The 57671-nt window shown below is 38.4% G+C and carries 52 protein-coding genes, 3 tRNA genes and 1 pseudogene (1 of these 56 running past the window's edge); 34 read left to right on the top strand and 22 right to left on the bottom strand.

The genetic code is table 11. The annotated features are described in order from the left end of the window. Positions 1-209: pseudogene (locus H1X92_RS14030) on the bottom strand (cytosine permease) (it extends 1079 nt beyond the left edge of the window). Positions 210-309: 100 nt separating this feature from the next. Between H1X92_RS14030 and H1X92_RS14025 the strand changes: the two are divergent. From H1X92_RS14025 to H1X92_RS14005, 6 genes are all read left to right on the top strand, one after another. Then, positions 310-993: a PAS and helix-turn-helix domain-containing protein gene (locus H1X92_RS14025; protein WP_180560729.1), complete on the top strand. Its 684-nt coding sequence runs from the start codon at positions 310-312 to the stop codon at positions 991-993. Between the two features lie 735 nt (positions 994-1728). After that, positions 1729-2814 carry an SGNH/GDSL hydrolase family protein gene (locus H1X92_RS14020; protein WP_180560728.1) on the top strand — a complete coding sequence of 362 codons (1086 nt, stop codon included), beginning with the start codon at positions 1729-1731 and terminating at the stop codon, positions 2812-2814. A gap of 252 nt (positions 2815-3066) precedes the next feature. Continuing rightward, on the top strand, positions 3067-4614 hold the full coding sequence (locus tag H1X92_RS14015) for a type I restriction-modification system subunit M (RefSeq protein ID WP_180560727.1): 1548 nt from the start codon (positions 3067-3069) through the stop codon (positions 4612-4614). Beyond that, positions 4611-4745, top strand: a complete 135-nt coding sequence (locus tag H1X92_RS16105) for a hypothetical protein (protein ID WP_255499001.1) — start codon at positions 4611-4613, stop codon at positions 4743-4745. The genes H1X92_RS14015 and H1X92_RS16105 overlap by 4 nt, the downstream gene beginning before the upstream one ends. A gap of 32 nt (positions 4746-4777) precedes the next feature. Beyond that, positions 4778-5866, top strand: coding sequence for a restriction endonuclease subunit S (locus H1X92_RS14010; RefSeq protein ID WP_180560726.1), 1089 nt, complete (start codon positions 4778-4780; stop codon positions 5864-5866). A 63-nt stretch (positions 5867-5929) separates the two neighbouring features. Next, on the top strand, positions 5930-9169 hold the full coding sequence (locus H1X92_RS14005) for a type I restriction endonuclease subunit R (RefSeq protein WP_180560725.1): 3240 nt from the start codon (positions 5930-5932) through the stop codon (positions 9167-9169). Positions 9170-9446: 277 nt separating this feature from the next. Here H1X92_RS14005 and ychF read toward each other — a convergent pair whose 3' ends face one another. Both ychF and pth read right to left on the bottom strand, forming a co-directional pair. After that, positions 9447-10538 (bottom strand): redox-regulated ATPase YchF, encoded by a 1092-nt coding sequence (gene ychF, locus H1X92_RS14000; RefSeq protein ID WP_180560724.1) that lies wholly within the window; start codon positions 10536-10538, stop codon positions 9447-9449. Between the two features lie 118 nt (positions 10539-10656). Beyond that, a complete protein-coding gene (gene pth / locus H1X92_RS13995) occupies positions 10657-11247 on the bottom strand; it encodes an aminoacyl-tRNA hydrolase (RefSeq protein ID WP_180560994.1) in 591 nt (196 codons plus the stop codon). Between the two features lie 295 nt (positions 11248-11542). Here pth and ychH point away from each other — a divergent pair, with 295 nt between their 5' ends. Then, entirely contained in the window at positions 11543-11800 is a 258-nt protein-coding gene (ychH, locus tag H1X92_RS13990; protein WP_032115930.1) for a stress-induced protein YchH, read from the top strand. A gap of 199 nt (positions 11801-11999) precedes the next feature. Here the strand turns inward: ychH and prs are convergent, their stop codons facing one another. From prs to lolB, 3 genes are all read right to left on the bottom strand, one after another. After that, positions 12000-12947 carry a ribose-phosphate diphosphokinase gene (prs, locus tag H1X92_RS13985; RefSeq protein ID WP_032115929.1) on the bottom strand — a complete coding sequence of 316 codons (948 nt, stop codon included), beginning with the start codon at positions 12945-12947 and terminating at the stop codon, positions 12000-12002. A 66-nt stretch (positions 12948-13013) separates the two neighbouring features. Next, positions 13014-13880, bottom strand: coding sequence for a 4-(cytidine 5'-diphospho)-2-C-methyl-D-erythritol kinase (gene ispE, locus H1X92_RS13980; RefSeq protein WP_180560723.1), 867 nt, complete (start codon positions 13878-13880; stop codon positions 13014-13016). Further along, on the bottom strand, positions 13877-14530 hold the full coding sequence (gene lolB, locus H1X92_RS13975; RefSeq protein ID WP_180560722.1) for a lipoprotein insertase outer membrane protein LolB: 654 nt from the start codon (positions 14528-14530) through the stop codon (positions 13877-13879). The genes ispE and lolB overlap by 4 nt, the downstream gene beginning before the upstream one ends. A 244-nt stretch (positions 14531-14774) precedes the next feature. On the opposite strand from lolB, the gene hemA reads away from it, so the two are divergent. From hemA to H1X92_RS13945, 6 genes are read left to right on the top strand one after another with little or no spacing between them, the layout of a single operon-like run. After that, on the top strand, positions 14775-16037 hold the full coding sequence (hemA, locus tag H1X92_RS13970) for a glutamyl-tRNA reductase (protein WP_180560721.1): 1263 nt from the start codon (positions 14775-14777) through the stop codon (positions 16035-16037). Between the two features lie 29 nt (positions 16038-16066). Next, positions 16067-17149, top strand: a complete 1083-nt coding sequence (gene prfA, locus H1X92_RS13965) for a peptide chain release factor 1 (RefSeq protein ID WP_180560720.1) — start codon at positions 16067-16069, stop codon at positions 17147-17149. Next, positions 17149-18000 carry a peptide chain release factor N(5)-glutamine methyltransferase gene (prmC, locus tag H1X92_RS13960; RefSeq protein ID WP_180560719.1) on the top strand — a complete coding sequence of 284 codons (852 nt, stop codon included), beginning with the start codon at positions 17149-17151 and terminating at the stop codon, positions 17998-18000. The genes prfA and prmC overlap by 1 nt, the downstream gene beginning before the upstream one ends. Further along, positions 17984-18793: an invasion regulator SirB1 gene (gene sirB1, locus H1X92_RS13955; protein ID WP_180560718.1), complete on the top strand. Its 810-nt coding sequence runs from the start codon at positions 17984-17986 to the stop codon at positions 18791-18793. The genes prmC and sirB1 overlap by 17 nt, the downstream gene beginning before the upstream one ends. A gap of 46 nt (positions 18794-18839) precedes the next feature. Next, positions 18840-19694: a 3-deoxy-8-phosphooctulonate synthase gene (gene kdsA, locus H1X92_RS13950; RefSeq protein WP_180560717.1), complete on the top strand. Its 855-nt coding sequence runs from the start codon at positions 18840-18842 to the stop codon at positions 19692-19694. Between the two features lie 10 nt (positions 19695-19704). Beyond that, positions 19705-20607, top strand: coding sequence for a TIGR01212 family radical SAM protein (locus H1X92_RS13945; RefSeq protein ID WP_180560716.1), 903 nt, complete (start codon positions 19705-19707; stop codon positions 20605-20607). A gap of 44 nt (positions 20608-20651) precedes the next feature. Here H1X92_RS13945 and H1X92_RS13940 read toward each other — a convergent pair. Further along, positions 20652-20741: transfer RNA gene (locus H1X92_RS13940), tRNA-Ser, on the bottom strand. 221 nt (positions 20742-20962) lie between these two features. On the opposite strand from H1X92_RS13940, the gene H1X92_RS13935 reads away from it, so the two are divergent. Further along, complete coding sequence (locus tag H1X92_RS13935; RefSeq protein WP_180560715.1) at positions 20963-21508, top strand: TorD/DmsD family molecular chaperone; 546 nt, start codon at positions 20963-20965, stop codon at positions 21506-21508. Positions 21509-21593: 85 nt separating this feature from the next. Here the strand turns inward: H1X92_RS13935 and H1X92_RS13930 are convergent, their stop codons facing one another. Further along, a complete protein-coding gene (locus tag H1X92_RS13930; RefSeq protein WP_180560714.1) occupies positions 21594-22154 on the bottom strand; it encodes a lipoprotein in 561 nt (186 codons plus the stop codon). Positions 22155-22198: 44 nt separating this feature from the next. Continuing rightward, complete coding sequence (gene mdtH / locus H1X92_RS13925) at positions 22199-23404, bottom strand: multidrug efflux MFS transporter MdtH (protein WP_180560713.1); 1206 nt, start codon at positions 23402-23404, stop codon at positions 22199-22201. A gap of 123 nt (positions 23405-23527) precedes the next feature. Here mdtH and rimJ point away from each other — a divergent pair, with 123 nt between their 5' ends. Together rimJ and murJ are read left to right on the top strand one after the other, a co-directional pair. Then, on the top strand, positions 23528-24106 hold the full coding sequence (gene rimJ, locus H1X92_RS13920; protein ID WP_180560712.1) for a ribosomal protein S5-alanine N-acetyltransferase: 579 nt from the start codon (positions 23528-23530) through the stop codon (positions 24104-24106). A 144-nt stretch (positions 24107-24250) separates the two neighbouring features. Next, positions 24251-25786 (top strand): murein biosynthesis integral membrane protein MurJ, encoded by a 1536-nt coding sequence (gene murJ, locus H1X92_RS13915; RefSeq protein ID WP_180560711.1) that lies wholly within the window; start codon positions 24251-24253, stop codon positions 25784-25786. Positions 25787-25923: 137 nt separating this feature from the next. On the opposite strand, the gene H1X92_RS13910 is transcribed toward murJ, so the two are convergent. The 3 genes from H1X92_RS13910 to H1X92_RS13900 form a co-directional block, all read right to left on the bottom strand. After that, positions 25924-26000, bottom strand: a tRNA-Val gene (locus H1X92_RS13910). A gap of 25 nt (positions 26001-26025) precedes the next feature. Further along, positions 26026-26102 (bottom strand) — tRNA-Val (locus H1X92_RS13905). Positions 26103-26267: 165 nt separating this feature from the next. Further along, positions 26268-27641, bottom strand: a complete 1374-nt coding sequence (locus H1X92_RS13900) for an MATE family efflux transporter (RefSeq protein ID WP_180560710.1) — start codon at positions 27639-27641, stop codon at positions 26268-26270. A 197-nt stretch (positions 27642-27838) separates the two neighbouring features. On the opposite strand from H1X92_RS13900, the gene H1X92_RS13895 reads away from it, so the two are divergent. Next, the gene (locus H1X92_RS13895) at positions 27839-28465 is read left to right on the top strand and encodes a riboflavin synthase subunit alpha (RefSeq protein WP_180560709.1); all 627 of its coding nucleotides are present in this window, start codon (positions 27839-27841) and stop codon (positions 28463-28465) included. Between the two features lie 381 nt (positions 28466-28846). Here H1X92_RS13895 and punC read toward each other — a convergent pair whose 3' ends face one another. Continuing rightward, positions 28847-30052, bottom strand: coding sequence for a purine nucleoside transporter PunC (gene punC, locus H1X92_RS13890; protein ID WP_180560708.1), 1206 nt, complete (start codon positions 30050-30052; stop codon positions 28847-28849). Positions 30053-30172: 120 nt separating this feature from the next. On the opposite strand from punC, the gene punR reads away from it, so the two are divergent. Further along, the gene (gene punR, locus H1X92_RS13885; protein WP_180560707.1) at positions 30173-31078 is read left to right on the top strand and encodes a DNA-binding transcriptional activator PunR; all 906 of its coding nucleotides are present in this window, start codon (positions 30173-30175) and stop codon (positions 31076-31078) included. Positions 31079-31097: 19 nt separating this feature from the next. Here the strand turns inward: punR and purR are convergent, their stop codons facing one another. Both purR and argS read right to left on the bottom strand, forming a co-directional pair. Continuing rightward, positions 31098-32123: an HTH-type transcriptional repressor PurR gene (purR, locus tag H1X92_RS13880; RefSeq protein WP_180560706.1), complete on the bottom strand. Its 1026-nt coding sequence runs from the start codon at positions 32121-32123 to the stop codon at positions 31098-31100. A gap of 466 nt (positions 32124-32589) precedes the next feature. Beyond that, positions 32590-34320: an arginine--tRNA ligase gene (gene argS / locus H1X92_RS13875; protein WP_180560705.1), complete on the bottom strand. Its 1731-nt coding sequence runs from the start codon at positions 34318-34320 to the stop codon at positions 32590-32592. 523 nt (positions 34321-34843) lie between these two features. Between argS and cutC the strand changes: the two genes are divergently transcribed. Beyond that, complete coding sequence (gene cutC, locus H1X92_RS13870; protein ID WP_180560704.1) at positions 34844-35602, top strand: copper homeostasis protein CutC; 759 nt, start codon at positions 34844-34846, stop codon at positions 35600-35602. Positions 35603-35644: 42 nt separating this feature from the next. Here the strand turns inward: cutC and cmoB are convergent, their stop codons facing one another. From cmoB to H1X92_RS13855, 3 genes are all read right to left on the bottom strand, one after another. Continuing rightward, the gene (gene cmoB / locus H1X92_RS13865; protein WP_180560703.1) at positions 35645-36616 is read right to left on the bottom strand and encodes a tRNA 5-methoxyuridine(34)/uridine 5-oxyacetic acid(34) synthase CmoB; all 972 of its coding nucleotides are present in this window, start codon (positions 36614-36616) and stop codon (positions 35645-35647) included. Then, a complete protein-coding gene (gene cmoA / locus H1X92_RS13860) occupies positions 36616-37371 on the bottom strand; it encodes a carboxy-S-adenosyl-L-methionine synthase CmoA (RefSeq protein ID WP_180560702.1) in 756 nt (251 codons plus the stop codon). Before cmoA ends, cmoB begins: the two co-directional genes overlap by 1 nt. Positions 37372-37499: 128 nt before the next feature. Then, positions 37500-37898, bottom strand: coding sequence for an MAPEG family protein (locus tag H1X92_RS13855; protein ID WP_180560701.1), 399 nt, complete (start codon positions 37896-37898; stop codon positions 37500-37502). A gap of 272 nt (positions 37899-38170) precedes the next feature. On the opposite strand from H1X92_RS13855, the gene aspS reads away from it, so the two are divergent. The 8 genes from aspS (at position 38171) to H1X92_RS13815 (ending at position 45331) form a co-directional block, all read left to right on the top strand. Next, on the top strand, positions 38171-39934 hold the full coding sequence (gene aspS / locus H1X92_RS13850; RefSeq protein WP_180560700.1) for an aspartate--tRNA ligase: 1764 nt from the start codon (positions 38171-38173) through the stop codon (positions 39932-39934). Positions 39935-39939: 5 nt separating this feature from the next. Further along, on the top strand, positions 39940-40377 hold the full coding sequence (gene nudB / locus H1X92_RS13845; RefSeq protein ID WP_180560699.1) for a dihydroneopterin triphosphate diphosphatase: 438 nt from the start codon (positions 39940-39942) through the stop codon (positions 40375-40377). A gap of 30 nt (positions 40378-40407) precedes the next feature. Then, on the top strand, positions 40408-41151 hold the full coding sequence (locus H1X92_RS13840; protein ID WP_180560698.1) for a YebC/PmpR family DNA-binding transcriptional regulator: 744 nt from the start codon (positions 40408-40410) through the stop codon (positions 41149-41151). 89 nt (positions 41152-41240) lie between these two features. After that, entirely contained in the window at positions 41241-41762 is a 522-nt protein-coding gene (gene ruvC, locus H1X92_RS13835) for a crossover junction endodeoxyribonuclease RuvC (protein ID WP_180560697.1), read from the top strand. 71 nt (positions 41763-41833) lie between these two features. After that, complete coding sequence (gene ruvA, locus H1X92_RS13830) at positions 41834-42448, top strand: Holliday junction branch migration protein RuvA (protein ID WP_180560696.1); 615 nt, start codon at positions 41834-41836, stop codon at positions 42446-42448. A gap of 22 nt (positions 42449-42470) precedes the next feature. Continuing rightward, complete coding sequence (gene ruvB, locus H1X92_RS13825; RefSeq protein ID WP_180560695.1) at positions 42471-43487, top strand: Holliday junction branch migration DNA helicase RuvB; 1017 nt, start codon at positions 42471-42473, stop codon at positions 43485-43487. Positions 43488-43888: 401 nt separating this feature from the next. Next, positions 43889-44497 (top strand): lytic polysaccharide monooxygenase, encoded by a 609-nt coding sequence (locus H1X92_RS13820; RefSeq protein ID WP_180560694.1) that lies wholly within the window; start codon positions 43889-43891, stop codon positions 44495-44497. Positions 44498-44776: 279 nt separating this feature from the next. Next, on the top strand, positions 44777-45331 hold the full coding sequence (locus H1X92_RS13815) for an Ail/Lom family outer membrane beta-barrel protein (protein WP_180560693.1): 555 nt from the start codon (positions 44777-44779) through the stop codon (positions 45329-45331). Positions 45332-45431: 100 nt separating this feature from the next. Here H1X92_RS13815 and znuB read toward each other — a convergent pair whose 3' ends face one another. Continuing rightward, positions 45432-46217, bottom strand: coding sequence for a zinc ABC transporter permease subunit ZnuB (gene znuB / locus H1X92_RS13810; RefSeq protein WP_180560692.1), 786 nt, complete (start codon positions 46215-46217; stop codon positions 45432-45434). Continuing rightward, a complete protein-coding gene (znuC, locus tag H1X92_RS13805; RefSeq protein WP_180560691.1) occupies positions 46210-46974 on the bottom strand; it encodes a zinc ABC transporter ATP-binding protein ZnuC in 765 nt (254 codons plus the stop codon). The genes znuB and znuC overlap by 8 nt, the downstream gene beginning before the upstream one ends. A gap of 74 nt (positions 46975-47048) precedes the next feature. Between znuC and znuA the strand changes: the two genes are divergently transcribed. The 3 genes from znuA to lpxM all read left to right on the top strand — a co-directional run bounded on the left by znuA (position 47049) and on the right by lpxM (position 50497). Further along, positions 47049-48017 (top strand): zinc ABC transporter substrate-binding protein ZnuA, encoded by a 969-nt coding sequence (gene znuA / locus H1X92_RS13800; RefSeq protein WP_180560690.1) that lies wholly within the window; start codon positions 47049-47051, stop codon positions 48015-48017. A 23-nt stretch (positions 48018-48040) separates the two neighbouring features. Further along, positions 48041-49387, top strand: a complete 1347-nt coding sequence (mepM, locus tag H1X92_RS13795) for a murein DD-endopeptidase MepM (RefSeq protein ID WP_180560689.1) — start codon at positions 48041-48043, stop codon at positions 49385-49387. Between the two features lie 135 nt (positions 49388-49522). Beyond that, positions 49523-50497: a lauroyl-Kdo(2)-lipid IV(A) myristoyltransferase gene (gene lpxM / locus H1X92_RS13790; protein WP_180560688.1), complete on the top strand. Its 975-nt coding sequence runs from the start codon at positions 49523-49525 to the stop codon at positions 50495-50497. A 489-nt stretch (positions 50498-50986) separates the two neighbouring features. Here lpxM and pyk read toward each other — a convergent pair whose 3' ends face one another. Both pyk and H1X92_RS13780 read right to left on the bottom strand, forming a co-directional pair. Next, positions 50987-52429: a pyruvate kinase gene (gene pyk / locus H1X92_RS13785; protein WP_180560687.1), complete on the bottom strand. Its 1443-nt coding sequence runs from the start codon at positions 52427-52429 to the stop codon at positions 50987-50989. 237 nt (positions 52430-52666) lie between these two features. Then, positions 52667-53335 (bottom strand): SIS domain-containing protein, encoded by a 669-nt coding sequence (locus H1X92_RS13780; protein WP_180560686.1) that lies wholly within the window; start codon positions 53333-53335, stop codon positions 52667-52669. A 340-nt stretch (positions 53336-53675) separates the two neighbouring features. On the opposite strand from H1X92_RS13780, the gene zwf reads away from it, so the two are divergent. From zwf to H1X92_RS13760, 4 genes are all read left to right on the top strand, one after another. Then, a complete protein-coding gene (gene zwf / locus H1X92_RS13775) occupies positions 53676-55151 on the top strand; it encodes a glucose-6-phosphate dehydrogenase (protein ID WP_180560685.1) in 1476 nt (491 codons plus the stop codon). A gap of 425 nt (positions 55152-55576) precedes the next feature. Next, the gene (mdtJ, locus tag H1X92_RS13770; protein WP_180560684.1) at positions 55577-55987 is read left to right on the top strand and encodes a multidrug/spermidine efflux SMR transporter subunit MdtJ; all 411 of its coding nucleotides are present in this window, start codon (positions 55577-55579) and stop codon (positions 55985-55987) included. Between the two features lies 1 nt (position 55988). Continuing rightward, positions 55989-56321 (top strand): multidrug/spermidine efflux SMR transporter subunit MdtI, encoded by a 333-nt coding sequence (mdtI, locus tag H1X92_RS13765; RefSeq protein WP_180560683.1) that lies wholly within the window; start codon positions 55989-55991, stop codon positions 56319-56321. 743 nt (positions 56322-57064) lie between these two features. Beyond that, positions 57065-57511, top strand: a complete 447-nt coding sequence (locus H1X92_RS13760) for a hypothetical protein (protein ID WP_180560682.1) — start codon at positions 57065-57067, stop codon at positions 57509-57511. The last annotated feature ends 160 nt before the right edge of the window (positions 57512-57671 follow it).

The following is a 57671-nucleotide window of genomic DNA, read 5'->3' as shown; positions in this document are numbered from 1 at the left end:
CCTAATCCTAAACTAACAAACTCTAAAATCAAACTGCCAAAAAAAGTTGCTAAGATAGCATCCCTGAATGTCATAGAATGACCTAATGTTGCCCCAAGCATAAATTGACCTAGTGATGTTAAATATCCGATTCTAACTAAAGTGACCTTAATTATTCTGATCCTAGATTGCATCGGAACTCTATTAGAAGCATAATCATTCTCAGTCATATTTAATTCCTTTAAATAAGATGGAATTAATATATTACTATACTTAAATATATTTAACTATATGATTTTGTATGGAAATTAAGATAATAGGAGATTTGATATGAATATTTTTTCCGAAAAAAACATTCTGTCTTTTATGGAAAAAAGCTTAGGAAATTGGTGTGTTAAAGATATAAACTCAGATTATATATTTATGAATAAAAAGGGAATTGATTACTATGGTTTTAATAAAATAGATTTTGAAGGTAAGTCTGACAAAGAAATACCGATCGAACGTTGCCAAGATCTTTGGCCGGAATTTATAGCACATGATCGAAAAGTAATAGAAAAAAATAAAAAAATCGCTGCGATTGAAATTCATAAATATAATTCAAGCTCATCAGCCAATATAATTGCAAACTATTGTGAAAAAACACCGCTCTATGATGATAACAATAAAATAATTGGAGTTGTTTGTTACGGCATTGAGCTTGATAATGCCGCGTTATTGCATTATATGAACCGATTAAGTATACAAAAAATTGAATTTGACGCACAAAATGATATTTTCAGTAAACGGGAATTAGAAGTGATCTTTTGGGCACAACAGCGCCTAACAGCGAAAGAAATAGCTAAACGGTTAGGGATTTCACCTCAAACTGTAGAAGGACATTTGAAGCTAATTTATAAAAAAGCAGATGTTCATAGTATTTTTCAGCTTATTGAATATTGTAAACATGTTGGACTTGATAGATATATTCCGATGGATTTTATTCGCAAAGGTGTGCAATTAATTGATGAATGATTTTTCTCTCTTAGCGCCCGAAATGCGTTGTCTGGTTTGGTAACTGATAGTGAAATGCTGGCAGATTAAAATTTTAATATATTCAAGTAGTTACCCACTGATAAACCGCTGCCAGCTGGGCCAGGCTCTTATTGGTTAGGTCAATAACCGACTGCTTAGCATCTTGATTTTACAGTCGGTTCTTTCGCCGTCTGAAATTTTACTTTATAATCGCTTCTGGCCATCGTGACTGGTCCGATTAGTTGCGTGGTTAGCAGTGATGGCAGGTAGCCGACTGTCATCACTGCATTGCTGAGTTACTTATCTTTTTATCCCTATCACCCGCTTTTTTGATTGATTTTCACAGCCGTTTGCTTGACTTAACTCTCCATCAGCATGGTTTTAATTATCCCCTCAGTAACCGCTTGGCCAACTATTGATATTGCAGCTAGCGTTGCAAACTACTGCTTCATATTGCCGGCCTGTTGACCCTTGTTTAGCTAAAACAAGGGTTAGTTAACTAAAGTGTAAAAGTTCGGCAATGGTTAACGCGTTTTTTCGTAATAGTTCTATTTATTTAATAAAGTCACTCAATTTTTGCCAGTTGGATGTATAAAACTAACGGCAAGAAAGCTAAGAAATGACAAACAAATTAGTAAAACAGTAATTGCTTGGTCGTTATTACCATTAACGAGCAATATTTATTTAAACTACGAAACCATTTAATGACGCTAAAATGCAAGCGAGGGAAAAGGAATGCAATCCACACGATTTCGTAATGTTATTGTCTTCGGCGACAGTTTATCTGATACAGGTCTGATGGCCGGTTCCATTATTGGTAAGCTAGCGAGCGCATTCGGTGCCATGACGGTCAATCCGACAGGCCGTTACAGTGATTGCCGTAACTGGACAGATCATATGTTTGAGGCGGCAACTGGTGGAGAATCACTGGTGATGGCTAATGCTAGCATCTCAAAAAAATTAACTAGCAAGCATCAATCATTTTCGCAAGACTCCGGTTGGGGGCAGAGTTCCGATTTATGGTTTCGCTATGCTAATTATGCTGTCGGTGGCGCTACAGGAGGGATACCGCACGGTATTGCTCACAAATGCTCACTCACTACCATGAAAAATGAGGTCAATGCGTTTAGAAAAGATTTTTCATCATTAGGGATAATAGATGAAAATTTTCTTTTTATTGTTTGGTTTGGCGCTAACGACCTATACACGGCTGGTATGCCTGCCAATAGGATGAGCGAAGTAGCAATTAAAATTGCTGAAAAACGTAGAACAGAGCTGGCTAATATCGTAGGTGCAAGTAATGCTCACTTTATCTATATAAATATGGGACTTCCACTATCGGCTGCGCGTTATCAGGAGATGGTTAATTCTGCCAATGAGAAATATCAAACATCTGCTAACGAGGATAAAGCTAAGCGTATTTTTGATAATGTCAGGCAACAAATTAATAACTTTGAAAGTGGAGCCATGTTATTTAACCACACGCTAAGAGAGATAACCGAACGTAATGGCGATATGTATGTCGATATGGCGTCATTACTGAAACCAGAATCGATGACTAATTTGTATGAAAAGTTACATCTATTAGAAGGGGTGCAAGCCGCCGGCACCAGTAACCAATTTATTGATAGTTGTAATTACGATATTATTATGGGTAATAAAACTAAAGTGTCCACTTCTGATAAAGCCCATCCAACGGATCGTGTCTATCGTGTGGTATGGCAGAAAATTTGTGAGGCGCTGTGGGAAAGAGGTTACACCTTCGGCACCCTGCCTGTCGCTAGGGGAACTAATTGTACTCATTTCTGTACAAGGCTTTGATTGGGCAATCATAAAAAATTGGGGCTCAATAAATAGAAAAGCCCGCGCAAATTGCGTGGGCGTTAAGTGTTTTATGGTCTTTATCGGTTGAGGCCATAAAACAGTAAGATGAATCAAACATTAATCTTTATCTTTACACTTGACTTATCCTTTTGATAACCATCACAAGTTATTAGGATGATCTATTAGATTTCTGTTTATAAATAGGTAACAATAGTTCTATTATTTTTTATTGATACAAGTAATTGAACTATGGCCAGAAGACCAAAAGAAACTAAATCAGAGCCCTTAGAGGTTATTCTGTGGAAAGCTGCGGATAAATTGCGTAAAAATATTGATGCGGCTGAATATAAACACGTTGTACTAGGGCTGATATTCTTAAAGTATATTTCTGATTCGTTTGAGTCTCACTATGAAAAGCTCAACCAAGGTCAGGCTGAGTTTGCGGGTGCAGATCCAGAAGATAGTGATGAATACCTTGCCTATAATGTGTTTTTTGTGCCAGAGAAGACACGTTGGGCGACTTTGCTGAGTCATGCTAAGCAACCGAATATTGGTAAATTAGTTGATAAAGCCATGGAAGCCATCGAAGAAGATAACCCGCAATTAAAAGGGGTTTTATCTAAAGTCTACGCCCGCCAAAACCTAGATGCGACAGTTTTAGGTGAGCTGATTGATCTTATAGGGGATATTGCACTGGGCAATGCTAAATCGCGCTCCGCCGATGTGTTAGGACACGTATTTGAGTATTTCTTAGGTGAATTTGCCCTAGCAGAAGGTAAGCAAGGCGGCCAGTTCTATACGCCTAAATCGATAGTCTCTTTACTGGTTAATATGTTAGAGCCATATGAAGGGCGTATTTTTGACCCCTGCTGCGGTTCTGGTGGTATGTTTGTTCAGTCAGAGAAGTTTGTTGAATCTCATCAGGGCAATATTGATAACATCTCGATTTACGGTCAAGAATCTAATCAAACCACATGGCGGTTGGCTAAAATGAACTTGGCGATTCGGGGTATTAACTCTGAACAAGTAAAATGGAATAGTGAAGGCTCTTTCCTAAATGACGCCCACAAAGACCTCCGTGCTGATTTTATTATCGCCAACCCTCCGTTTAACGTATCTGATTGGTCAGGTGAACAGCTGCGTAAAGACGCCCGTTGGCAGTATGGCGTACCACCAGCTGGTAATGCTAATTTTGCATGGATGCAGCACTTTTTATATCACTTGTCACCTAAAGGGCAAGCCGGCGTAGTATTGGCGAAAGGCGCGTTAACCTCGAAGACTTCTGGTGAAGGGGATATTCGTGCTGCCTTAGTGAAAGATGCCAATGTGATTGACTGTATTGTTAACTTACCAGCTAAGCTGTTCCTTAACACCCAAATTCCAGCGGCATTATGGTTTATGCGCCGTGACCGCCACAACTCCTCTCACTATCAAAACCGCAGTGGTGAAATTTTGTTTATTGATGCCCGTAATTTAGGTCATTTGATTAATCGTCGCACCAAAGTGTTATCTGATGAGGATATTAAACTAATTTCAGAGACCTACCATAACTGGCGCAATAAAAGCGGTGAATACGAAGATGTAGCCGGTTTTTGTGCATCGGTAGCCGTTGAGAAAGTGGCTGAGCTGGATTATGTCCTGACGCCGGGGCGTTATGTTGGTCTGGCCGACGAAGAAGATGATTTTGATTTTAAACAGCGTTTTACTCAGCTAAAAGCGGAGTTTGAAGCCCAGTTAGAAGAAGAAGCAAAACTCAATCAGGCCATTGCTGAGAATTTGGCAAAGGTGATGGTATGAAACAACAAACTGAATTTGGGGATATTCCTGTTGATTGGCAAGTCAAAAAAATTATAGATATTAAATCTGATGATAAACGTGCGATAGCTATGGGGCCTTTTGGGTCTAATATTAAAACAGATAATTTGTAGATGCTGGAGTGCCAGTTATACGTGGCACTAACATGGATTATGCGAAATATGTTGATGGTAACTTTGTTTATCTTACAAATGAAAAAGCAGATGAGTTAATTGGCAGTAATTGTAAGCCTAATGATCTTGTTTTTACGCATAGAGGAACTATTGGACAAGTTGCATTGATTCCTCATAATAAATATCCTCGCTATGTTATTTCCCAGTCAGGGATGAAGTTGACTGTTAATCAGTCAATTATTAATTCAGAGTTTTTATTCTATTTTTTCAAATCTGATTATGGTCAGTATCAAATACTTAAATATGAAGCTCAAGTTGGAGTCCCATCAATAAGCAACCCGTTAACATCGTTGAAAGAAATGTATGTTCCAGTTCCATTGTTGGTAGAACAAAAAGCCATTGCCTCAGTCTTATCTTCGTTAGATAACAAAATTGACTTACTCCATCGCCAAAATAAAACCTTAGAAGCGATGGCTGAAACCCTTTTTCGTCAGTGGTTTGTGGAAACTAGCAATGATTATTGTAAAGAAGTAGAATTACATGAAATCATTAATTTCAATCCTAAAAGGATTTTGCTTAAAGGTTCAAATGCAATATATTTAGAGATGGCAGGTCTTAATACAAATACATTTTCTGCATCCGGTTATTATAATAGAGACTTTACATCAGGACAAAAATTTATAAATCAGGATACATTATTGGCTCGTATTACTCCTTGCCTTGAAAATGGCAAAGCAGGCTATATTCACTTTTTATATCAAGATAACGTAGGTTGGGGTTCAACAGAGTTTATTGTATTAAGACCTAAATCTGACTTTCATCCATTATTTGCATATATATTATGTCGTAATAAGGATTTTAAAGAATATGCAGAAAGTTGTATGGAAGGTTCAAGTGGTAGACAACGAGTTAATGTGTCTCATCTATCAATGTATACTCTTAATCTACCAAGTAATGATGTAATTATTCAATTCAATAAAACCCTAGCATCTATTGAGCCAAAGTTGGTTAGTAATGCATTGCAAATCCAAACCCTACAAAAACTCCGTGACACCTTACTACCAAAATTAATAAGTGGTGAAGTACGAGTAAAATATACACCTGAACATGTAGAACAATGATTGTAATAAGCAGCGTGCAACTGGCGCTGCTTTTTTATTACCTTTTGCTGAAGGATGATAAACATGTCAAAAATGACAGAATCCGATATTGAAATAATGACGGTCGAACAGTTGCAGGCTATCGGCTACGAGTATGTCTATGGCCCAGATATTGAACCATCTGGCATCAAGCCACTGCGTGCTTATAACCAGGTCATTCTTCAGGAAAAGGTATTAGCGGCAATAAAACGCTTAAATCCACATTTGAGTGGTGAACAATGTCAAGAAGCACTAAAACAGGTGACACAGATTAACTCCCCTGACTTAATGAGCAATAATCTGCGCTTTCATCGGTTATTAACTGAAGGGATAAACATCGAAGTCAGTAAAAGCGGTGCTACGCAAGGAGAATATGTTTGGCTGGTAGATTTTAATCAAGCGGATAATAATGAATTTTTAGTGGTTAATCAAATCACTATCCGAGAAGAGCGTAAAGAGCGTCGTCCTGATGTCATTATTTATATTAATGGATTACCGTTGGTAGTTATTGAATTAAAAAATGCGATTGATGAAAATGCCACTATTGAAGGGGCATATAACCAAATCAAAACCTATCAACAGCAAATTCCGTCACTATTTACTTACAACGCATTTAGCGTAATTTCCGATGGCTTAGAGGCTAAGGCCGGAACGATTTCGGCTGACCAGAGCCGCTTTATGACATGGAAAACCGATAATGGCATGACCGAAGCGAAAAATACCCAGCCGCAACTCGAGGTATTAATACAAGGACTATTAAATCCAGTCACTTTGTTGGATATGATCCGCCATTTTATGGTGTTCGAATCGAGCAAGCAGGAAGATAACAACGGTATTATTTCTATAAAAACTAGCAAAAAAATGGCTGCCTATCATCAGTACTATGCCGTCAATGCGGCCGTACTTTCAACCATCCGCGCAGCAAATGTTAACTCGGACTCACCGTCTGCTGAGGTGGCGATACGTCAACAAGGAAGAAGCCAGCAGCATTTAGTGCAACAACAGAAAGTAGGCGATAAAAAAGCAGGGGTTGTTTGGCATACTCAAGGTTCAGGTAAATCATTATCAATGGTGTTTTATACAGGAAAAATAGTGTTGGCCTTGGATAATCCGACAGTTGTAGTGCTCACTGACCGCAATGATTTGGATGACCAAATCTTTAGTACCTTTTCCTCTGCGGTTCAATTATTGCGACAGACACCTAAGCAAGCGGAGACGCGACAAGAATTAAAAGAACTGCTTAAGGTGGGGGCTGGTGGAGTAATATTTAGCACGATCCAGAAATTCCAACCCAACGGCGGTAGTTGCGTTTATGAGCAACTCTCTGATCGTAGTAATATCGTCGTGATTGCCGATGAGGCGCACCGTTCTCAATATGGTTTTTCTGCTAAAGAAGTGGATGTCAAAGATGATCAAGGCAAGGTGATTGGTAAGCGTACGGTATATGGATTTGCCAAATATATGCGCGATGCGTTACCTAATGCGACATATCTTGGTTTCACGGGAACACCGATTGAAAAAACAGATGTGAATACGCCAGCAGTATTTGGGAACTATGTTGATATTTACGATATTACCCAGGCGATTGAAGATGGTGCAACGGTACCTATCTATTATGAAAGCCGCTTAGCCAAAGTTAAAATTAGCGCGGAAGGACGAGAGCTTATCGAAGCTTTTGATGAAGATTTCAGTGAAGAGGATTTAACGCTAACCCAGCAGCAGCGCGCTAAATGGGCGAGAGTTGAAGGTATAATCGGTAGTAAACAGCGTATCAAAGCGATTGCCAAAGATTTAGTCTTACACTTTGAAAAACGTTTAGTGGCTAATGCTAATCAAGGGAAAGGCATGATTGTGGCGATGTCCCGTCGGATCGCTGCAGATCTCTATGCAGAAATTATTGCAATAAAACCTGAATGGCATAGCGATGATCTTAAGGATGGTGTCATCAAAGTGGTAATGACTTCTTCAGCATCTGATGGCCCTAGCATGGCAAAGCATCATACAACGAAGAAAGAAAGGCAACTACTCGCTAATCGTATGAAAGATGAAGACGATAAGCTGAAATTAGTGATTGTGCGTGATATGTGGTTAACCGGTTTTGATGCGCCTAGTATGCATACGCTATATATTGATAAACCGATTAAAGGACATAACTTAATGCAAGCTATTGCCCGAGTTAACCGCGTTTATAAAGATAAATCAGGTGGCTTGGTTGTCGATTACTTAGGGATTGCTGCTGATTTAAAATCCGCACTCTCATTTTATTCAGATGCCGGCGGGAAAGGTGAGCCTGCGCTTACGCAAGAGAAAGCGGTAGTCTTGATGCAGGAAAAGTTAGAAGTTCTTGAAGGAATGTTGTATGACTTTGATTACCATGAATACTTTTCGGCTTCAACCTCGCGTAAATTAGCCATTATTTTAGCAGCTGAAGATTTTATTTTAGGGCTTGATGAAGGTAAGGGGAAAACACGATTTTTAACAGCGGTAACAGCACTTTCTCAAGCTTTTGCTCTGGCAACTCCACATCCTGATGCAATGGAATCGGCTGCTGAAATTGCTTTTTTCCAAGCGGTAAAGGCAAGGTTAGTCAAGTTTGACGCTACAGCAGTGGTAACAACCAGTAATAAAAGTATGGAGGTTAGGGTTAAGCAGACTATCGACCAAGCATTAGTTACTGATACAGTGGTGGATGTATTTGACGCGACAGGTATCAAGAAACCGGATATCTCGATCCTCTCTGATGAGTTTTTAATGGAAATGCAAGATTACCAACATAAGAATATTGCACTGGAAACCCTAAAGAAATTATTAGCAGATGAGATTAATATTAGAACCAAAACCAGCGTTATACAGGGCAAAAAGCTGATGGACATGCTCACGGGTGCGATTAAAAATTATCAGAATAAAATTTTAACCGCTGCTGAAGTTATTGACGAATTGATTAAATTAGCCAAAGACATCAATAAAGTTGATTCTGAGGCTAACGAGCTTGGTTTATCGCCTTATGAATACGCCTTTTATACCGCAGTAGCTGAAAATAATAGTGCCCAAGAATTAATTGGAAAAGCCAAGCTTAGGGAGCTGGCGGTCGTTTTGACAGAAAAGATCCGTAATAATGTTACCTTAGACTGGACAATCAAAGAGTCGGCAAGGGCTAGAATTCGAGTCATAGTGAAGAGATTGCTTAATCGTTATGGCTATCCACCAGATATGTCTTTATTGGCAACAGAAACGGTATTAGCACAGGCCGAGTTGTTATCAAATGAACTATTAAAATCAAATTAGTGAATTATTTTTAGTGTGAAGTGATTAACTTTTGCTGTTTTACATTTAGTATCAGTAAGGATAACAAATTCAACTGGTTGTGTAAGTGAACTTTATTATACTCATTTGGAAAGAGAAGATAATCCAGTTGTATTCATCTTTATATTTATTTTATGTTAGGCTTTTGCGATATCTAATGAAATAAAAACAGCATAAAAACCAAATTAATTGCATGGATTTTATACTGTTTTTATAGTTTTGCTACTGAGTACTACAATCTGATATTAGAATTTTAGGCTTACACATTAAACAAAAAGTTCATTACATCGCCATCTTGCACAATATAATCTTTACCCTCGGCGCGCATTTTGCCGGCTTCTTTGGCGCCTTGCTCGCCGTTATAGTGAATAAAATCGGCAAAGGAAATTGTTTGGGCGCGGATAAAACCTTTTTCAAAGTCGGTGTGAATTTTGCCGGCTGCTTGCGGCGCGGTGGCACCAACCGGAATGGTCCAGGCGCGAACTTCTTTAACACCGGCCGTGAAGTAAGTTTGTAAATTGAGTAACTGATAACCGGCGCGGATCACGCGATTTAGTCCCGGTTCTTCAATACCCAGCTCGGTCATAAATTCGTCGCGTTCATCTTCATCCAGTTCGGCGATATCGGCTTCGATGGCGGCGCAGACTGGCACCACAACCGAGCCCTCTTGTTCAGCAAAGGCACTGACTGCATCTAGGTGGGGATTGTTTGTAAAACCATCCTCACTAACATTGGCAATATACATGGTGGGTTTCAAGGTTAAAAAGCTGAGATAGCGGATGGCAGCTTTTTCTTCTTTACTTAAGGCTAAAGTCCGTAGCATTTCTGCCTTTTCAAGATGGGGTAAACATTTAGTCAAAACGTCTAATTCAATTTTTGCATCCTTATCACCGCCTTTAGCTTTTTTCTGAATACGATGAATAGCGCGTTCGCAGGTGTCTAAGTCGGCCAATGCCAGTTCAGTATTGATGGTGTCAATGTCCGCTAGTGGATCGACCTGGCTGGCAACGTGGACGATGTTATCATCGTCGAAACAGCGAACGACATGGCCGATGGCTTCAGTTTCACGGATGTTGGTTAAAAATTGATTGCCTAAACCTTCGCCTTTAGACGCGCCTTTTACTAATCCGGCGATGTCAACAAATTCCATTGTGGTCGGCAATACTCGCTGTGGTTTGACAATTTGCGCTAATTGATCAAGACGAGGATCGGGCATCGGTACCACACCCGTATTAGGCTCAATCGTACAAAAAGGAAAGTTTGCAGCCTCGATGCCGGCTTTCGTCAGTGCATTAAAGAGCGTTGATTTTCCTACATTGGGCAGACCAACGATACCGCATTTAAATCCCATAAATATGTTACCTTAATTTTTATCTGTTCAACCGCGTATCGCTAATTGATATATATGAATAAATTTGTCGTTGATTATACACCTAAAAATGTTCTTGCCGAAGCGATGATGGCTTATATTAATTTGCTGCCTTAAACGCGTGTAAGCGGTTTACTGCTTTATTAACCCCTTCATTAAGCAGGATAGGTGTGCAACGTATTGCTTCATCAATGGTGTCATCAATTAATTTTTGTTCCGCTAGGGTCGGTTTGCTCAATACAAATCCGACAACGCTGTTTTTATCACCCGGATGACCAATACCAATACGTAAACGGTAAAAATCAGGATTGTTGCCCAGTTTATTTTGGATATCTTTAAGGCCATTGTGTCCGCCGTTGCTACCGCCCAATTTTATTTTGGCTGTCCCGGGCATTAAATCTAATTCATCATGGGCAACAAGAATTTCAGTGGGCTTGATACGATAAAAGCTGGCCAATGCTAACACGGATTTTCCACTAAGATTCATATAGGTTGTCGGTATCAGTAAGCGAACATCATTATTTGCCAAGTTGATCCTGGCGGTATAACCAAAGAATTTACTCTCTTCTTTCAGTAATTGATTATAATGTTTGGCTAATAATTCGACATACCAGGCCCCTGCATTATGCCGGGTTAGCGCATATTCAGCACCTGGATTAGCCAGACCGACGATCAGTTTTATGTTACTCACCATATTGTTTCACTATTTAGCCGATTTTATTAAAGAACATAGCTTACCTTTTCTGACAATGGAGTACAAAAAGTTAAATTGGATGACAGTAAAATCGGTTAATCAGGTTAGCGGCATGACGGTGACTATTTTTTCAATAAAAATAGTTTTATGTATAGATTTGTGAATAAAATCTTACCTAGTGTGATCACTTCCTCAATCTCTGTCAGAAAATTATTACTATAATATAGCAAAAGAGTCGCTATTTTTATTATTCAATATTGTACATAGAGATAAGTATGCTGGAGGGTATGATATGAAAAGAAAACAGTCTTTTTTATTAGGTAATTGTCTGATGGTTACTGGGATGGCAATTATGGTGATCAGTATTGCCTATAATATTTGCAATCATGTTTTTCAGTTAGATCTACCCGAATATTTAGCAGAAATATCACTGATTAGTCTTTTTATTGGTGCTTTGATTTGGTTAGCCGGTGCCAGGGTGAGTGGGCATGAAGGCATTGCTGATCGTTATTGGTGGCTAAGAAATTTTGATGAACGTCATCGCCGCTAATCGTTAACGCTTTAGCTTAAGCAACAAGATATCCGGTCAAAATAAATTTGATCGTATTTTAATTAACCCATTTATTGTAAGGTTATGCTGTTATTATCTTATAGCAAATAAAAACCCCGTGATAGGTATCAAAGGGTTTTTGATAATACTAAGTTAATAAATGCAGCCGCTAAAAATTTAACTCAGGATAATTTATTATTTAGTGTTCAAACATGGCTGAGATCGACTCTTCATTGCTGATCCTTCGAATGGCTTCAGCCAGCATGCCTGACAGCGTTAAAGAGCGAACCTTATTGAGCTGTTTGATTTCAGCTGATAAGGGAATAGTGTCACAAACAACCACCTCGTCAATGACAGAATCTTTAATATTAGCGACAGCATTACCAGAAAAAATGGGATGGGTAGCATAAGCAAATACCCGTTTAGCACCTCGTTCTTTAAGTGCTTCCGCCGCTTTACACAAGGTACCTCCAGTATCGATCATATCATCAACCAGTACACAGTCTCGATTAGCGACATCGCCAATGATATGCATAACTTGGGAAACGTTTGCTCGTGGCCGACGTTTATCAATAATGGCCATATCGGTATCATTTAATAATTTAGCAATGGCGCGGGCACGGACGACTCCGCCGATATCGGGTGACACGACAATCGGATTGTCTAGATTTTGTTGTAGCATATCTTCTAACAAGATCGGACTACCAAAAACGTTATCTACTGGAACATCAAAAAAACCCTGGATTTGCTCGGCATGGAGATCGACAGTTAAGACACGGTCAACACCAACACTGGAAAGAAAATCGGCCACTACTTTAGCGGTAATCGGCACACGAGCTGAACGTACGCGGCGATCTTGGCGTGCATAACCAAAATAGGGAATGACAGCAGTGATCCGACCGGCCGATGCACGGCGTAGTGCATCAACCATGACAACAAGCTCCATTAAATTGTCGTTTGTTGGGGCACACGTTGATTGTATGATGAAAATATCGCCACCGCGCACATTTTCATTAATTTGTACACTAACTTCACCGTCACTAAAACGACCAACCGCAGCATCGCCAAGGCTCGTATACAGACGATTGGCAACACGTTGAGCAAGTTCCGGTGTAGCATTACCAGCAAAAAGCTTCATATCAGGCACGTAAAAAACCTCAGGCTTGCGTCTATAAAGATATTATCGACCAAAAATATTATTATATTAATGGCTTCAATATCTGGAAATCCCAGCGCGGAATGTATGCAAAGGAGACTGGTTAACGCCTTGCGCAACGAAACCTTGCACCCACTCTGGGGCTTTATTTAACACCTTACGGGCAGCTACTTTAGTTTCGAATTCAGCAAAAACGCAAGCACCTGTGCCGGTAAGACGTGATGATGTATATTCTAGCAGCCATGAAATAAGCTCTTCAACCTCAGGAAAACGTTTTCTTGCGATTGGTTCACAATCATTTGCATATGGCCCTTGTAATAATGCGCTTAATGAGCGTTTTACTGAATTGCGTTTTAATTCAGGATCAGCAAAAATTTGTTGGGTAGCAATATTTATTCCAGGGTGAGCCACTAAATACCATTTTTCAGCCGGATTGGCTGTCAAAAGTTGATCACCGATGCCTTGTGCAAAAGCGGCGTGACCTTTTACAAATACCGGAACATCGGCGCCCAGCTGACGAGCAAGTTCGGCTAGTATATTATCATCAATATCCGTTTGCCAATGGTGATTCAAGGCAATCAAGGTGGTTGCTGCGTTAGAGGAACCACCCCCTAAACCACCACCCGTGGGTAATCTTTTATTAACATAAATATTCGCACCAAGCTGATTATCAGCACGGTCTATTTCCTGGCAATACCGCTGTAATAGATGCGCCGCTCTAACAATTAGGTTATTTTCCGCTGGCAAATTAATAAAGGGTGTAAGCAGCCGAATTTGATTATCTTCACGTGGTTCGATCGTGATTTGATCACCATAATCAAGAAATTGAAACAGAGTTTGCAGTTGATGGTAACCATCAGCCCGACGGCCGGTAATATAGAGAAATAAGTTAAGCTTTGCTGGTGAAGGCCAGGTTAATGTCATTCGTTTAGCGTCCAACTGTCCATTTTTAATTTGATGCGTAGTTTACCTTGCGTTAATTCAATACGACTAGGTAGTTTAGGCTGGCTATCTTGATGATAAGCCAGGTAGTTTAACTGCCAAGTTTCGCCATTTTGCCTATATTTGATAGTTTTTAACAGTCCATTTTCGTCTAATGTGAATGAGGTAGCATTGGTTGGTAAGCCGATTAACCAATAGGGCAGGTTTTCAATTGGAATTTCCATCCCTGTTAATTGATAAATCATCTGTGTTGGATGATTATTAACATATTTTTTACCGTCTCGATCCATTAGTTGAGTAACACTTGGTGTTACATTGAGCTCTAGTTCTGTTGTTCCTAGAGGATTGGTTAGCAACAGGCGGTAATTAGTCAGGCTATATTGCTGCCAAAAGAATTTGGCATAGGTTTTATTATCTGGGCCAATATAGGCAAAAGCACCACGTGTTTGAAATTTTGTCAGCTTGGCCAGTTGTTGCTGGTGGCTTATCCATAAAGGATTGGTTATTGAGCCGTCTTTTTCAGTTGTTAATTGTTGATTAAATGTACAGGCAGTCAAAAAAATAGCAAGTAGCGGAATAAATTTGCAACAAACGTGACGTAAACTGGCAAACTGCTTGGCAAAGAGTATCATTAAATATTTCCTATTCACTCGGTTGGTATCAATTTTTTGCTATCGATCAGAATGTTACTAAGGTAAATGTAACTACAATTGGGGAAAATGCCCCGATTTATTCATTTGCTTAGTTTAACATCTTTAATTGCTTAGTTGCATAAAGTAGAATACTACCTCAAAATTTCCTTATTAAAGTTATCGGTTTTATTTATGTGTGCTTAACAGATGTTTAAAATCCATTTAGTTACTTGATTTAGTGAATATGACATTACTTGCACTCGGTATAAATTATAAAACCGCGCCTATAACGTTACGTGAACGGTTAACCTTTGGGCCGGAAAGGATTGAACATGCACTGGATAATTTACTCCAGCAGCCGTTTGTTCATAGTGGCGTTGTGCTCTCTACCTGTAATCGTACTGAGCTTTATCTCTGTGTTGACTCAGAAGAATCCCTGCAAGATCAATTAATTGATTGGTTATGCAGCTATCATCGTTTAAATTCAAACGAAGTTAAAGCGAGTATTTATTGGCATCAGGATAATGCCGCTGTTAGCCATTTAATGCGAGTTACCAGTGGATTAGATTCATTGGTCTTAGGTGAACCGCAAATTTTAGGACAAGTTAAGCAAGCGTTTTCTAAATCTCAGCACTATAAAAAATTATCCAGTGAGCTGGAGCGTTTATTTCAACGCTCATTTTCAGTGGCTAAACGTATTCGTACAGAAACAGAAGTTGGTGCTTGTGCGGTTTCGGTTGCTTTTTTAGCCTGTAAGCTTGCTCGGCAGATTTTTGAGTCACTATCTGAATTGCATATTTTACTGGTTGGGGCCGGTGAGACAATCGAACTGGCTGCGCGTCATCTGCGTGAACATCGTGCTAAGCACTTGATTATCGCTAATAGAACGCGTGAACACGCTGCGCGTTTTGCCAAGCAAGTAGGGGCGGAAATTATTACGTTAGCTGAAATTGATACTCGTTTAGCAGAAGCGGATATTGTTATTAGTTCTACTGCCAGCCCTTTACCGATCATTGGTAAAGGAATGGTTGAACGGGCAATGAAAGTCCGGCGTAATAAGCCTATGTTGCTAATTGATATTGCTGTTCCGCGAGATATTGAACCGGATGTTAACAAACTGAATAATATTTATCTCTATAGTGTTGATGATTTGCACGCTATTGTGCAACACAATGTGGAACAGCGGAAAATGGCGGCAGTTCAGGCAGAACTTATTGTTGAGCAAGAAAGTGCTTATTTTATGGATTGGTTGCGTTCTCAGTCATCAGTCAATACAATTCGTGATTATCGTAGTCAGGCGGAGCAAATTAGGGCTGAAATGGTAGAAAAAGCGCTTGCTTCGTTGCGAAAGGGTGCAGATAGTGAGAAAGTGATCAATCAATTGACCTATCAATTAATGAATCGCCTGATCCACTCACCAACCAAATCACTCCAGCAAGCAGCGACAGATGGTGATATTCACCGTCTTAATATTTTAAAAGATAGCTTAGGACTGGAGCAAAATTAAACTACCTTAAGTAAGGTCTAACATAACGAATGAAGTCTTCAATAATTGCTAAGTTAGAAGCATTACAGGAACGCTACGAAGAAATTCAAGCTCACCTGGTCGATGCTGAAGTGATCGCAGATCAAGAGCGTTTCCGGGCATTGTCTAAAGAGTATGCGCAGTTAACTGATGTAACTAAATGTTTTCAGTCATGGCGCGCTGTTCAGCAAGATATTGAGACGGCTGAAATATTACTGCATGATCCTGAAATGCGCGAGATGGCTCAGGAAGAATTGAAAGAAGCGAAAAAGCGTAATGAGCAATTTGAACAACAGTTGCAGATTTTGCTATTACCAAAAGATCCAGATGATGAGAAGAATTGTTTTTTAGAAATTCGGGCCGGTACCGGTGGTGATGAGGCGGCAATATTTGCCGGTGATCTTTTTAGAATGTATAACCGCTATGCTGAATCCCGTCGTTGGCGCATTGAAATTATGAATGCGAGCGAGGGTGAACATGGGGGTTATAAAGAAATTATCGCTAAAGTTTCTGGTGATAGCGTCTATGGCCGTCTAAAGTTTGAGTCAGGCGGACATCGTGTCCAGAGGGTGCCGGAAACAGAATCTCAAGGGCGTATTCATACCTCTGCTTGCACAGTTGCTATTCTGGCGGAAATTCCGGCAACCGAACTACCTGATATTAACCCGAGTGACTTAAGAATTGACACTTTTCGTTCATCAGGAGCGGGTGGACAACATGTTAATACCACTGACTCTGCTATCCGTATTACCCATATTCCAACCGGAATTGTGGTTGAATGTCAGGATGAACGTTCACAACATAAAAATAAAGCTAAAGCACTGTCGGTTTTAGCAGCCCGTATTCGCGCAGCGGAAATGCAGAAACGCCGTGAAGCGGAAGCCTCAGAGCGCCGCAATCTACTCGGCTCAGGTGATCGTTCCGACAGGATCAGAACTTATAATTTTCCACAAGGCCGCATCACTGATCATCGTATCAACTTAACGCTCTATCGTTTAGATGAAGTGATAGAGGGAAAATTAGATATGCTGATCCAGCCTATTATTAACGAATATCAAGCAGATCAACTTTCTGCTTTATCAGAGCAGGATTAATGAATTATCAGCATTGGTTAACTTATGCGGCTAATAAGCTTTGCCATAGTGATAGTGCAAAACGTGATGCTGAAATTCTGTTGCAATATATAACAGGACATACACGAACTTTCCTTATCGCCTTTGGCGAAACAGAATTAAACATTAAGCAACAACAACAGCTTGAACATCTCTTAGCTCGTCGTGCTAAGGGTGAGCCTATCGCTTACTTAGTCGAAGAAAAAGAGTTTTGGTCTTTAGCAATAAAAGTTTCACCTGTTACATTAATCCCGCGTGCGGATACAGAATGTTTAGTTGAGCGAGCATTACAATTATTATCAGATAAACGAGCAGTAAAAATATTAGATTTGGGCACAGGTAGTGGTGCTGTGGCGTTAGCTTTAGCATCTGAGTGCCCGCAAGCGCAGATAGTCGGTGTTGATATTAGTGATACTGCAATTGCATTAGCCCAACTTAATGCTGATAATTTGCTAATTAATAATGTCAAATTTTGCAAAAGTAATTGGTTTACTTCACTACCAATTCAGCAATTTGATATGATTGTCAGTAATCCACCTTATATTGATGAATATGATCCTCATTTACAGCAAGGTGATGTGCGTTTTGAACCCAAAACAGCATTAATATCGGCTAATCAAGGGTTGGCTGATATTCAATTGATAATTGAACAATCACGTAACTATTTAGCTAATAAAGGATGGCTTTTACTCGAACACGGGTGGTTGCAAGGAGAGCAAGTAAGGCAGTTATTTTCCTGTCATCAGTATCAACAGGTAGTAACTTTTCAGGATTATGGTGGTAATGATCGTATTACAGTAGGTCAATGGAAATGTGATGAAAACCATAGCTGATTTTGAATTTAATAAAGCACCACTGAGCGAAGGTATTATACTTGTTTCACGGATTATTCGGCCAGATTTTCCTGTTGAACAAGTTAATGCACAACTTAGGCTTCTAGTTGCCGAAGCGAGGCAAGCAATACAAGCTGATGATGATATAGAAACGCAAGTATCTATATTACTAAAATTATTTTATCAAGACTGGCTTTTTAGCGGTGTAACGGGGGTTTATTCGCTTTCTGAGGCGCTTTGGCTGGATAAAGTGCTAATAGCAAGAAAGGGGGCACCTGTTTCATTGGGGACGATTTTTTTGCATGTTGCCACTCAATTGCAGTTGCCGGTAATGCCAATTATTTTTCTGACTCAACTTATTCTATGCGTTCGTCGAGAAGATGGCACTTATTGGTATATTAACCCAATAAATGGTGAAACGCTCACCGAGCAGATGCTTGATTTATGGGTCAAAGGAACAATTAGCCCCTTTGCTCATCTGACGCGAAAAGATATAGAAGAAACTGCGCATAGAACTATCATACGCAAAATGTTTGATACAATAAAAGCGGCGTTGATGGAAGAAAAGAAAATGGAACAAGCGCTAAGAGTTTGTGAAACATTATTAATTTTGGATCCGAAAGACCCATATGAAATACGTGATAGAGGGCTTATTTTTGCTCATCTTGAATGTAATCATGTCGCTATTTCTGATTTAAATTATTTTGTTGAACAATGCCCAGGAGATCCTGTTTCTGAAATGATAAAAATGCAAATCTATTCAATAAAAGGCCAGCAGGTTACCTTGCATTGATGATCAAAAATGGTAATTAATTTGCTGTCATAAAAAGGGTAAGAGCATGCAATATAAAGTTGTCGCCATTGATAATATTAAAGTGGCAAATAATCTACCATTTGTTTTATTTGGTGGGATGAATGTGCTTGAATCGCGCGATCTGGCAATGAAAATTTGTGAACATTATGTCACCGTGACAGACAAGCTTAATATTCCTTATGTTTTTAAGGCTTCCTTCGACAAAGCGAACCGCTCTTCAATTCATTCCTATCGTGGCCCAGGGCTGGAAGAAGGAATGAAAATTTTTCAAGAAATCAAACAAACATTTGGTGTTAAGGTCATTACTGATGTACATGAACCAGCGCAAGCCGCACCGGTTGCCGAGGTGGTCGACGTTATTCAACTACCGGCTTTTTTAGCGCGACAAACTGACCTAGTTGAAGCGATGGCAAAAACCGGTGCGGTTATTAATATTAAAAAACCGCAATTTATCAGCCCTGGTCAAATGGGGAATATTGTTGATAAATTTAAAGAAGCAGGTAATGAAAAAGTTATTCTCTGTGATCGCGGAGTAAATTTTGGTTATGATAACTTGGTCGTCGATATGTTAGGTTTCAACGTTATGATGAATGTATCAAAAGGTTCGCCAGTTATCTTTGATGTTACTCATGCATTGCAATGCCGTGATCCTTTTGGTTCTGCTTCCGGCGGTCGTGGTGCACAGGTTGCTGAGTTAGCGAGAGCGGGTATGGCAGTCGGTTTGGCGGGATTATTTTTGGAAGCGCATCCTGATCCCGCTAACGCTAAATGTGATGGACCATCGGCACTACCATTAGCAAAATTAGCGCCTTTTCTTGAACAGGTGAAAGCCATCGATGATTTGGTGAAAAGTTTTGCCCCATTAGATACCGCTAATTAATTGTGATTTTATGCAGTTAAATGATGTTGTTACTATGTTTGGCGCTGATCTTCAGCGCCGCTACGGTGAAAAAATTCATAAGATCAGTTTGCATGGTGGTTTTAATTGCCCTAATCGGGATGGCTCATTAGGGCGTGGCGGCTGTACCTTTTGCAATGTTGCCTTTTTTTCCGATGAACAACAACAGCAATTTTCCATCCAGCAACAGATCGCGCTAAAAGTGAAAAAAATTCATCGTGCTCAGCGTTATCTGGCTTATTTCCAAGCTTATACCAATACCTATGCTGAAGTTGCTATTTTAAAAACACTATATCAACAGGCATTAAATCAGGCTAATATTGTTGGACTTTGTGTCGGTACGCGGCCGGATTGTGTTTCGCAACCGGTATTGGATTTATTAGTCGAATATCAGCAGCAAGGATATGAAATCTGGTTAGAGCTTGGTTTACAAACTTCCCATGATAAAACCTTAAAAAGAATTAATCGCGGCCACGATTTTGCCTGCTATCAAAAAATAGCTCGAATTGCTAGCAAAAAGGGATTAAATGTTTGTGTTCATTTAATTGTTGGACTGCCAGGCGAAACTACTAAAGAAAATCTGCAAACCTTATCTCGCGTCATTGATACCGGTGTTGATGGTATTAAATTGCATCCATTACATATTGTTGATGGAAGTATAATGGCGAAAGCTTGGCGAGCAGGACGTTTGTTATCACTTGAATTAACTCAATACGTTGAAATGGCCGGTGAAATGATCCGTCATACCCCAAAAAATATTATTTACCATCGGATCTGTGCCAATGCCCGCAAGCCCACTTTACTTGCGCCCGATTGGTGTGCCAATCGTTGGTTAGGTATGAATGCGTTATATCAATATCTTTGTCACAATGGCGGTCAGCGCTCTGCGCTATAAATGTGTGGTGGGGAATTTAAAAAGTTGCAGAAAGACATTTTATATGGCGGTGAGGGAGGGATTCGAACCCTCGATACGTTTTCACGTATACACACTTTCCAGGCGTGCTCCTTCAGCCACTCGGACACCTCACCGGTTATCATGCTAATATAGCGATACTAGAATGACGGGGCGCTACTATAGGAAAAAGCAGACTGACCGTCAATAATATATTGCAACTTTTGCCTCTTTTTGCAGTTAACCAGATAAATAAAGACCAATCTGTTGAAAATATATTCGATATTGCTAGTCAATGTTTTATTGTCCTTACTAAGAAGTAAAATTATTAAATGTATAGCATAAGTTGGAAATAATAATGAATGAATTTTCCGTGATTTGCCGAATACTAGGAACACTCTTTAATCGTTCGCCAGAGGATCCGGTTACTAAACCTCTATTTGAATTGATTATGCAAGATAAATTGAAAATGTCTTGGCCGTTAGAGCAAGATGAATTGTTAACCCAATTAGCCGCTAGCAGTCAGGATCTAGCGCTAGTGATTAAAGATTTTAAGCAACTATTTCTTGATCCTACCTCAGCTATTGCTAATGGTATTAGTCAATATAGTGAAATATCCGCCACGGCAGTTAATGAATTTTTACTAGCAAATGGCATACCGCTATCAGCGGAAAAAACTGATCGTTTTGCAGCTTTGTTATTGGCAGCATCTTGGTTGGAAGATAATGCGCCGCAGGATCCGCTATTGACTCAAATTCAGTTATTTGATCAGTTTATTTTACCTGCCAGCGAATTATTTTTTAGCCAAGTAGAAACCCATGCAGTAAGTAATTTTTATCCTACTTTAGTCATGATAACGCGTGAAGCTTTAGTAGCATTGCGCGAAGAGTTGGCTGATAATTAGTGACGCTGTCACTTAAGGTTGAAATCTAACAGGCGAGATATAGCGCCTGTTATACCTTATTGGCGCTTGATGGTGACTAATTTGCTCATTCTACTAATGGGATAACTAACTTACCCGGTTTGACTTCAAGCCCTTTGGCAATTTTTTTGGCTAATGCTTCTGCTGTACTTTTTTCTGGTTGTAATATATAGACAGGATTTTTTTCAAAATAGGCTTTTAAGGAGTTATTAACAATTGGCAGTATTGGGCTAATTGTGCTGGCCATTTTTTCAGGTGTGATTTTGTGATCAGAAATTTCCAGCTGTTTTAAATAGATGGCACCGCTCTCTACATCAAAATAGGGCAGTGAAGTGATAGCTAAGGACACTTCTGCTTGTGTTGAACCAAATAGCGTTTCAAGGTTAATTTTGGCTACGCCCATTAAGGTAATTTTATTCGGCTCAGTTCGACCTATTTGAGCAGTAAGATTGGCTAAATCGATACCCGCATCTGCCAGTCCGGCAATACCTATTTTTTTACTATAGTGGGTATGTTTGGTCAGATAGTTATTAATGGTATCTTCACTAATACTGAATTCGGTTAATTGATCGCATCCAGCTATCATTCCACATAATAACAATAGTACTGCGGTAAAAAAATGCTTCATATTTGTTTTTTCTCCTGTAATTTTTATAGCAAGATTGTACCCAACTATTCATCGTTAATAATAATAGTTTTGTTTTGCTGCTGATTAAATTGTTGGTACAAAGCCCATAAGGTTAATAATCCTATTATGCTTAATAGATGCCAAGGTAGTGCCGGTAAATCCCACTGATATCCGATATCATATAGCCAGCCACCACCGATATAGCCTATTGCACCCCCTAAAGCATGGCCTAATCGGCTAAAACCCATATAACTGCCACGAGCATGAGGATCTGTCAGTGAAGCACTTAATGTTTCACGTGCAGGCTCAGCAGTGATAGTACCTAAATAGAACAGACTGATCAGGGCAAAAAGTAGCGTCGGTGAATGGGTAAAGCCAATGGGAAGCATGGCCAGGCTCATAAGAAGTAAACCAGTCATTAACCGTTGCTCGAGGCGAAAATACTTTTCACTCCAACGAGCGATTGGATAAAGTAAGGTTAAAGAGATAATGGCTTCAATGGTATACATCCATTTAATGGCAGTTGGTGTGCCGGTTATTTCATTAACAACAATTGGAAACATTAACATAACTTGCACGAACAAAATAAAATAGCCAGTCAGAGTAAGGATGTATTTTATAAAGCGTTGGTCGCGAAATACTTTACTCATACCGGCACGAATTGGTATCCGACTAGCTGAGATACGATAAGCAGGCAATAGCCAGGCGTTTGAAATGGCTGCAATAATAAAAATTGTTGTACCCGTCCAACAAACAAACTGAAAATCATACAGTAAAAGCCAACCACCGAGTAGGGCACCGAGAACAGCGCCGGCACTATCTTGCATTAATAATAAAGAATAAAAACGTCCTCGTTCATGGGGTTTGGTAAGCTTAATGACTAAGGCAATACGAGGAGGATCAAATAAAGTTCCGCCTAAGGCGGACAGAATACAAGATAACCACAAAATCCAGGGAACGGTAGCCATTGCCATTAAGGCGAAACCGATTGCACGTAACAGCATGCCAAGCACTATCATTGGTTTAGCACCAAAACGATCGGCTATTGCGCCACCGAAAATGCCTAAACCTTGTTGGAATATTTGTCTGAGGCCAAGGGCAAAACCAACCACTAAGCCAGGCCAGCCTAATTGTTCAACGAAGTGAATCGATATTAGTGGAAATACGACAAAAAAGCCCAATACGACTAACATATTATCGAGTAAAAGAAAATATTTACCGAGGTTTCGCGCTTGTGTTACTGGAGACATTTAGCACCATTGGGTATCGCATAGTGATATTTTGTAAATATAATACTAGTAGATTAGATATACTTACTATTGTAAAAATCAAATATATTTATATTCAGCACAAATATCCTGGAGTTGGCTGCGATGTTTGGATATCGAACCAGAGAGCCTGAATGTTATTTTATTACTGAACGTTTGATCATACGGTTAGCTTGTGAAAACGATGCTTTTCGTCTGGTTGATTACTATTGCCGCAACAAAGAGTTTTTAAAACCTTGGGAACCCATTCGTGATAGTAGTTATTATCAGCCTTCTGCCTGGACTAAACGTTTGCACATTATGGCAGAGATGCATCGTCGAAAAAGTGCTTTTCATTTTCTGTTGTTAGATAAGTATGAGACTGAAGTTATCGGAGTGATTAATTTTAGTAACGTTATCAGAGGGGCTTTTCAGGCTTGTTATCTAGGTTATTCAATGGGTGAAATGTGGCAAGGAAAGGGATTGATGTATGAAGCTTTAATGCCGACGATTGATTTTATGCAATATCAGCAGCAAATGCATAGAATTATGGCAAATTATATGCCACATAATCATCGCAGTGGTAATTTGCTGAAAAAGATAGGTTTCAAACCAGAGGGATATGCGAAAGCTTATTTACAAATTAATGGTGAGTGGCGCGATCATATTTTAATGTCACTAATTAGCAAAAATAACCAGGAATAATTTTTGCTAAATAAAACCAGCATAATAATGATCGATTTTTATCTGCTGATTTAGTAAAAATAGTTATTTTAATTCATGGTCATGCTTACCGGTCGCTGATACACTTTATCAATCTATTATGGTCATCATTAATAAAGATATTGCATGAATCTACTAAAATCGTTAGCAGCGATAAGCTCTATGACAATGTTTTCCCGAATATTAGGATTTATTCGTGATGCGATTATCGCCCGTTTTTTTGGTGCTGGTGCGGCGACAGATGCTTTTTTTGTTGCTTTTAGATTACCGAATCTTTTGCGCCGAATTTTTGCCGAAGGCGCATTTTCCCAAGCATTTGTTCCTATCTTAGCTGAATATAAAAATCAGCAGGGTGATGAAGCCACTCGCACCTTTATTGCTTATGTCTCTGGTTTATTGACCTTGATTTTAGCCATCGTTACATTGGCAGGGATATTAGCGGCCCCTTGGATTATTTATATTACCGCACCCGGTTTTACTGATACACCGGATAAATTCGATTTAACCGTTGGTTTATTGAGAATCACTTTTCCATATATTTTGTTGATCTCTTTAGTCTCGTTGGGGGGAGCTATCTTAAATACTTGGAACCGTTTTTCTGTTCCTGCTTTTGCCCCTACCTTGCTTAATATCAGTATGATTATGTCAGTACTGTTGTTGGCGCCCTATTGTACACCACCTATTATCGCGTTAGCGTGGGGGGTTTTTGCTGGTGGCATTTTACAGTTGTTGTATCAATTACCTTATTTACAAAAAATAGGTATGTTAGTTTTACCGCGTATCTCTTTGCGTAATAGCGGTGTGTGGCGGGTAATGAAGTTAATGGCGCCGGCGATTATTGGTGTTTCAGTAAGCCAAATTTCGTTAATTATTAATACTATTTTTGCCTCATTTTTACAATCAGGTTCTGTGTCGTGGATGTATTATGCTGACCGATTAATGGAGCTTCCTACCGGTGTTCTAGGGGTGGCATTGGGTACTATTTTATTACCCTCTCTGGCGAAAAGTTTTTCCATGGGTGATCAGCAAGAATATCAGCGTTTAATGGACTGGGGGTTACGGCTTTGCTTTTTATTAGCGTTACCTTGTGCTATTGCATTGGCTATTTTAGCTCAGCCATTAACGGTGTCACTTTTTCAGTATGGTAATTTTAGTGCCTACGATGCGGTAATGACTCAGCGAGCGTTAATTGCCTACTGTGTCGGTTTAATGGGGTTAATTGTCGTTAAAGTATTAGCGCCTGGGTTTTATTCGAGACAAGATATTAAAACACCGGTCAAAATTGCCATTATTACCTTAATTTTGACACAATTAATGAATCTTGCCTTTATTGGCCCGCTAAAACATGCTGGCTTGGCCTTATCAATCGGTTTAGCGGCATGTTTTAATGCTTTGATGCTTTATTGGCAATTACGTCGCCAGGCAATTTTTATCCCATTAGCTGGCTGGGGAAAATTCTTGTTTAAATTAGTCGCCGCTTTAATTGTTATGGTCGCGGTATTATTGCTGGTATTAAATTTTATGCCGGCCTGGGAGCAAGGCAATATGTTGATGAGGATTACGCGGTTATTATTGGTGGTTTTTGCCGGTGCAATAAGTTATTTTGCGGCATTATTTGTTTTTGGTTTTCGTTTGCGAGACTTTTCACAGCGGGCTATTTAGTTAATTAAGCGACAAATAGTCTTGGTTAAGTGATCATGAGTAGGGTGAAAAAGCGTTAACGCGCTTTTTGATTGCTTATCGAAACTGTAAGCTCACTGGCTTTACAATCAAAAGAGAGAATTGGGAACAGATAGATTTGGTGCGTCCGAGTGGACTCTAACCACCGACCCCCACCATGTCAAGGTGGTGCTCTAACCAACTGAGCTACGGACGCACAAGATAAATATATCGCTAACAATTGGTGCGTCCGAGTGGACTCGAACCACCGACCCCCACCATGTCAAGGTGGTGCTCTAACCAACTGAGCTACGGACGCAATAAGAATTGCTATGGCGACAATGTGGAAACGAATATTAACGGGTCGTTTCCATTCTGGCAAGGGAAAAATAAAATTTCACATCTAACTGCTCGTATTTAATGCTATTTAGCATTAAACAGCAATTTTTCTTTTTTTATACCTTGTACCCGTTTGACAAAATAGTTATCGAGTTGAATGCCGTAATACAAACTCGTCTGGTTGGCGTTGAAGCCATAGTATGCGAGAAAGAATCATGATAGCTGATGCAGTTAAGCTAATAATAAAACCGATCCAGAAACCTTTAGGTCCCAGATGAGGTACAATAAAATCTGTTAAACCAAGTAGATAACCTGTCGGTAGGCCGAGTAACCAGTAAGCAATGAAAGTGATGAAGAAAATCGAACGGGTATCTTTATAGCCGCGTAATATACCGGCGCCAATTACCTGGATGGCATCGGAAATCTGATAAATAGCAGCGAATAACATTAATTGTGACGCCAAAAGCACCACTTCTGGATTGCGATTATACATTAATGCGATCTGCTCTCTAAGTGACACTGTCACAAGTGCGGTGCAACAAGCTACTGTTAGACCGACCATGATACTAGCATAGGCGGATGTTTTCGCGTTTTCAGTTGCAGAACTGCCTAAATTATATCCGACGCGAATGGTTGCTGCGATACCAAGAGAAATAGGAAACATAAACATTAACGAACTAAAATTTAATGCTACTTGATGTCCTGCGACAGCGATAATACCTAATGGCGCGACCAGTAAGGCGACAATAGCAAAAAGAGTTACTTCGAAGAAATAAGCAAGACCAATAGGTAATCCTAACGCGAACAGACGTTTTAATAATGAAAAGTCAGGTAAAGCAAATTGTTTATTAGCACGGATGTCTCGTTGTGAAGGGGTATGGCGGATATACCAACGCATAAAAAAGAACATTGCCCAATATACCGAGGCAGTGGCTACACCACAACCGACACCACCAAGAGCCGGAGCACCAAAATGACCATAAATAAAAATATAGTTGATTGGTATGTTAATAAATAAACCAAGAAAACCAATGAACATACCGGGTTTTGTTTTAGATAACCCATCACACTGACTGCGTAAAACTTGATAAAAAAGATAGCCTGGTGCTCCCCACATAATGGCATGCAGAAACCGCACAGCCTTATTTGCCAGTTCATGATCAATATTAGGCATATTATTTATAATATGATGGGCATTATAAATAACACCCATAACTAAAAGTGATAAGAAGAAAGCTAGCCATAAGCCTTGTTGTATATGATTGCCAATAACTTGACGTCGGCCTGAACCATTTAATTGCGCTACCACCGGAGTTAAAGCCATCAATAAGCCGTGGCCAAACAAAATAGCAGGTAACCAGATAGAGGTTCCTACCGCAACTGCAGACATATCTGTTTCACTGACTTTGCCCGCCATTACTGTATCGACAAAACCCATCGCGGTTTGTGAGAATTGAGCAAGAATAATCGGAATACCCAATGCTAATAGGCTTTGTGCCTCTTTAAAATATTTATTCACCCACCATACCTTATAAAAAATGAACAGAAGCCGGAAAAGGAATTGATCCGTTAAAAATTGGCTTATTGTATCGATTTGGTAAAGTTATCGCTATAAATAGATAGAAAGCTGCCATATTTATTGTTTCTAGAGTGCTTATCTAGCATAACTGGCGTAGAATGATGACTAATCTGTTATTAAAGTTGGGAACTCAATATATGTTTACAGGCATTGTGAAAGGAAAAGGAATATTAATTGCGGTGGAAGATAGCGTTAATTTTCGTACCTATACTGTTCAATTTCCTAGTGAATTACTCGCTGGTTTAGAAACAGGCGCCTCTGTGGCTAATAATGGCTGTTGTTTAACGGTAACCCATATTAATGGGGATAAGGTGAGTTTTGATTTAATGAAGGAGACTTTGCGACTGACAAACTTAGGCAGTTTAAAACTAGGCGATATGATTAATTTAGAAAGATCAGCAAAATATGGTGATGAAATTGGGGGTCATGTTATGTCGGGTCATATCATTACGACCGCCGAAGTAGCCAAGATTTTTAAAGCTGAAAATAATCTCCAAATTTGGTTTTATCTACATGATAAACAATTAATGAAATATATTCTGCACAAGGGCTTTATCGGCGTTGATGGAATTAGTTTAACAGTTGGCGATGTGGTTAATAATCGTTTTTGTGTCCACCTGATCCCAGAAACCATTGCGCGTACCACGATTGCAGAAAAGCGTCTGGGAGATAAAGTTAATATTGAAGTTGATGCCCACACCCAAGCGGTAGTTGATACTGTTGAGCGGGTAATGGCACAAAAATATAATCATCAGCTGTGTTAAGCCTGTAGCCACGCAATTTTAATTAGGTTAAGTAATTTTAAAAGAAGAAACAGGATCTGATTAACAATAGGCAAAGGTTTCTTCTTATTAGAATAAGGTTAATGGCAAAAGTGGTTTTCCGTGTTTAATTGACTAATTTGTGGCTAAGTTAAATCTGCCAATAAGCGCTATAAATAAACAAGAATAGCCCTACTAAAAAATGCGTCGCCAATAACAAAACTCGCCTAATTAATATAATGAAACGTTTATGGCAAAGATTTTCGCTCTCTGGCCGCTTGACAGGTAAAACAACTGATAAATTACTTACTGAAAAATGACAATTTAACATGCTTAGTTAGTCGACATCCTACATCTCACCAGCGTTTGTTTAAAGATTTTTTACTATTCTAATGTTTCCGCAGTATTGGCTGAATTTTTACTTTTTTGCAGCCAGTAGCCTATTAGCAGTGGAATAATGGTAGAAACCATAACAGTGCTAGTTGCTAGCAGAGGGTTGGCAATTAGGCTAGATACCGCCAGACTTGCCGTAAAACACAAACCTAGCTGGAGAGTATTTTGTAAAGCGGCGGCTTTACCACTGTCTTTAGGAAAAACACTTAAGGCATTTGACACCACAATAGGATAGCAAGCACCGTTCATCGCAGCCATACAGCAGAAAGGTAGTAACAGGGCAAATAAATTAGGTTGGGAATAGATAGCAAGAATGAAGATAACCAATACACTTATTGCATAACCGATAAGAATGATTGGCAACAGGATTTGGTTTTTTATTTTGGCGATTAAATAACGTCCCCCGTAGCCACCGAACATAAAGGCAATGGTTTGAGGTACGTAACTGATACCAATATCCTGCGGATTATATCCCATTTTAGTTAAAATAAACGGAGAGCCGGTTAGCCAGGCAAAAAATCCGGCACTACAGGCGGCATAAATTAATACATTACCACTAAAAATGGCAGAACGTAGAAAGGTGATAAAAGTAGGAGTGGATTTTATTTTGTGAGTTTTTTCTAAACGTTTTTTTTCCTGTAATAAAAGGGTGGCCAGAAAAAGCAATATTCCGATGATAGCTAAACTAAAAAATATTATTTGCCAGCTATTACCAGTAAGGATCCAGGCACCTAATAAGGGGGCTAAGGCCGGCGACAGCGCAACTAAAGGCATAATGGTGGCAAATACCCGTCTAGCATATAGGCCACTAAAACGATCAATTACCAAAGCTTGCCAAATGACCGCTGTTGAACAAACTCCAATACCTTGAATAAATCGCAAAATAAGCAATTGGCTGCCATTGGTGATACCGAGTGTGGCCAGACAGCTAGTAATAAATAGCGCTAGTCCAATTAATAAAACGGGTTTTCTGCCAATACGATCGGAAAGCGGCCCCCAACTAAGTTGAGCGAAGGCAAAACCACATAAAAATAGACTAAGACTTGCGCTGATGGTATTTGCTGAGGTATTAAGTTGTTGTTGCATAATACTAAAAGCAGGTAAGTACATATCAATGGCCAAAAAACCGAGCATACTTAAGCCAGCAAGATAAAGCATAAAGCCAAAATTGTGTTGATTGGGGTTATTTTTATTCATATTGGTATCAATAAATTAAATAATATCAAATATCGCTTTTTATTGTATAAGAGATGAATTTTTGTTGTGAAGCGTTATTATTTGCATATTGTTATCAAATATTTTGACAGGTTAAAGGCTATGTGGTCAGAGTACTCCCTTGAAGTAATTGATGCCGTTGAAAGAACGGGCAGTTTTAGTGCCGCTGCCGCAGAGTTACATAGAGTTCCCTCTGCGGTAAGTTATACCGTAAAACAATTGGAAGAGTGGCTGGCTGTTGCTTTGTTTGAACGGCGTTATCGTGATGTTGTACTTACCGATGCCGGTAAATTTTTCGTTAAAAATGCGCGCAATATTATCAAGACCATGCGTGATACACGCCATCAATGTCAACAGATTGCCAATGGTTGGCATGGACAATTTAGTATTGCTATTGATCGTGTAGTTAAACCAGAAAGAATATTGCAATTAATATTAGATTTTTATCGCCACTTTTCTGATATTGAACTTTTTATTCAGCAGGAAGTTTATAATGGGGTATGGGAGGCGTTGGTCGATGGGCGAGTAGATATTGCTATTGGTGCAACGCGCGCGTCGCCAATTGGCGATAGATATAGTTTTCGTGATATGGGCTTTATGCCCTGGTCATGTGTTGTCAGCATAAATCATCCTTTAGCACAAATAAGCGGTCTAATTAACGATCAACAATTACGTCATTATCCAAGTTTATGTTTAGAAGATACCTCTCGTTACTTGCCAAAGCGAGAAACTTGGGCATTAGATAACCAAAAACGGCTTATTGTGCCAGATTGGGAAAGTGGTCTGGCTTGCTTAAAAAATGGATTATGTTTAGGATTTGCGCCTAAACATCGGGTAGAGCAACTTTGCCGCATAAATGAATTAAAAACATTGCAAATTAAGCAACCCTTACCTGATAGTCCATGTTGTGTTATATGGAATGAAGAAAAGCGTTCTCCAACCTTGAGTTGGTTACTGGATTACTTAGGTAATAGTGAAACGCTCAATGCCGAGTGGCTGACTAATTGATAATGTTCAAATCTAGTGATTATCTGCGGTAATCAATAAACGGACCATCGACAACTGAACGACGTTCAATAAGCTCAGGATGTATTTCAATAGTTTGTGCATCTTTGCGTTTATTAATAATGCGATCAAGCAGCATAGTAAAAGCCATTTGGCCTAAACGTTCTTTGGGTTGATGAATGGTGGTTAACGCTGGTGTAAAAAAACGCGCATTGCGCACATTGTCATAGCCAATAATAGAGATATCATGGGGAACACGAATGCCTAATTCATTTGCTGCACAGATAGCCCCCATCGCCATAATATCACCGCCACAAAAAATGGCGCTCGGTCTTTGTTGGTGATTTAAAATTTGTTTCATCGCATCGTAGCCAGAAGATGGCTCGAAATCACCCTCGACAATCCATTTATCATGTGGTTGGATGTTAGCTTCCTTCATAGCATTGAGAAAACCTTGCCGCCTACCACTGCCGGTATTGCGTTTTAAAGGTCCAGAGATGATCCCTAAATCACGATGCCCGCGTTCAATCAGATAGCGTCCGGCAAGATAACCACCATAAACCGCATTATCAATAATGACATCGGTAAAATCACCATGTGCTTGCCCCCAATCCATCACTACCATTGGAATATTACGGTATTCTTCTAACATTCCGAGTAGTTGTTTTGGATATTCTGAACACATTACCAGTAAACCATCAACCCGTTTTTGCGCTAACATTTGTAAATAGGCTTGTTGTTTATTCAGATTATTATGTGAGTTGCACAGGATCAATGTATACCCTTGGCTATAACAGTTGTTTTCTACTGACTCGATGACTTCTGCAAAATAAGGGGCTTCATTAGTTGTGGCCAGTAACCCAATGGATTTAGTATGGTTAACTTTCAAACTACGAGCGACGGCACTAGGAGAATAATTAAGTGTTTTAATGGCTGCCCAAACAATCGTTTTTGTCTTTTTGGCGACAAAACGGGTGTTATTAATTACATGAGATACGGTGGTAGTCGAAACACCCGCTAACTTTGCCACATCCTTAATTGTTGCCATGATTAAAAAGACTCCTGAACCATTCTCAATTCTATTACTATTATTTAAAAACGACTATTATTGAACTATAAAAATAACCATTTGATAATTAAGTTATCAGTAAACTGTCCATTTTGTCTGATTTGTCATAAAAACAAAAGTGTTAATCAATATTTCCTCGATGATATAATAGAAAATAGTTTTTATTGTTGTATGATGTTATGACATTTAATGATTTTTCATTCGCTAATTTATGAATAAAGCAGTGAGAATAGTGAGGTGAGGTTATGGATACTGATTTTAAGTATGGTTTATGTACTGCGATTGTTGCATTGTTAATGATTGTATCATTTGTTTCTTTTATTTTCTGACTATTAGGTTGGCTTAACTGTCTGCTCGGATCGTTACAACGATAATGGTTTTTGGCTTAACCAGTATAATGTAATCAGCAGGCTGCGCTATTGGCAGCCTATCGGTTAGTTGAGAATTACATTCTTTCTACCGTTTCAATGCCTAATGTGTCTAAACCAATTTTTAAGGTTTTTTGCGTCAGGAACGCCAGTTTTAATCGGCTTTCTTTTAAAGCGTTATTTTCTGCATTCAAAATTGGGCAATGCTCATAAAAACTTGAAAATAAACCAGCCAGATCAAATAAGTAAGCACACATAATATGTGGTAAACCTTCGCGCGCAACGGTTAGTATTGTCTCTTCAAATTGTAATAAACGCGTCGCTAGAGCTTGCTCATACTCATTAGCTAACATCACCGGCGCGGTTAGCGTTGCGGGATTAATATTAGCCCGTTTAAAAATCGAGGCCACTCGGGTATAGGCATATTGCATATAAGGCGCGGTATTACCCTCAAAAGCTAACATATTGTCCCAGTCAAAAATATAATCAGTCGTACGATTTTTCGATAGATCGGCATATTTTACTGCCCCAATACCAACCGCCTGAATAATTGATTGTAATTCCTCTTCTGGCATAGCTGGATTTTTTTGCCGGATAAGATGATCTGCCCGCTCAATCGCTTCATCAAGTAAATCTGCAAGCCGGATCGTTCCGCCTGCGCGAGTTTTAAACGGTTTACCATCTTTACCGAGCATCATACCAAACATGTGATGCTCTAATGACATTGTATCAGGGATATAGCCGGCTTTACGTACAATAGTCCAAGCTTGCATGAGATGTTGATGTTGGCGTGAGTCTATATAATACAACACCCGATCGGCGTGAAGCATTTCATGACGATATTTTGCGCAGGCAATATCTGTTGTCGTATAGAGATAGCCACCATCTTTTTTCTGGATGATCACCCCCATGGCATCACCATCTTTATTCTTAAATTCATCCAGATAAACAACCATAGCGCCATCACTTTCAACGGCTAATCCTTTAGCTGTTAAATCAGCGACAATATCAGGCAGCATATTATTATATAAGCTTTCACCCATCACATCGTCTTCAGTTAGTGTGACATTTAAACGCTGATAGGTTTGCTGATTTTGCGCCAAGGTAATATCAACCAATTTGCGCCACATTTTACGACAGTATTCATCACCAGATTGCAGTTTAACCACATAATTACGTGCCAGTTCAGCAAAATTTTCATCTACATCATAATGTTTTTTAGCTTCACGATAGAAATTTTCCAGATCAGCTAAAGCCATATCGGCAGCATTTTCTTGTTGAACTTTTTCTAGGTACGCAATTAGCATACCAAACTGGGTGCCCCAATCACCAATATGATTAGCACGTATTACTTTATGACCTAAAAACTCTAATGTGCGAGCGACAGCATCGCCAATGATAGTAGAGCGTAAATGGCCCACATGCATCTGTTTGGCAACATTAGGAGCCGAATAGTCAATAATGACGGTTTGTGGCGTAACGGCGCTAATAGCTAATTTTTCATGTTGTAAAGTAAGTTCGATCTGTTTGGCTATCCATTGCTTATCAAGAAAAATATTAATAAAACCCGGCCCCGCTATTTCAACTTTACTGGCAATATTTTCCAGCTTCAGTAGCGGTAGCATTTTTTCCGCTAACTGACGGGGAGGAATGCCGATTTTTTTAGCTGCAGACATGACGCCATTAGCCTGGTAATCACCAAATTGGGCTTTTGTTGAAGGGCGGATATGTGCATCACTACCTTTAGGAGCTCCTGCGGCAATTAATGCATTACTAATTTTTTCTGAAAGAAGAGCCTGAATATTCACCTGATTACCTTAATGATGAAGATAGCTGTCGTTTTCGACTTGGTAAGCTACAGCTATGAGAGACGAGATAAAAAATAGCTGGCTTTATACCATAATTAGCTATTCACATGCTACTAATCAACTATTTGATCGATAACTCTATTGTAAAAATAATATCAGCTAGGATCTTTTTTATCATCTTGCTAAATGACCATAGAGGATTTTTGCTTTATCTAACTTTAAAAATTGTACTGGTTCAAAAATTGCTATTTTGATTAGAAATATTAATTTAAAAAATAGGCTATGTTAAGTCTCTTTATTTTCCAGATTAAAATTTATCTTCATGAAAAGTTAAAGTTATATTGAAAATTTGTTATTAAAAGTTAATAACTGGTCAGAATAAAATATTATCCTTTTTGATTAAAATTAATTACTTGTCATAATTACTGTTTGAAAAATGGGTATTTTATTTGCAGAATAGTATGCTTATTAATTGATAACTAAAAAATAGAAATAACAATAATTAATCAGAGGTGGCAGTATTATGATAACCCTTGAAATTTGCTGCTATGGGGCGGAATGTGCCCTAATTGCGCAAGAATTTGGCGCAGATCGTATTGAACTTTGTTCTAGTCCAGCTGAAGGCGGCTTAACACCAAGTTATGGTTGTTTAAAACAAACTATAGATACAGTAAGTATTCCCGTTCATCCCATTGTACGTCCCAGAGGTGGGGATTTTTGTTACAGTGATAGCGAGTTTGAAGCTATTAAACATGATATTAATTTTATCAGGCAATTAGGTTTTTCTGGTGTCGTATATGGCATATTAAATCGAGAAGGACATATTGATATACCCCGCATGCGTATCTTAAAAGCCTTATCTGGTGATATGGCCGTTACGTTTCATCGCGCTTTTGATATGTGCATTAGCCTAAAACAAGCTTACGAACAGCTGACAGAACTTGGTGTTGCGCGTATATTAACTTCAGGGCAACAGCAGAATGCGGAATTAGGCTTACCGTTATTGAAAGAATTAAATGCATTAGCTGGTAAAACCCCAAATGGGCCGATTATCATGGCAGGTGCTGGGGTGAAATTGTCAAATTTACAGAAATTTATTGATGCCGGTTTACCGGAAGTACATACCTCTGCTGGAAAAGTGATGCCATCAAGCATGAACTACCGCAAAGCAGGGGTTACGATGAGTGCCAATATGGAGATGGATGAATTTACCCATTATTGTGTAGATCGTGATGTAGTCGAAGCAATGAAAAATTTATTAACGATTACTAATAATGACTGATAGGTAAGCTTAGCACAATGACGGTATTAAATACCGTCATGTTTACCTTTTTCTAGCAATTAAAATGGCGCGTAAAGGAGCCGGATAACCTTCTACTGTCAAATGAATGTTATTGGGGTCAAGAAAGTTTGCTAATGATTCGGTTTCCATCCAGTCGGTTTTTCGCTGTTCTTGTAGGGTTGTTACTGTTTGATCAACAATATGCACATCGCAAAAACCACATTTTTCTAACCAAATTTTAAGCATTTTTGCTGATGGGAGAAAATAGACATTACGCATTTGAGCATAACGATCATTAGGTATTAAGCATTGGTTTTCATCACCCTCAATAACTAAACTTTCCAATACCAGCTCACCACCGGAAATTAATTGATTTTTTAGTTGATAGAGATGATCTAACGGTGAACGCCGGTGATAAAGCACTCCCATTGAGAATACAGTATCAAAGGCAGCGAGCATTGGTAGTTGCTCAATAGCTAGGGGCAATAGATGAGCTTGTTGATTATTGCCAATTAATTTACGTACCGCAGCAAACTGACATAAAAATAGTTGGGTAGGATCAATACCGATGACCGTTTTTGCACCTTCACCAACCATTCTCCACATGTGATAGCCATTACCGCAGCCAACATCAAGTACCAATTTATCCGTTAATGGTGAAAGATAAGGCAGGATACGTTGCCATTTCCAATCCGATCGCCATTCGCAATCAATGTTAATATCGTAGAGAGAAAACGGGCCTTTACGCCACGGCATCAGACTTTTTAGCAGTTGGATGATCCGTTGCTTCTCTTTTGGACACAGTGGGCATTGGTTTTTAGCCATCACTGCGGTTTTTAGATCTAAGTTAGTGGGCGTTATGTCGGGCAGATTTTGCACTATTTTTTGCCAACTGTTGAATTTCCCATGTTGAGTGGTTTTTTTCCATTGCTTAATTTGGCAGGGCAGTGTTTCTAGCCAGTGACTCAGCGGCCCGATTGCGATTTGTTGATAAAAATGACCAAAATCTATCATCAATCTTGACCTTTGATAGCGAGAAGTGAACCAAAATTAAAACATTGAAACCATAAATCATAATGATTAAACCCTGCAGTACGCAGACGGGTTTTATGCTTGTCGATCGTGTCGGGTAACATGGTATTTTCTAGCATATTACGTTTTTGACTTATCTCTAGTTCACTGTAGCCATTGGCGCGCTTAAAATCATAATGCATATTAAACAGTAAAGACTCAATTTCCCCATCGCTAAAATTAAATTTTTCCGATAGTACTAAGACACCACCAGGGTTTAAACCTTGGTAAATACGGTTAATTAATTGCTGTCGAGCGGCTGGAGCAATAAATTGTAAGGTAAAATTTAATACCACCATTGAGGCATTTTGCATGTTGATATCGAGAATATCACCCGCAATGATTTCAACCGGCGTATCTGCTTTATAAGCATAAACATTTCGCTGGCAACGCTCGATCATCGCGGCTGAATTATCAATAGCGATTATTTTACAATTTTCAGCCTTGATATTACGGCGAATGGATAATGTTGCTGCGCCTAATGAACAGCCGAGATCATAAATTGTGCTATTGGCTGTGACAAAACGCGTCGCGAGCATGCCAATCATAGTGATAATATTTGAATAGCCAGGAACTGAGCGTTTGATCATATCAGGAAAGACTTCGGCAACTTTATCATCAAATTGCCAGTCACCTAAGTTAGCGATAGGAGTTGCAAATAAGGTGTCTCTCTGTTTATTTAAAATATGGCTGGGCATAACTTGTGGATCAATTAAATTGCAAACGGTAATTTATTCTAACAGATTTTGTGTTAGTACATAAATTAAATCTCATTAACATGGCAAAGCCGTTAAGTATGCCCATGTTAATGAAATAAGCACTAGTCTTAAAGATCAAATGAGAAAATTTGTATCCAAGGCAAATAATAAATGTTAACCAGAATCATTAAAATCATAGAACTGAAGGTTGTTATTCGACCAAAATAGCGCCAAGTACGTTCTCTATGTTTTAGGCCAAAGTAATAAAGAATTCTGGCGATGATAAAAATTAATCCACAAAAATGAATAGCCCAAACAGGCGCGCCGTTCATCTCCATCATTAATAATAACAACATAGAGATAGGAATATACTCAATTGCATTACCCTGAACGCGTATTGCTGTTTGTAATTCACAAAAACCACCGTCACCGTAAGTAACTTGATACTGAGTTCTGAGTTTAATGACTTCCAAAGATAACTTAAGCAATATTAAAGCGCTAAATACAATGTACAGAGAACTAACCATTTTTTTCCCCAATTTTATTAAGCAAAACAGCGAAATAATGATACATCTCAAAGCTGCAACTGTTACCATAAATATAGTATTTAAATCAATAAAAAGCTTTGAGATTGGCAAAACGCTAAAAGTTATTTATCCAATATGGTTAGGCGTACTTATTTCCCAATGGAATTTTCTGTATAATAGCAATATTTTTTGGTTGCGTTTAAATAAATAGCACTAAAATGACTAGTGCAAGCGACTCTGCAAGTTAAGTATGATGAGTAAAAGGATATCGTATGCGGACAAATTATTGTGGGCAATTAGGTGTTGCTCACATCGGACAAAAAGTAACTCTCTGTGGCTGGGTGAACCGTCAGCGCAATTTAGGTAAATTAATTTTTGTCGATATGAGAGATCGCGAAGGTTTAGTTCAAGTTATTTTTGTACAGGAAAATCATGCCGAACTTTTTACTCAAGCGTCACAGTTACGTAACGAATTTTGTATCCAGATCACAGGTATGGTACGAAAACGTGAACAAATCAATAAAGAAATACCGACCGGTGAGATAGAAATTGTTGCTGAAACATTGACGATCATTAATCGTGCTGAACCGTTACCGATAGATAGTAATCAACAAAATTCCGAAGAAATTAGATTAAAATATCGTTATCTTGATTTGCGGCGGCCGGAAATGGCAACGCGCTTGAGAGAACGGGCTAAAATTACCAGTTTTGTGCGTCGTTTTATGGATGCGGAAGGTTTTGTTGATATTGAAACCCCTATTCTGACGAAAGCAACACCGGAAGGGGCGCGTGATTATCTTGTCCCAAGCCGTGTGCATAAAGGCGAATTTTATGCCTTGCCACAATCACCTCAACTTTTTAAACAATTATTGATGATGTCCGGCTTTGATCGTTATTATCAAATAGTTAAGTGTTTTCGTGATGAAGACTTACGTGCTGATCGTCAACCTGAATTTACTCAGATAGACGTAGAAACCTCTTTTATGACGGCTGAGCAAGTTCGTGAGGTGATGGAACGTTTGATCCGTCATTTGTGGCAGGAAAATAAAGGTATTGAGTTAGGTACTTTTCCTGTAATGACTTTTGCTGAGGCCATGCAGCGTTATGGCTCAGATAAACCAGACTTACGTAATCCCTTAGAATTAATTGATATTGCTGATTTGGTCAACCGCGTGGAATTTAAAGTGTTTGCTGAGGCTGCCAATGATCCGAAAGGGCGTGTGGCTGCACTTTGCGTTCCAGGGGGAGCGACACTCACGCGTAAACAACTGGATGGTTATGCTGAATTTGTTGCTATTTACGGCGCAAAAGGGTTAGCCTGGATGAAAGTCAATTCACTGGCTGAAGATCAGGCAGATATTCAAAGCCCAATCGCTAAGTTTTTGCCACAACATGTGATTGATAATTTATTAGCCCTTACCCAAGCTAAGGCAGGCGATATTTTGTTATTTGGTGCCGGCAAACAAAATGTGGTCAATGATGCGATGGGAGCGTTACGGTTGAGAGTAGGGCGTGATTTAGCAATTACCCAAAATAACAGTTGGAAACCATTATGGATTGTTGATTTTCCGATGTTTGAAGAAGATGAGCACGGTAAACTTAATGCTATGCATCATCCTTTTACTGCGCCAAAAGATTTTACGCCTGAACAATTGCAAGCCAATCCTTTAGCGGCTGTTGCGAATGCCTATGATATGGTCATAAATGGTTATGAAGTGGGTGGCGGTTCAGTGCGTATTCATCACAATAAGATGCAACAAGCTGTTTTCCAAATTCTCAATATTAGCGAGTCAGATCAGCAAGACAAATTTGGTTTCTTATTGGAGGCATTACAATATGGAACGCCGCCCCATGCCGGTTTAGCATTTGGTTTAGATAGGCTTGTTATGTTGTTAACGGGAACAGAAAACATTCGCGATGTGATTGCGTTTCCAAAAACTACCGCGGCAGCCTGTTTAATGACCGATGCCCCCAGTGTGGCAAATCCGGCCGCATTAGCGGAGTTGGCGATAACTGTTAGTGAGAAAACTAAATAAATATTATGCAATATAAACGGCCGGAATCAGTATTAGTTGTGATTTATGTGCAATCAAGTCGCCAAGTACTGATGCTACAGCGGCGTGATGATCCGGATTTTTGGCAATCAGTTACCGGTAGTCTTGAGGATAACGAAACACCAATAGAGGCAGCATTACGTGAAGTTAAAGAAGAGATAGGCATTGATATTATTAAACAGCATTTAGCGTTAGTTGATCTGCAACACAGTCTCTATTTTGATATTTTTTTAAAATTTCGCCATCGTTATGCGCCAGGTGTAACCCAATGTAAAGAGCATTGGTTTTCTTTGGCCTTGCCGCAAGAGCAGGATATTTTATTGATAGAACATTTGGCTTTTCGTTGGTTACCCGCCGCTCAAGCTGCAGCATTGACCAAGTCATGGAGTAACCGTCAGGCGATTGAAAAATTTGTTCTAAAATGATTTTTATTGACGTATTTTGGGAGATATTTCATGGCAGGTCATAGTAAATGGGCCAATACCAAACACCGTAAAGCGGCGCAAGACGCTAAACGTGGTAAAATTTTTACTAAAATTATTCGTGAACTGGTAACAGCGGCTCGTTTAGGTGGCGGTGATGCTGCATCAAATCCACGATTGCGTGCGGCGATTGATAAGGCGTTATCTAATAATATGACGCGAGATACGTTAAATCGAGCCATCGCACGTGGGGTAGGTAGTGATGAAAATGACAATCTGGAAACGATCATTTATGAAGGCTATGGCCCAGGCGGTACGGCGGTTATGGTTGAATGCTTAAGTGATAATCGTAATCGTACCGTTTCTGATGTACGCCATGCCTTTACTAAATGCGGTGGTAATTTAGGTACCGACGGCTCTGTTGCTTATTTATTTACTAAACGTGGCGTGATCTCTTATGCGCCTGGTATTGATGAAGATAGCTTGATGGAGGCGGCATTAGAGGCTGGCGCAGAAGATGTTGAATCTTATGATGATGGTGCAATCGATGTTTATACTACGCTGGAAAACTTTGGTGACGTAAAAGATGCTTTAGATGCGGTCGGTTTTAAGGCTGAAGCTGCTGAAGTGACCATGATCCCGTCAACCAGAGCAAATTTAGATGCTGATACTGCGCCTAAACTTCTGCGTTTAATAGATATGCTGGAAGATTCTGATGATGTACAAGAAGTGTATCATAATGGGGAAATTTCAGATGAAGTTGCGGCTCAGCTATAATTAAATCAACTTTTTATATTAAGAGATAGCATGCTGATTATCAGTATGCTTTTTCTTTGCATGTTTAACCTACTTTGTGAGTCAAGAATATGGCAATTATTCTTGGGATCGATCCTGGTTCTCGGATTACCGGTTATGGCGTTGTTCGGCAACTAGGTCGACAATTGATCTATTTAGGTAGTGGTTGTATACGTACTCAGGTTGACGATCTGCCAACACGCTTACAGCGGATTTATGCTGGTGTTATTGAAATCATTACTCAGTATCAACCGGATAGTTTTGCTGTCGAGCAGGTGTTTATGGCAAAAAATGCCGACTCTGCTCTAAAATTAGGTCAAGCAAGAGGAGTGGCGATTTTAGCTGCGGTTAATAACCAATTGCCGGTCTTTGAATATGCGGCCAGACAAGTAAAACAATCTGTTGTGGGCACTGGAGCGGCTGAAAAAAAACAGGTTCAGCATATGGTGTGTTCAGTATTAAAACTGTCATCGCATCCTCAAGCTGATGCTGCAGATGCTTTAGCTATTGCGATTACACATTGTCATTTTAATCAAAATTTGGTGCGAATGGGTGATCCTCGGCTATTATTGGCCAAAGGACGCTTGCGTTAACAACTGGATATAAATCCAGTATTTTTTTATAATATAAGCATTAACAGAATAACCTAAAAGAGGAAATCGATGTGATTGGTCGCTTGCGAGGCACTATTTTGGAAAAACAGCCGCCTATTGTTTTACTCGAACTAAATGGTGTAGGTTATGAAGTTCATATGCCAATGACCTGTTTTTATGAATTACCTGAAATTGGTCAGGAAGTGATTTTGTTGACTCAATTTATCGTGCGTGAAGATGCGCAGCTTCTCTATGGTTTCAATGATAAGCAAGAAAGGGCATTATTTCGTGAATTAATTAAGGTGAATGGGGTAGGTCCTAAATTAGCCCTGGCCATTTTATCCGGTATGTCGGCTTATCAATTTGTTTCTGCGATAGAGCAAGAAGACATTACTAGTTTGGTGAAATTACCTGGTGTTGGCAAAAAAACCGCAGAACGGCTGGTGGTTGAAATGAAAGACCGCTTTAAAGGACTTAATGGCGATCTATTTAATCAAAATGCGATAGATTTACCTGGCTCGTCAGTTGCAAAACAAAATAGTCACGATATTGAAGCAGAGGCCGTTGCCGCATTAATTTCTTTAGGCTATAAACCGCAAGATGCAAGCCGTATGATTGGCAGAGTTGCTAATGGAGCTACTAACTGTGAAGCATTGATCCGTGAAGCATTACGAGCCGCTCTATAAATAACAAGTATGGGACAAATCTATGATTGAGGCTGATCGTTTAGTTTCTGCTGAGAATTTACCTGATGAAGAGGTGATAGATCGCGCCATTCGGCCAAAATTACTTACTGAATATGTCGGGCAGCCTCAGGTATGCCAACAGATGGAAATCTTTATTCAGGCGGCTAAATTACGCGCTGAAGCGCTTGATCACTTACTGATTTTTGGCCCACCTGGGCTTGGTAAAACAACCTTAGCCGGTATTGTAGCAAATGAATTGGGTTCCAACTTACGCACCACCTCTGGCCCGGTGCTGGAAAAAGCGGGTGATTTAGCAGCAATGTTAACCCATTTAGAGCCAAATGATGTGCTGTTTATTGATGAAATTCACCGTTTATCGCCAGTTGTAGAGGAAATTCTTTATCCGGCAATGGAAGATTACCAACTAGATATCATGATTGGTGAAGGGCCTGCTGCGCGTTCGATTAAAATCGATTTACCCCCCTTTACTTTAGTTGGCGCAACAACCCGAGCCGGTTCATTAACATCTCCGCTAAGAGATCGTTTTGGTATTGTCCAGCGTCTAGAATTTTATAATGTTGATGATTTACAAACAATTGTCTTACGTAGTGCTCACTTTATGGGGTTAGAAATCTCTGATGGCGGTGCGAGACAGATTGCGATGCGCTCGCGAGGAACGCCACGGATAACTAATCGTTTGTTGCGGCGAGTAAGAGATTTTGCTCAAGTAAAAGGCAATGGTAATATTGATAGTGCGATCGCTGCACAGGCATTAGATATGCTTAATGTTGATTCAGCCGGTTTTGACTATCTTGATCGTAAATTATTAATAGCGATTATTGATAAATTTATGGGTGGCCCGGTAGGATTAGACAATGTGGCGGCGGCAATTGGTGAAGAAAGGGAAACTATAGAAGATGTTCTTGAACCTTTTCTTATTCAACAAGGGTTTATTCAGCGTACTCCCCGTGGAAGAATAGCGACTGATCATGCATATCGCCATTTTGGGCTTAATAGAGATCATGATGACGCTAGCTAACCTTATTAGTGGTTTAAATTTATTGCTTGGAACTTTTTAATATAATTATGCTAATTATTTTTTATAGCAGCTTAACCTAAGGTTAAGCTGCTATTAATAATATATAGCTAAAGAATAATTTATTGCTAATTAGCATTTTTTATTTTGCTGAATTATTTTTATTTTTAATGAATCACTTATTTAATTACAGTGCTATTAATGTAAATTAGTGATATTTAGTTCGAATAAGACAATAATGAGTTAATATTAATGCAATTTATAATTAACTCTTTTTTATTAATTAATTATATTATTTTCATTGATATTATGGTCGTTGTTAAATGATAATTTTACGGTAGTTTTCATTATGTCTACTAACTATTTTTTAATAAATAAAATTAGCTAATTACGGAATAAACAGAATGAAAATAAAATTATCATTTGCAATGTTATCATTAGCAATATTAGTATTAATTAGTGTTGTAAGTTTTGCTGGCGCTACTACTCTCCCCACTCCTATGCATGGTTATATCGATTTTCCTGCTAGTCGGCCTTATCTGTGTTCATTGGGTAAAAATGGTAATTGTGGTGCGGTTATGGTTGAACCTCAATCCGTTGAAGGCCGTAAGGGTTTTCCTCGTCGTGGGCCAGCTGATGGGAAAATCGCAAGTGCTGGTCATCGTTGGTTTGGTGAGTTAGATGAGCAGAGCGCAACTCGCTGGACTAAAGTTGATGTTTCGCCTGGTAAAAATACCTTCTATTGGACGTTAACTGCTCCTCATAGAACGACTGGCTGGGAGTATTTCATTACTAAACAAGATTGGGATCCTAATGCGCCTTTAGCCCGTAGCTCATTTGATCTGAAACCATTTTGTAGCCGAACAGATGGTGGTGAAATGCCTTCATTTGAAGTAACAATTGACTGTAATGTACCCTATCGCACTGGTTATCAGGTTATTTTAGGTGTATGGACAATTTACGATACCGGAAATGCATTTTACCAAGTGATAGATGCTAATATGAAACCTTAGTTATTTTTTACAAAAAACTAAATATCATCATATTTAATGACAGTATTAATTATGTTGGAGGCAAGTGAAAATTTGCCTCCATGTTATTTTCTGTTACGAGTATCAGAGAATTTTTTTTTATTTTTATAAAATAATTTATTTTGGCTAGATAAATAAAATTTGACAAAAAGTTATTTGATTTTATATATCACAGAATCAATTTATTCACTATATTCGACGACTATTAAGTTCGTGTTATTTTTAATAAAAATAATTATTGCTTCAGGGAATAGAAGAGAAATGAAAAAAATATTAATTGCTGCTGTTGTTGTCACCATTTTTACCAATATAACTGTTTATGCTGCAGATAAAAATACTCTATCACTGGATTATGCGCAAAGTCATTTGCAATTTAAAGATGAAGAATTTAAAGATAGACCAAAAGGTATTAATATTAAATATCGTCATGAAATTGATAATCATTGGGGCTTTATAGGTTCATTGACTTATACCCATCAAGAAGATTATTTAAAACGAAATAATATTACGCTCGCTGATGTAGATATGTTTTATTCTTCATTGAATTTTGGTCCAAGCTATCGTTTTAATAAAAATATTAGCATCTATGGGTTAGTTGGTGCAGCTCGTGCTAGAATTGAGGCAAAATCACCCCAAATTTCTACTTTTAAAGATACGGAAACTGAATTAGTTTACGGGGTTGGTCTACAAATTAATCCGGTAAAAAACATCGCTATTGATGTTGCTTATGAATACAGCAAATTATCTTTTGAACATTCTAATTTAAGAGATATCAAATTCGGTACCTGGATGCTTGGTGTTGGTTACCGGTTCTAATTTGGAATCTAGTTAGCAAAACAAAAACTCACTATAAGTTATCCCCAAATGATTTATAGTGAGAAAGTGTGCTTTACGATTGATTTAACTCATTAATAGATTAGTTTTTTATTTTTATAAATAAACTTAATACAAATAAAACACTTGCGCAGATCACAACCGAAGGACCAGCTGGTGTATCGTAATAGGCAGACAATCCCAATCCTGCTGTCACAGCAAACATACCGATAATTATAGCGGCTACTGCCATTTGCTCTGGTGTTTTGGCAAATCGTCTGCCAGTAGCGGCAGGAATAATTAATAATGATGTAATAATTAAAGCGCCAACGAATTTCATGGCAATACCTATGGTAAGGGCTGTAACCAGCATTAATAGTACTTTAAGCTGCTGTATTTTTACTCCATCAACAAAAGCTAAATCCTGATTAACCGTTATTGACAGTAAATTACGCCATTGCCAGATAATAATTGAGCATACAATAGCAACACCTATCGCAATTGAAAAAATATCTTCCGTGGTTACCGATAACAAATCACCAAATAAATATGCCATCAAATCCATACGCACATTGGCCATTAAACTAACGACTACTAATCCAAGTGACAGGGAACTATGTGCCATTATGCCTAATAGGGTATCAATTGCCAGTTGTGGCCGCTTTTCTAGCCAGGCTAATAAGATGGCAAGAATAAGCGTGATAGCAATAACAGCATAAAACAGATTTACATTGAGTAATAAGCCAAACGCAATACCCAGTAATGAAGCATGAGCGAGAGTGTCACCAAAATATGACATACGCCGCCAGACAACAAAAGAGCCAAGTGGTCCTGCGGCAATGGCCAACAACATACCGGCTAACCAACCCGGTAGTAATAGTTCAATCATGATGACAGCTCCCTGTAGGTTTATCATCAATATCATTATCTAAATCGCATTGATGATTATGATGATGATGGCGATAGATACCTATTTGTTCTACTCCACGATGGCCAAACATGGCAATAAATTCGGGATCTAAAGCCACATCCTCAGGTCGACCAGAACAGCATATTTGTTTATTAATACAGAATACCTTGTCAGTTTTTGCCATTACTAGATGGAGATCATGTGAGATCATAAAAATCGCACAATTTAATTCAGTGCGAATATCATCAATCAGATTATATAAAGAGACTTGACCATTGATGTCTACGCCTTGCGTAGGTTCATCTAAAACCAGTAATTGTGGTTGATTAAGTAGGGCACGAGCAAGGAGAACACGTTGAGTTTCACCACCTGATAATTTTTGCATTTGTTGTTCGATAAGATGATCGGCACCGACACGGATTAAAGCAGGAATAATATAAGTGGTTTTTACCCCCGGTTTTAATGTCATGAAACGTTTAACTGTCAATGGCATCGTGCTATCTAGTGACAATTTTTGCGGTACATAACCAATGCGTAATTTAACCTGGTAAATTATTTCTCCTTCGCTGGGAGTAATTAGGCCGAGGACTACTTTTGCCAGCGTAGATTTACCAGCACCATTTGGCCCCAATAATGTTAATATTTCTCCCGTATGTAAATCAAAGGAGATGTTTTCGACAATTTGGTGTGTACCAAAACTCACAGCAATATTTTTTAGGCTTAATAGCGTTTGCATGATAAATAATTCTTGCAGGATGGTTAAAATGTTATAATATAACATTATCAAAATTAGTCTATGGAAACTATCCTATGTTACACAAAACAAAAAAAATTGTTCAAAAAATTATGGGAAAAAAACGCATTCTTGCTGGACTGTTACTCAGTTTCTTATCTACTGCTCATGCTGATGTTGTTACTTCAATTCGTCCGTTAGGTTTTATTGCCGCAGCGATTACCGATGGTGTCACTAATGTAAAAATATTATTGCCTGATGGTGCTTCACCCCATGATTACTCCTTAAAACCCTCCGATCTGGCAAAGATCAAAACCGCCGATCTTTTTATTTGGGTGGGATCAGACATGGAAACTTTTTTAGAGAAACCATTAGCACAGTTACCCATTCAAAAACGGATCGCATTAACCAATGATCCGGCTATTAAAGCACTTTTGTTGAAAAGTAGTGATGAAACTACACCGGCAAATAATAAAAACGCTCATGGTCACCATCATGATGCACTTCATAACCATCATTCACATGGTGAGTATAATATGCACATCTGGTTGTCACCACAGATTGCGCGGATTACCGCTAACATTATTCACCATCATTTAGTGGCTTTATATCCTAAGTATAAAAAACAGTTGGACGTAAACCTTCGTAAATTCGATGAGAAATTGACGCAAACTGATAAAAATATTGCTAAGATGTTACAGTCGGTTGGAGATAAGCGATATTTTGTTTTTCATGATGCCTATGGTTACTTTGAAAAGCGCTATCATTTAGCCTCATTAGGTTATTTTACTATTAATCCTATCATTCAGCCGGGCGCCCAAAGACTATATCAAATAAGAACAATGTTGGCTCAGAAAAAAGCAGTTTGTGTTTTTGCTGAACCACAATTCAGGCCAGCGGTGATTAAAGCTGTTATAAAAGATACCGATGTACGAATGGGGACATTAGATCCATTAGGGAGTGGCATCGGATTAAATAAGGATAGCTATGTAGAATTTTTAACAGCGTTATCTAATCAATTTAAGAGCTGCCTGGATAAAAACTAGAAGGAATGTAATACGTGCAGCAGATGGCGAAGACTATCGTTCAGGTATATGGCAATTTGCCTAAACCGCATAAAATTATGCTAGGCACATTGACCATAGCAACCTTGGCTGTCGCAATTTGGCGGCCAGTTGTTATTCAGCCCGATGATAAAGATGAAAATGTCTCACAAGAATCGCCAATAAAACCGGGTATAATTCTTGGTAATAAAGATAATAGTGAAACTAATAGCAGCCAGGTCGATAACTCAGATACTGATGATATTATTACCGATAGCAGCGAACAGTTACCTGATGAAGGGGTAACTGATGAGAAAGGGGCTGATACACCCGATGAGCATGTTGTTTCAAACGGTGATAATCTGACTAGTATTTTAACTCAGTATGGTTTAGATGCTGGTGATGTTGCGGCACTTTCTAATCAACACCGAGCTTTACGTAATTTGCAAATAGGGCAGACGTTAAGCTGGGAATTAAATAAAGATGGCGAATTACAGACACTTACATGGATTATTTCGCAGCGTGAAACACACGTCTATACTCGTCAAGGTAGCTCTAGTACTTTTAATGAAGAGAAACAAATTCGTCAAGGCGTTTGGGCTGATAAGATTATCCAAGGTAAAATAAACGGTAATTTTACCTCCAGTGCAGTTAATGCAGGCTTAACTTATAACGAAGCGCGTGGAGTGTCTAAAGCACTACAATGGCAGATTGATTTACGTAAACTAAAGTCTGGCGATAAGTTTTCAGTCTTACTAAGTCGCGAAATGCTTGATGGGCACAGTGAACAAAGTCGCTTGTTGGGTGTTCATTTATTAACTAATGGTAAGAATTACTATGCTTTTCGAGCTGAAAATGGTCGTTATTATGATAGTGAAGCTAATGGCCTAGAGCGAGGTTTCCTACGTTATCCTACCGCTAAAACTTTTAGAGTCTCTTCTCCTTTTAGCTTGCGTCGTGTCAATCCAGTAACAGGACGTCCTGCTCCTCATCAGGGCGTAGATTTTTCTATGCCTGTTGGGACACCGATCCTAGCGGTTGGTGATGGTGAAGTTATTGTGGCGAAATATAGTGGAGCGGCCGGTAATTTTATTGCAATTCGCCATGGGCGTCAGTATACCACTCGTTATATGCATCTACGTAAATTATTGGTTAAACCAGGTCAGAAAGTCAAAAGAGGTGAACGCATTGCATTATCTGGCAATACTGGACGTACTACCGGACCCCATCTTCATTATGAATTATGGTTTAATCAGCGCGCAGTTAATCCATTAACGGCTAATTTACCTCACTCAGGTGGTTTAGCAGGGAAAGATCGCCAACTTTTTCTGGCATCGGTTAAAGAGAATAAATCGAAACTGGCAACCAATTAATCTAATTTTGTGAGTTAATTAGGTTGTGAAATGATATTTTATTTACTGCCGTAATTATTTTTCTATAAATCACAAGGTTAATATTATAATGTGTCTTAGACTTTAGATTTTTATACGTTGTATTTGAGTGTACTAATGAATAAAGAACAGGATACAGATAGTAAACTTGGTTATATTCCTACCTTTCATCGTATTTACCTACATCCCAAATATTGGGGGATGTGGGTGGGTGCGCTGCTATTAGCAATTACTGCTTATTTACCTCTTAAGATACGCGATCCATTACTGGCAAAAATAGGCAAGTTAATTGGTAGATTAGCAACAGGCTCCCGTAGGCGGGCAAAAATTAACTTACTCTATTGTTTTCCTGAATTGACAGAGCACCAAAGAGAAAAATATATTGATGAAATGTTTGCTGTGGCGCCGCAAGCGTTTGCTATATTGGCCGAATTAGTTTTACGCGGTGTAGATAAAACTTTATCGCGAACGCATTGGCATAATATGCAAATTATTGAACGACTGAAAGAACAACAGCGTAATATCATTTTTATGGTACCTCATGGTTGGGCGGTTGATATACCAGCCATGTTATTAGCGGCTCAAGGTCAAAAAATGGCGGCCATGTTTCATCATCAAAATGATCCAGTGGCCGATTATTTATGGAATAAAGCACGTCATCATTTTGGTGGTCGTTTGCACTCTCGCGAAGCAGGTATCAAACCGTTTATTGCTAGTGTTAGGCAAGGTTATTGGGGATTTTATTTACCTGATCAAGATCATGGTAAAGAACATAGTGAATTTGTTGATTTTTTCGCAACTTATAAAGCAACTTTACCGGCATTAGGGCGGTTGAAGAAGGTATGCCAAGCAGAGATTGTGCCGTTATTTCCGGTTTATGATTATAAAACTCATCAATTACATATTTATATCCGTCAACCAATGGTCGATATTGCCGGGCAGAGTAATCACTATATTGCCAGGCGCATGAACGAAGAGTTGGAATATTTAGTTAAACCTTATCTAGCGCAATATACCTGGATATTAAAATTATTAAAAACACGTAAAGCCGATGAAATAGAGCCATATTGTCGCGATGATCTTTATCGATAAAGATACCGCTTGATAAACTATCAAGCGGTTAAATTGTTGCTGTTTTAGTAAGTTAATTTCGTTATCTTTATATTTTTATCCTGCTAACCTAATGGCGAATAGGTCGGTTAAAAACTGATTTCGCCTTTAGTTACGCTAAGCCTTTCATTATAATAATTAACCAGACGTTTAATAGAAATATATCTACCCGATGGATGTGATGTATTAGTGTTTTTATATGCCATCATGCTAGCTTCATTGATAATATGATCCACATTAACATTCATAATATTATGCGTGCGATTGAACCTCGATTATGTAAACTTAAACTCTGACCATTAAAAAAGTCAATTTATTAACGTAAATCTGACTGCCTTTGCCGATGGTAAATTTTATTACTATTTTTTCGCCAGGCTTGATCCCTTTACCAGTAAAATCAAGATAGTGATAATTTCAGATAATAAAAACCCCGTATATATAACGGGGGTTAAATATATTAACAGCATATAATTATTCGACTTTTAATATTCGGCAGGTATTGGTACTTCCAATCTGACCCATTTGATCGCCTTGTGTGACTAAAACTAAATCAGCGGATTGAATATAATTTTTTTCCCGCAAACATTGGATGGCATTTTTTACAGCATTAATTGTATTAGTATCCTTATTACAATAAATTGGTGTTACGCCACGGTAAAGTGCACACTGATTTAATGTTTTTTCATGATAAGAGATAGAAAAAATCGGTAAACCTGAGCTGATCCGAGACATCATACAAGCAGTACGACCTGATTCTGTCATGGCAATAATTGCTTTTACCCCTTTTAAATGATTGGCTGCATACATAGCTGACATAGCAATTGCTTCTTCTATGCTGTCAAATAGATCATCGAGGTGATGTTTGGCAATATTGATACCAGCCATTTTTTCTGCGCCAAGGCAAACTCGAGCCATGGCTTCAACGGTTTCAGCTGGATATTGGCCTGCTGCTGTCTCGGCAGATAGCATAACTGCGTCAGTGCCATCCAGCACAGCATTAGCAACGTCCATCACTTCAGCTCGAGTTGGCATCGGATTTGTGATCATTGATTCCATCATTTGCGTAGCAGTGATGGCGATACGGTTTAGTTGACGTGCTCGGCGTATCAGTTTCTTTTGTACACCGACCAATTCCGGATCACCAATCTCAACGCCCAAATCGCCTCGAGCAACCATCACCACATCTGAGGCTAAAATAATTTCGTCGATAACTTTGTCACTGGCAACCGTTTCAGCTCGCTCTATTTTAGCGACAATTTGACAATCACAACCGGCTTCTTGAGCCAGGCGACGAGCATAGTTTAGATCTTCAGCGCAGCGGGGGAAAGAAACCGCTAAATAATCGACACCGATCTGCGATGCGGTTAAGATATCGGCTTTATCTTTTTCTGTTAATGCCTCTGCAGATAGGCCTCCACCGAGTTTATTGATCCCTTTATTATTTGAGAGTTGTCCACCAACCGTCACTTCGGTTAGAATTTGCTGATCCTTTACCGTAAGTACTTTTAATTGAACACGTCCATCATCAAGTAACAGAATATCGCCTGATGCCACATCATTGGGTAAACCTTGATAGTCAATGCCGACTTTTTCTTGATTACCTTCACCTTTGGCTAAATTGGCATCTAAGATAAATTTGTCGCCGATATGAAGGAAAATTTTTCCTTCTTTAAATGTTGAAACGCGAATTTTAGGTCCTTGCAAATCACCAAGAATAGCGACATGTTGTGCTAACGATTTTGCAAGTTCACGTACTTTTTTTGCCCGTTGTAAGTGATCTGCCGGTGAACCATGAGAAAAGTTTAGACGTACAACGTTTGCACCGGCTTTAATCACTTTTTCCAAATTATTATCACGATCAGTTGCAGGACCGAGAGTAGTAACAATTTTTGTTCTTCTAAGTCGTCTCAACATTTATAACTCCGTTGACTTATTAAAATTGGTGTTGGTTGATAGGTTATTACATAGAAATGAAATCAATCCCTTTATTAAAGTGTGCTGTTGTATCATTTAAATGCCTTAGATAGAGAGAATATTTTTTTGTAATAAAACGAACAAATTTATAGTTTGCTGATATTGATCTGCTTTGCTAAATGTAAATAGCACTAGAGTTTATCAGGACATGTATCATGTAATATATCTTTACGCGCTTTAGGTTATCGCTAAAATTTTCCCCACGATGGAATTAGAAGTGGTAATAGCAATGACGACAGCATCATTGTCTTTAGCAAGTTTAACTAGTTCAATCAAGTTGTTAGTATGTCCAGTATGAGAAATGAAATTCACAACTTCGCTATCTCGAAAATTGATACAATATAGGCGTTGTATTATGACATTATCGAAATAGATCACTGTAATATTAAAAGGTAAAAATTTACCCATCTTGTCATGAGCAACTGCTACTAAGCAACCTAAACCAAAGAAAACCATTTTTTTTGCATGGGTGAATAGAGCTATAGCACGATTAATGCTTGAGGTATTTAGGTTATCTTTTAAAATACCTAATTCAATGATGACTGATTCAGCGATTTTTTGCCTAAAGGGAATGTAAGTATCATCTGGATCAAGCAGACGGCTAACATAAGATGTTCTATTGATAAGGTTTTGTGCTAATCGTAATCTAAAATCAGGAAAACCTTTAGTTTCCATTCTACAGCAAAAACGGTTTACAGCAGGGTTGCTCACATTAGTCAATTTAGTTAGGGTTGCAATACTGAGGTGAATAGCTTTTTGCGGGCTTGTAGGTATTGAATTGGCAACTTTCTTTTCTAATTTTCTGAGATATTCAAAGCTATTATTTATTGGTTCTAATATGTTCATACGGAAAGCGACCTGTTTTACTAATATTGCAAAAAAGTGGCGTCTTGTTACTTAAGTCAAAATATACTACGCGTTGTTTGGTCAGTAATGAAAAAAAGAAAGTTATTAACTGGATTTTATTAAAAATATGACGGGCGTCTAATTTACTTGGCATTTTAGTTTAATAAATATGAAAAAGTAAAAATTATATATAACTAATCAAATTTATTGCGAATTATTTTTTGAGCAAAATAAAATATCGTGGTTTTGTTTACCTGATCGAGTCAAAAAGGTACATTAATTTTCTCGATTGAAGTTATCACAGCACTATAAAATTGGTGTTTAAGGAGAATTCCCTACCATGGCGATTAATAAAGCTGTTCAGGCATGTAATTTAATTATTTTCGGCGCAAAAGGAGATTTGGCTCGCCGCAAATTATTGCCTTCCCTTTATCAATTGGAAAAAACGGGTTATATCCATCCTAATACACGTATTATAGGTATTGGCCGAGCTGAATGGGATGCTGCTGCCTATATAAAGGAAGTTAGAGAAGCGTTAGAAACTTTTTTAAATGAGAAAATCGAGCTTGGTTTATGGCAAAAATTAAGTGAACGTCTTGATTTCTTTAATTTAGATGTTGAGGATTTGAACAAATTTAATTCACTAGCAAAATATCTTAAGGGCGATCACAAACCAGCTATCTATTATTTTGCTATGCCCCCAACAACTTTTGGTGCTGTTTGCCATGGTCTAGGACATGCTGGCCTTAATAAAAAACCCAATCGGGTGGTCATGGAAAAACCTTTAGGTAGTGATCTTGCCTCTTCCCAACAAATAAATAATGAAGTTGCTAAATATTTTAAAGAGAGTCAAATTTATCGTATTGATCACTATTTAGGTAAAGAAACAGTGCTCAATTTATTAGCATTACGTTTTGCCAACTCTTTATTTATCAATAATTGGGATTATCGCGCGATTGATCATGTACAGATCACCGTTGCTGAGGAGGTTGGTATTGAAGGCCGTTGGGGTTATTTTGACCAGGCTGGGCAGATGCGTGACATGGTTCAAAATCATTTATTACAAATCCTGACGATGATTGCTATGTCACCGCCTGCGGAATTAACTGCAGATCGTATACGGGATGAGAAAGTTAAAGTATTGCGTTCATTACGACGCATTGATTATAGTAATGTGCGTGAAAAAACCGTACGAGGTCAATATACATCAGGTTCTGTTCAAGGCAAAAAAGTGGTCGGCTATCTTGCAGAGGAAGGCGCAAATACATCAAGTAAAACCGAAACTTTTGTGGCCATTCGGGTTGATATTGATGATTGGCGGTGGGCGGGTGTACCATTTTATTTAAGAACAGGCAAACGGTTAGCGGCAAAATGTTCTGAAGTGGTGGTTTATTTTAAAAAACCGGCGTTAAATATTTTTTCTGATTCTTATCAGGATCTACCACAAAATAAATTAACTATTCGGTTACAGCCTGATGAAGGAATAGATATAGAAATTTTAAATAAAGCGCCGGGACTTGAGCATAAACATCATTTACAGACGACAAAATTAGATCTGAGTTTTTCTGAAACTTTTAATCAAATCCACTTGGCTGATGCATATGAACGCTTATTACTAGAAGCTATGCGGGGCATTCAAGCACTGTTTGTCCGTAGAGATGAAGTAGAAGAAGCATGGAAATGGGTAGATTCTATTATGGAGGCTTGGGCAAAGGATAATCAACCGCCTAAACCCTATCAAGCTGGTACCTGGGGGCCGGATGCTTCTGATGTGATGATCACCAAAGATGATCGCTCATGGAATGCGTTTGAATAGTTTTTATCTATTTGTAGGGTAATATGCTGAGGTTTATTACCCTTACAGTGGTAGGATTTTTGCATTTTAGCTGGAATTTATTATAATTATTTGAGTAAATACAATGGTTATGATATAAATAGCTTAGTATTTATTCTATCAATAGTGAGGATTCATAGTATATCATACGGATGGGCCGTGTGATGCATGAATAAAATATTATGTCTAGCGCCAAAAGCGTCAAAAATCAACGTAGTAGCTATCATCTTTTCTTATCAAATATATCCATTATTTCTAGTGAACATCACTGGTGTGGTGCTTTGTAGCGTCTCCTGTCGCTAATCGGTTTTATCGATAATTGGTTTTTAATTTAAATCATCACTTAGTTATTGGCAACTTAGGTATTTATCTATTGCTTTGATGATTGCCAATAAAAGGAGAATATAATGATTTATTGGATATTTTTAGCATTAGCTATTGTCACAGAAGTTATTGGTACTTTATCAATGAAACATTCCAGCGTCAGCGGTGATCTGACTGGTTTATTGGTAATGTATTTTATGATTGCGTCATCTTATATATTACTGGCGATGGCGGTAAAAAAGGTTGCTCTTGGAGTGGCTTATGCTCTTTGGGAAGGTATTGGAGTAATTTTTATAACAGCATTTAGTGTTCTGTTATTTAATGAATCATTATCGCCAATGAAAATTATTGGATTAGCGTTACTTATTGTGGGGATAGCGCTTATAAAATCAGGTACAAAAAAAGCAAGTTCATTACAGGCGATTAAGCAGGAAAAAAAAATTACGCCAAAAATGCCATTAAATAGAATGACTAAAGTCGTAAAGGAGGCATAACATGTTAGCAGAATATCAATGGTGGCATGGTGCCTTTCTGTTTCTAGCCGTTATTTTAGAAATAGTAGCTAATATTTTTTTAAAGTTTTCAAATGGATTCAAGCGACTTTGGATTGGCGTCTTATCTTTAATTGCCGTTTTGGGTGCCTTTAGTGCATTAGCTGTAGCGGTAAATGGAATTGAACTTTCCATTGCTTATGCACTTTGGGGAGCTTTTGGTGTGGTAGCTACGGTTGCCGCTGGTTGGATCTTATTTAATCAACGGTTAAATTACAAAGGTTGGGGCGGTATTATTCTATTAATCACCGGCATGGTCGTTATCAAACTGGCATAATCTTATTTCATTTGCTAGGACATAGGACAGAATACGGTTTAGTGATAGCTGATAAATGTAGAGGATTTATTTTTACCGCTGTCTACATATTGGCCATTTATAACAATAAATAACCCTGCTATTGCGGGGTTATTTTTATTAGTTAAAACTCTATAGATACAATTTAGTATTGAAATTTATCTGCGAGAAGATAATAGCAGACTAATTTTTTACGCAGGTTTAACAAGTTGTTTTCTATTCTGTCAGATTTTGATTGCCCTTATGATTTCAATTATTTAGAGATTTAATAAATTTTAGTTATTTATTCTCAATCTTTTAATTAAAATATTTTCTATTCTTGAATGGATAACAAATCTAATTGTTATTTATTATGCTTATTTGGCAACTATCTTCTTTGTTATTATTATAATTTCTTATTATATTAATTATTATTTCAATGTTATTATAATATTATATTTATCATTATAAGTTATTTTAATTTGTTATTTGTTTGAATTATATATAAATAATAATATGATTTTATTATAATATTTAATATTGTTTTGAAAATTTTTTATAACTTAGATTGGTTCTTTTTTTATTTATATTATTTAAATATAAGCAATAATATGTTTTATAACTCTTTATTTATAATATAATCAATGTGTGAGTTCAATAATAGAATAGGCTAATATAAAAGGTTTAAATTATTTTTACTCATGTATGCAATTACTAATAAATAAATTTTAAATAGGATTTTATCGATGGAAAAAATATATATACAAGAAAAAGAAATTAGTAATAATAGTTTTAAACACTATAATGTAGGTATGGCAGTTTATGATTATGCATTAAATATTTGGCAAGGATTTCGCGTAAAAATACATAGAGATGGAAGTGTGACGCCTGGACACGATTTTATTGCGCAACCTAAAAAAGATACCAGTGCAACCGTACTTCATACATTCACTATTGAAGACAGTAAAGTGGCATCTTTTAGTTTTTCTATCAGTACAGAATATAATCCAAATGGTAATGACTTAATTACCGGCAGCTACACATCTGTTAAAAATAAAGATTCAGATAAAGTTGAAATTATTGATTTCAAATACGATACCAATAGTGGACTTAAACTGGTTTTAGAACCACTGTTTGAAGGTAGTGATCAAGATCCTAACTGGGATTTTTTAATGACAATAACTGCATGCTAAAGCATATAATCTAATATTAATAAATAATAATATTTTACTATTATAACAATATAAGATACCAATCAGTATCATAATTAATCCTGACCATCTTAACCTCCAAAGGGTACTCCCACCGACATAAGGTGGGAGGGGAATTTGGTCGGGCTTGAAAAGCCCGAAG

Source organism: Arsenophonus endosymbiont of Apis mellifera, assembly GCF_903968575.1.
Lineage (GTDB): Bacteria > Pseudomonadota > Gammaproteobacteria > Enterobacterales > Enterobacteriaceae > Arsenophonus > Arsenophonus apicola.
This window is presented reverse-complemented; position numbering and strand designations above follow the sequence as displayed.

Excerpts from the sequence above, each read along its gene's own strand:
- cmoB (WP_180560703.1), bottom strand. The coding sequence starts at position 36,616 with ATGATAGATTTTGGTCATTTTTATCAACAAATCGCAATCGGGCCGCTG.
- H1X92_RS14010 (WP_180560726.1), top strand. The coding sequence starts at position 4,778 with ATGGATTATGCGAAATATGTTGATGGTAACTTTGTTTATCTTACAAAT.
- H1X92_RS14020 (WP_180560728.1), top strand. The coding sequence starts at position 1,729 with ATGCAATCCACACGATTTCGTAATGTTATTGTCTTCGGCGACAGTTTA.
- mepM (WP_180560689.1), top strand. The coding sequence starts at position 48,041 with ATGGCGAAGACTATCGTTCAGGTATATGGCAATTTGCCTAAACCGCAT.
- rimJ (WP_180560712.1), top strand. The coding sequence starts at position 23,528 with ATGTTTGGATATCGAACCAGAGAGCCTGAATGTTATTTTATTACTGAA.
- H1X92_RS13935 (WP_180560715.1), top strand. The coding sequence starts at position 20,963 with ATGAATGAATTTTCCGTGATTTGCCGAATACTAGGAACACTCTTTAAT.
- prmC (WP_180560719.1), top strand. The coding sequence starts at position 17,149 with ATGAATTATCAGCATTGGTTAACTTATGCGGCTAATAAGCTTTGCCAT.
- sirB1 (WP_180560718.1), top strand. The coding sequence starts at position 17,984 with ATGAAAACCATAGCTGATTTTGAATTTAATAAAGCACCACTGAGCGAA.
- lpxM (WP_180560688.1), top strand. The coding sequence starts at position 49,523 with ATGAATAAAGAACAGGATACAGATAGTAAACTTGGTTATATTCCTACC.
- cmoA (WP_180560702.1), bottom strand. The coding sequence starts at position 37,371 with ATGCCCAGCCATATTTTAAATAAACAGAGAGACACCTTATTTGCAACT.
- mdtJ (WP_180560684.1), top strand. The coding sequence starts at position 55,577 with ATGATTTATTGGATATTTTTAGCATTAGCTATTGTCACAGAAGTTATT.
- H1X92_RS13815 (WP_180560693.1), top strand. The coding sequence starts at position 44,777 with ATGAAAAAAATATTAATTGCTGCTGTTGTTGTCACCATTTTTACCAAT.
- ruvC (WP_180560697.1), top strand. The coding sequence starts at position 41,241 with ATGGCAATTATTCTTGGGATCGATCCTGGTTCTCGGATTACCGGTTAT.
- ychH (WP_032115930.1), top strand. The coding sequence starts at position 11,543 with ATGAAAAGAAAACAGTCTTTTTTATTAGGTAATTGTCTGATGGTTACT.
- zwf (WP_180560685.1), top strand. The coding sequence starts at position 53,676 with ATGGCGATTAATAAAGCTGTTCAGGCATGTAATTTAATTATTTTCGGC.
- punC (WP_180560708.1), bottom strand. The coding sequence starts at position 30,052 with ATGAATAAAAATAACCCCAATCAACACAATTTTGGCTTTATGCTTTAT.
- lolB (WP_180560722.1), bottom strand. The coding sequence starts at position 14,530 with ATGATACTCTTTGCCAAGCAGTTTGCCAGTTTACGTCACGTTTGTTGC.
- mdtH (WP_180560713.1), bottom strand. The coding sequence starts at position 23,404 with ATGTCTCCAGTAACACAAGCGCGAAACCTCGGTAAATATTTTCTTTTA.
- kdsA (WP_180560717.1), top strand. The coding sequence starts at position 18,840 with ATGCAATATAAAGTTGTCGCCATTGATAATATTAAAGTGGCAAATAAT.
- znuA (WP_180560690.1), top strand. The coding sequence starts at position 47,049 with ATGTTACACAAAACAAAAAAAATTGTTCAAAAAATTATGGGAAAAAAA.
- H1X92_RS14015 (WP_180560727.1), top strand. The coding sequence starts at position 3,067 with ATGGCCAGAAGACCAAAAGAAACTAAATCAGAGCCCTTAGAGGTTATT.
- cutC (WP_180560704.1), top strand. The coding sequence starts at position 34,844 with ATGATAACCCTTGAAATTTGCTGCTATGGGGCGGAATGTGCCCTAATT.
- ychF (WP_180560724.1), bottom strand. The coding sequence starts at position 10,538 with ATGGGATTTAAATGCGGTATCGTTGGTCTGCCCAATGTAGGAAAATCA.
- murJ (WP_180560711.1), top strand. The coding sequence starts at position 24,251 with ATGAATCTACTAAAATCGTTAGCAGCGATAAGCTCTATGACAATGTTT.
- punR (WP_180560707.1), top strand. The coding sequence starts at position 30,173 with ATGTGGTCAGAGTACTCCCTTGAAGTAATTGATGCCGTTGAAAGAACG.
- prfA (WP_180560720.1), top strand. The coding sequence starts at position 16,067 with ATGAAGTCTTCAATAATTGCTAAGTTAGAAGCATTACAGGAACGCTAC.
- aspS (WP_180560700.1), top strand. The coding sequence starts at position 38,171 with ATGCGGACAAATTATTGTGGGCAATTAGGTGTTGCTCACATCGGACAA.
- H1X92_RS13930 (WP_180560714.1), bottom strand. The coding sequence starts at position 22,154 with ATGAAGCATTTTTTTACCGCAGTACTATTGTTATTATGTGGAATGATA.
- mdtI (WP_180560683.1), top strand. The coding sequence starts at position 55,989 with ATGTTAGCAGAATATCAATGGTGGCATGGTGCCTTTCTGTTTCTAGCC.
- H1X92_RS13780 (WP_180560686.1), bottom strand. The coding sequence starts at position 53,335 with ATGAACATATTAGAACCAATAAATAATAGCTTTGAATATCTCAGAAAA.
- H1X92_RS13820 (WP_180560694.1), top strand. The coding sequence starts at position 43,889 with ATGAAAATAAAATTATCATTTGCAATGTTATCATTAGCAATATTAGTA.
- H1X92_RS13945 (WP_180560716.1), top strand. The coding sequence starts at position 19,705 with ATGCAGTTAAATGATGTTGTTACTATGTTTGGCGCTGATCTTCAGCGC.
- H1X92_RS13840 (WP_180560698.1), top strand. The coding sequence starts at position 40,408 with ATGGCAGGTCATAGTAAATGGGCCAATACCAAACACCGTAAAGCGGCG.
- H1X92_RS13895 (WP_180560709.1), top strand. The coding sequence starts at position 27,839 with ATGTTTACAGGCATTGTGAAAGGAAAAGGAATATTAATTGCGGTGGAA.
- nudB (WP_180560699.1), top strand. The coding sequence starts at position 39,940 with ATGCAATATAAACGGCCGGAATCAGTATTAGTTGTGATTTATGTGCAA.
- pyk (WP_180560687.1), bottom strand. The coding sequence starts at position 52,429 with ATGTTGAGACGACTTAGAAGAACAAAAATTGTTACTACTCTCGGTCCT.
- H1X92_RS13855 (WP_180560701.1), bottom strand. The coding sequence starts at position 37,898 with ATGGTTAGTTCTCTGTACATTGTATTTAGCGCTTTAATATTGCTTAAG.
- ruvB (WP_180560695.1), top strand. The coding sequence starts at position 42,471 with ATGATTGAGGCTGATCGTTTAGTTTCTGCTGAGAATTTACCTGATGAA.
- hemA (WP_180560721.1), top strand. The coding sequence starts at position 14,775 with ATGACATTACTTGCACTCGGTATAAATTATAAAACCGCGCCTATAACG.
- H1X92_RS16105 (WP_255499001.1), top strand. The coding sequence starts at position 4,611 with ATGAAACAACAAACTGAATTTGGGGATATTCCTGTTGATTGGCAAGTC.
- znuB (WP_180560692.1), bottom strand. The coding sequence starts at position 46,217 with ATGATTGAACTATTACTACCGGGTTGGTTAGCCGGTATGTTGTTGGCC.
- znuC (WP_180560691.1), bottom strand. The coding sequence starts at position 46,974 with ATGCAAACGCTATTAAGCCTAAAAAATATTGCTGTGAGTTTTGGTACA.
- H1X92_RS14025 (WP_180560729.1), top strand. The coding sequence starts at position 310 with ATGAATATTTTTTCCGAAAAAAACATTCTGTCTTTTATGGAAAAAAGC.
- purR (WP_180560706.1), bottom strand. The coding sequence starts at position 32,123 with ATGGCAACAATTAAGGATGTGGCAAAGTTAGCGGGTGTTTCGACTACC.
- H1X92_RS14005 (WP_180560725.1), top strand. The coding sequence starts at position 5,930 with ATGTCAAAAATGACAGAATCCGATATTGAAATAATGACGGTCGAACAG.
- H1X92_RS13760 (WP_180560682.1), top strand. The coding sequence starts at position 57,065 with ATGGAAAAAATATATATACAAGAAAAAGAAATTAGTAATAATAGTTTT.
- ispE (WP_180560723.1), bottom strand. The coding sequence starts at position 13,880 with ATGACATTAACCTGGCCTTCACCAGCAAAGCTTAACTTATTTCTCTAT.